General features: G+C 70.0%; 40 protein-coding genes and 2 rRNA genes (2 of these 42 only partly in view). 26 read left to right on the top strand and 16 right to left on the bottom strand.

Features of this window, described 5'->3' with window-relative positions; translation table 11 throughout:
- From POL25_RS08030 to POL25_RS08015, 4 genes are all read left to right on the top strand, one after another.
- A 23S ribosomal RNA gene (locus POL25_RS08030) occupies nucleotides 1-1,868 on the top strand; it begins 1,075 nt to the left of the window's first position.
- 170 nt (nucleotides 1,869-2,038) lie between these two features.
- Nucleotides 2,039-2,155 (top strand): 5S ribosomal RNA (gene rrf, locus POL25_RS08025).
- A 208-nt stretch (nucleotides 2,156-2,363) separates the two neighbouring features.
- Nucleotides 2,364-3,815 (top strand): AlkA N-terminal domain-containing protein, encoded by a 1,452-nt coding sequence (locus POL25_RS08020; RefSeq protein WP_272085324.1) that lies wholly within the window; start codon nucleotides 2,364-2,366, stop codon nucleotides 3,813-3,815.
- Nucleotides 3,816-3,818: 3 nt separating this feature from the next.
- Nucleotides 3,819-4,358 carry a methylated-DNA--[protein]-cysteine S-methyltransferase gene (locus POL25_RS08015; protein ID WP_272085323.1) on the top strand — a complete coding sequence of 180 codons (540 nt, stop codon included), beginning with the start codon at nucleotides 3,819-3,821 and terminating at the stop codon, nucleotides 4,356-4,358.
- 227 nt (nucleotides 4,359-4,585) lie between these two features.
- Here the strand turns inward: POL25_RS08015 and POL25_RS08010 are convergent, their stop codons facing one another.
- Nucleotides 4,586-5,239 (bottom strand): RNA polymerase sigma factor, encoded by a 654-nt coding sequence (locus POL25_RS08010; protein WP_272085322.1) that lies wholly within the window; start codon nucleotides 5,237-5,239, stop codon nucleotides 4,586-4,588.
- Between POL25_RS08010 and POL25_RS08005 the strand changes: the two genes are divergently transcribed.
- The 3 genes from POL25_RS08005 (at nucleotide 5,228) to POL25_RS07995 (ending at nucleotide 9,783) form a co-directional block, all read left to right on the top strand.
- Nucleotides 5,228-7,144 carry a serine/threonine-protein kinase gene (locus POL25_RS08005; protein WP_272085321.1) on the top strand — a complete coding sequence of 639 codons (1,917 nt, stop codon included), beginning with the start codon at nucleotides 5,228-5,230 and terminating at the stop codon, nucleotides 7,142-7,144. The genes POL25_RS08010 and POL25_RS08005 overlap by 12 nt on opposite strands.
- 42 nt (nucleotides 7,145-7,186) lie before the next feature.
- Entirely contained in the window at nucleotides 7,187-9,010 is a 1,824-nt protein-coding gene (locus POL25_RS08000; RefSeq protein ID WP_272085320.1) for a protein kinase, read from the top strand.
- Nucleotides 9,011-9,129: 119 nt separating this feature from the next.
- Entirely contained in the window at nucleotides 9,130-9,783 is a 654-nt protein-coding gene (locus POL25_RS07995; RefSeq protein WP_272085319.1) for a hypothetical protein, read from the top strand.
- Between the two features lie 143 nt (nucleotides 9,784-9,926).
- Here POL25_RS07995 and POL25_RS07990 read toward each other — a convergent pair whose 3' ends face one another.
- The 3 genes from POL25_RS07990 to POL25_RS07980 form a co-directional block, all read right to left on the bottom strand.
- A complete protein-coding gene (locus POL25_RS07990; RefSeq protein WP_272085318.1) occupies nucleotides 9,927-10,679 on the bottom strand; it encodes an SIMPL domain-containing protein in 753 nt (250 codons plus the stop codon).
- Between the two features lie 64 nt (nucleotides 10,680-10,743).
- Nucleotides 10,744-11,793, bottom strand: coding sequence for an esterase/lipase family protein (locus POL25_RS07985; RefSeq protein WP_272085317.1), 1,050 nt, complete (start codon nucleotides 11,791-11,793; stop codon nucleotides 10,744-10,746).
- Nucleotides 11,794-12,037: 244 nt separating this feature from the next.
- Entirely contained in the window at nucleotides 12,038-12,505 is a 468-nt protein-coding gene (locus tag POL25_RS07980) for a hypothetical protein (RefSeq protein ID WP_272085316.1), read from the bottom strand.
- Between the two features lie 219 nt (nucleotides 12,506-12,724).
- On the opposite strand from POL25_RS07980, the gene POL25_RS07975 reads away from it, so the two are divergent.
- The 4 genes from POL25_RS07975 to POL25_RS07960 all read left to right on the top strand — a co-directional run bounded on the left by POL25_RS07975 (nucleotide 12,725) and on the right by POL25_RS07960 (nucleotide 17,318).
- Nucleotides 12,725-13,075 carry a hypothetical protein gene (locus tag POL25_RS07975; protein ID WP_272085315.1) on the top strand — a complete coding sequence of 117 codons (351 nt, stop codon included), beginning with the start codon at nucleotides 12,725-12,727 and terminating at the stop codon, nucleotides 13,073-13,075.
- On the top strand, nucleotides 13,072-14,697 hold the full coding sequence (locus tag POL25_RS07970; protein ID WP_272085314.1) for a hypothetical protein: 1,626 nt from the start codon (nucleotides 13,072-13,074) through the stop codon (nucleotides 14,695-14,697). Before POL25_RS07975 ends, POL25_RS07970 begins: the two co-directional genes overlap by 4 nt.
- Nucleotides 14,698-14,702: 5 nt before the next feature.
- Nucleotides 14,703-15,488, top strand: a complete 786-nt coding sequence (locus POL25_RS07965) for a hypothetical protein (RefSeq protein WP_272085313.1) — start codon at nucleotides 14,703-14,705, stop codon at nucleotides 15,486-15,488.
- A gap of 219 nt (nucleotides 15,489-15,707) precedes the next feature.
- Nucleotides 15,708-17,318, top strand: a complete 1,611-nt coding sequence (locus POL25_RS07960) for a family 43 glycosylhydrolase (RefSeq protein WP_272085312.1) — start codon at nucleotides 15,708-15,710, stop codon at nucleotides 17,316-17,318.
- A gap of 555 nt (nucleotides 17,319-17,873) precedes the next feature.
- Here POL25_RS07960 and POL25_RS07955 read toward each other — a convergent pair.
- Nucleotides 17,874-18,635 (bottom strand): hypothetical protein, encoded by a 762-nt coding sequence (locus POL25_RS07955; protein ID WP_272085311.1) that lies wholly within the window; start codon nucleotides 18,633-18,635, stop codon nucleotides 17,874-17,876.
- Nucleotides 18,636-19,159: 524 nt separating this feature from the next.
- Here POL25_RS07955 and POL25_RS07950 point away from each other — a divergent pair.
- The 4 genes from POL25_RS07950 to POL25_RS07935 all read left to right on the top strand — a co-directional run bounded on the left by POL25_RS07950 (nucleotide 19,160) and on the right by POL25_RS07935 (nucleotide 21,874).
- Nucleotides 19,160-19,768, top strand: a complete 609-nt coding sequence (locus POL25_RS07950) for a DUF2589 domain-containing protein (protein ID WP_272085310.1) — start codon at nucleotides 19,160-19,162, stop codon at nucleotides 19,766-19,768.
- Between the two features lie 121 nt (nucleotides 19,769-19,889).
- Entirely contained in the window at nucleotides 19,890-20,540 is a 651-nt protein-coding gene (locus POL25_RS07945) for a DUF2589 domain-containing protein (RefSeq protein ID WP_272085309.1), read from the top strand.
- Nucleotides 20,541-20,647: 107 nt separating this feature from the next.
- On the top strand, nucleotides 20,648-20,854 hold the full coding sequence (locus POL25_RS07940) for a hypothetical protein (RefSeq protein WP_272085308.1): 207 nt from the start codon (nucleotides 20,648-20,650) through the stop codon (nucleotides 20,852-20,854).
- A 432-nt stretch (nucleotides 20,855-21,286) separates the two neighbouring features.
- Nucleotides 21,287-21,874 carry a hypothetical protein gene (locus POL25_RS07935; RefSeq protein WP_272085307.1) on the top strand — a complete coding sequence of 196 codons (588 nt, stop codon included), beginning with the start codon at nucleotides 21,287-21,289 and terminating at the stop codon, nucleotides 21,872-21,874.
- Nucleotides 21,875-21,934: 60 nt separating this feature from the next.
- On the opposite strand, the gene POL25_RS07930 is transcribed toward POL25_RS07935, so the two are convergent.
- The gene (locus POL25_RS07930) at nucleotides 21,935-22,636 is read right to left on the bottom strand and encodes a TetR/AcrR family transcriptional regulator (RefSeq protein ID WP_272085306.1); all 702 of its coding nucleotides are present in this window, start codon (nucleotides 22,634-22,636) and stop codon (nucleotides 21,935-21,937) included.
- A 113-nt stretch (nucleotides 22,637-22,749) separates the two neighbouring features.
- On the opposite strand from POL25_RS07930, the gene POL25_RS07925 reads away from it, so the two are divergent.
- Both POL25_RS07925 and POL25_RS07920 read left to right on the top strand, forming a co-directional pair.
- On the top strand, nucleotides 22,750-23,736 hold the full coding sequence (locus POL25_RS07925) for an NAD(P)-dependent alcohol dehydrogenase (RefSeq protein WP_272085305.1): 987 nt from the start codon (nucleotides 22,750-22,752) through the stop codon (nucleotides 23,734-23,736).
- Between the two features lie 87 nt (nucleotides 23,737-23,823).
- Nucleotides 23,824-24,198, top strand: coding sequence for a hypothetical protein (locus POL25_RS07920; protein ID WP_272085304.1), 375 nt, complete (start codon nucleotides 23,824-23,826; stop codon nucleotides 24,196-24,198).
- Nucleotides 24,199-24,265: 67 nt separating this feature from the next.
- On the opposite strand, the gene POL25_RS07915 is transcribed toward POL25_RS07920, so the two are convergent.
- The 6 genes from POL25_RS07915 to POL25_RS07890 form a co-directional block, all read right to left on the bottom strand.
- Nucleotides 24,266-25,099, bottom strand: coding sequence for a DUF4123 domain-containing protein (locus POL25_RS07915; protein WP_272085303.1), 834 nt, complete (start codon nucleotides 25,097-25,099; stop codon nucleotides 24,266-24,268).
- On the bottom strand, nucleotides 25,096-26,154 hold the full coding sequence (locus POL25_RS07910; RefSeq protein ID WP_272085302.1) for a hypothetical protein: 1,059 nt from the start codon (nucleotides 26,152-26,154) through the stop codon (nucleotides 25,096-25,098). The genes POL25_RS07915 and POL25_RS07910 overlap by 4 nt, the downstream gene beginning before the upstream one ends.
- Complete coding sequence (locus POL25_RS07905) at nucleotides 26,151-28,295, bottom strand: PAAR domain-containing protein (RefSeq protein WP_272085301.1); 2,145 nt, start codon at nucleotides 28,293-28,295, stop codon at nucleotides 26,151-26,153. The genes POL25_RS07910 and POL25_RS07905 overlap by 4 nt, the downstream gene beginning before the upstream one ends.
- 3 nt (nucleotides 28,296-28,298) lie before the next feature.
- The gene (locus tag POL25_RS07900) at nucleotides 28,299-30,455 is read right to left on the bottom strand and encodes a type VI secretion system Vgr family protein (protein ID WP_272085300.1); all 2,157 of its coding nucleotides are present in this window, start codon (nucleotides 30,453-30,455) and stop codon (nucleotides 28,299-28,301) included.
- A 337-nt stretch (nucleotides 30,456-30,792) separates the two neighbouring features.
- Nucleotides 30,793-32,235 carry a phospholipase D-like domain-containing protein gene (locus tag POL25_RS07895; protein ID WP_272085299.1) on the bottom strand — a complete coding sequence of 481 codons (1,443 nt, stop codon included), beginning with the start codon at nucleotides 32,233-32,235 and terminating at the stop codon, nucleotides 30,793-30,795.
- A 173-nt stretch (nucleotides 32,236-32,408) separates the two neighbouring features.
- Entirely contained in the window at nucleotides 32,409-34,268 is a 1,860-nt protein-coding gene (locus POL25_RS07890) for a flavin monoamine oxidase family protein (RefSeq protein ID WP_272085298.1), read from the bottom strand.
- Between the two features lie 394 nt (nucleotides 34,269-34,662).
- Here POL25_RS07890 and POL25_RS07885 point away from each other — a divergent pair, with 394 nt between their 5' ends.
- Nucleotides 34,663-36,030 (top strand): pectin acetylesterase-family hydrolase, encoded by a 1,368-nt coding sequence (locus tag POL25_RS07885; RefSeq protein WP_272085297.1) that lies wholly within the window; start codon nucleotides 34,663-34,665, stop codon nucleotides 36,028-36,030.
- A gap of 98 nt (nucleotides 36,031-36,128) precedes the next feature.
- Here POL25_RS07885 and POL25_RS07880 read toward each other — a convergent pair whose 3' ends face one another.
- On the bottom strand, nucleotides 36,129-37,559 hold the full coding sequence (locus POL25_RS07880; RefSeq protein ID WP_272085296.1) for a hypothetical protein: 1,431 nt from the start codon (nucleotides 37,557-37,559) through the stop codon (nucleotides 36,129-36,131).
- A 459-nt stretch (nucleotides 37,560-38,018) separates the two neighbouring features.
- Between POL25_RS07880 and POL25_RS07875 the strand changes: the two genes are divergently transcribed.
- From POL25_RS07875 to POL25_RS07860, 4 genes are all read left to right on the top strand, one after another.
- Complete coding sequence (locus tag POL25_RS07875; protein WP_272085295.1) at nucleotides 38,019-38,969, top strand: hypothetical protein; 951 nt, start codon at nucleotides 38,019-38,021, stop codon at nucleotides 38,967-38,969.
- A 324-nt stretch (nucleotides 38,970-39,293) separates the two neighbouring features.
- Nucleotides 39,294-40,070 (top strand): nuclease A inhibitor family protein, encoded by a 777-nt coding sequence (locus POL25_RS07870; RefSeq protein WP_272085294.1) that lies wholly within the window; start codon nucleotides 39,294-39,296, stop codon nucleotides 40,068-40,070.
- A 105-nt stretch (nucleotides 40,071-40,175) separates the two neighbouring features.
- Complete coding sequence (locus POL25_RS07865; RefSeq protein WP_272085293.1) at nucleotides 40,176-40,520, top strand: ArsR/SmtB family transcription factor; 345 nt, start codon at nucleotides 40,176-40,178, stop codon at nucleotides 40,518-40,520.
- A complete protein-coding gene (locus POL25_RS07860; protein WP_272085292.1) occupies nucleotides 40,517-41,032 on the top strand; it encodes an SRPBCC family protein in 516 nt (171 codons plus the stop codon). Before POL25_RS07865 ends, POL25_RS07860 begins: the two co-directional genes overlap by 4 nt.
- Before the next feature lie 102 nt (nucleotides 41,033-41,134).
- Here POL25_RS07860 and POL25_RS07855 read toward each other — a convergent pair whose 3' ends face one another.
- On the bottom strand, nucleotides 41,135-41,569 hold the full coding sequence (locus POL25_RS07855; protein WP_272085291.1) for a hypothetical protein: 435 nt from the start codon (nucleotides 41,567-41,569) through the stop codon (nucleotides 41,135-41,137).
- A gap of 24 nt (nucleotides 41,570-41,593) precedes the next feature.
- Here POL25_RS07855 and POL25_RS07850 point away from each other — a divergent pair, with 24 nt between their 5' ends.
- On the top strand, nucleotides 41,594-43,264 hold the full coding sequence (locus POL25_RS07850) for a hypothetical protein (RefSeq protein WP_272085290.1): 1,671 nt from the start codon (nucleotides 41,594-41,596) through the stop codon (nucleotides 43,262-43,264).
- A gap of 49 nt (nucleotides 43,265-43,313) precedes the next feature.
- On the opposite strand, the gene POL25_RS07845 is transcribed toward POL25_RS07850, so the two are convergent.
- Together POL25_RS07845 and POL25_RS07840 are read right to left on the bottom strand one after the other, a co-directional pair.
- Complete coding sequence (locus POL25_RS07845; protein WP_272085289.1) at nucleotides 43,314-44,990, bottom strand: Aq_1262 family (lipo)protein; 1,677 nt, start codon at nucleotides 44,988-44,990, stop codon at nucleotides 43,314-43,316.
- A gap of 12 nt (nucleotides 44,991-45,002) precedes the next feature.
- Nucleotides 45,003-47,390, bottom strand: coding sequence for a PhoX family protein (locus tag POL25_RS07840; protein ID WP_272085288.1), 2,388 nt, complete (start codon nucleotides 47,388-47,390; stop codon nucleotides 45,003-45,005).
- A 311-nt stretch (nucleotides 47,391-47,701) separates the two neighbouring features.
- On the opposite strand from POL25_RS07840, the gene POL25_RS07835 reads away from it, so the two are divergent.
- The 3 genes from POL25_RS07835 to POL25_RS07825 form a co-directional block, all read left to right on the top strand.
- Nucleotides 47,702-48,808 (top strand): hypothetical protein, encoded by a 1,107-nt coding sequence (locus tag POL25_RS07835; protein WP_272085287.1) that lies wholly within the window; start codon nucleotides 47,702-47,704, stop codon nucleotides 48,806-48,808.
- Nucleotides 48,809-49,278: 470 nt separating this feature from the next.
- A complete protein-coding gene (locus tag POL25_RS07830; protein WP_272085286.1) occupies nucleotides 49,279-50,748 on the top strand; it encodes a hypothetical protein in 1,470 nt (489 codons plus the stop codon).
- Between the two features lie 413 nt (nucleotides 50,749-51,161).
- Nucleotides 51,162-51,315, top strand: the 5' end (the start) of a protein-coding gene (locus POL25_RS07825) for a putative ABC transporter permease (protein WP_272085285.1). The gene runs 296 nt beyond the window's last position; the window shows 154 of its 450 coding nt (coding positions 1-154); it begins with the start codon at nucleotides 51,162-51,164; its stop codon lies beyond the right edge, outside the window.

The raw sequence follows: 51,315 nt of genomic DNA, 5'->3' as shown, positions 1-51,315 counted from the left end.
GGATGTGGGAGCACTCAGACAGCCAGGAGGTTGGCTTAGAAGCAGCCATCCTTTAAAGAAAGCGTAACAGCTCACTGGTCGAGTGAACCTGCGCCGAAAATTCAACGGGTCTAAGTGATGAACCGAAGCTCCGGGTCTGTCGAAAGACAGGCGGTAGGCGAGTATTGTCTGCGCGGTGAATGCGTACGGAAACGAGCGCTGGAGTGCAGACAAGAGCTGATGTTGGCATGAGTAGCGATAAACCGGGTGAAAAACCCGGTCGCCGTAAACCCGAGGGTTCCTGGGTAAAGATAATCTTCTCAGGGTTAGTCGGTCCCTAAGGCGAGGCAGAAATGCGTAGTCGATGGGAAGCAGGCGAATATTCCTGCACCAGCACGGATGGTTTTGTAAGGTGGGACGGAGGAGGATAGCCGAGCGACCTGATGGATGGTCGTTCAAGCCGGTAGACGGCTCGCGTAGGAGGCATCTGGCCGCAAACGCGTGGGCAACGTCGAGAGGTGATGAGGGTCGCCGCAAGGCGGACAACTCGGTGAGTCCAAGCTTCCAAGAAAAGCATCGTACAAGTTAACCGCTGTGCTGACCGTACCGTAAACCGACACAGGTGGGTGGGGAGAACATCCCAAGGCGCTTGAGAGAACTCGGGTTAAGGAACTCGGCAAATTGACACCGTAACTTCGGGAGAAGGTGTGCCCTTGAGGGTGACGGGCCTCGCGCCATGAGCCTTTGGGGGTTGCAGAGAATCGGGGGTAGCGACTGTTTACCAAAAACACAGGACTCTGCGAAGTCGCAAGACGACGTATAGGGTCTGACGCCTGCCCGGTGCCGGAAGGTTAACAGGAGATGTCAGCGCAAGCGAAGCATCGAATCGAAGCCCCGGTAAACGGCGGCCGTAACTATAACGGTCCTAAGGTAGCGAAATTCCTTGGCGGGTAAGTTCCGTCCTGCACGAATGGCGTAACGACTTCCCCACTGTCTCGACCCGGGACTCAGCGAAATTGAAATCGGGGTGAAGATGCCCCGTACCCGCGGCAAGACGGAAAGACCCCGTGAACCTTTACTGCAGCTTGGCACTGGTTTTCGGACTTGTCTGTGTAGGATAGGTGGGAGGCTATGATGTGGGGCCGCTAGGTTCCACGGAGCCAACCTTGAAATACCACCCTGAGAAGTCTGAAAGCCTAACCGTGACCAGTGAGCCTGGTCCGGGACACTGCCTGGTGGGTAGTTTGACTGGGGCGGTCACCTCCGAAAGAGTAACGGAGGCGCGCAAAGGTTCCCTCAGGCTGATTGGAAACCAGCCGAAGAGTGTAAAGGCATAAGGGAGCTTGACTGCGACTCATACAAGAGGAGCAGGCACGAAAGTGGGCCTTAGTGATCCGGTGGTTCTGAATGGAAGGGCCATCGCTCAACGGATAAAAGGTACTCCGGGGATAACAGGCTTATCACGCCCAAGAGTTCACATCGACGGCGTGGTTTGGCACCTCGATGTCGGCTCATCGCATCCTGGGGCTGTAGTAGGTCCCAAGGGTTTGGCTGTTCGCCAATTAAAGCGGTACGCGAGCTGGGTTCAAAACGTCGTGAGACAGTTTGGTCCCTATCTGCCGTGGGCGCAGGAATCTTGAAGTGGAGCTGTCCCTAGTACGAGAGGACCGGGATGGACAGACCCCTGGTGTTCCGGTTGTTTTGCCAAGAGCATCGCCGGGTAGCCATGTCTGGAACGGATAACCGCTGAAAGCATCTAAGCGGGAAGCCAACCACAAGATGAGGATTCCCTGAAGGTCCGTCGTAGACGACGACGTTAATAGGCCGGGTGTGGAAGCGCGGCGACGCGCGGAGCTAACCGGTACTAATCGACCGTTCGGCTTGACCTTGGGCACCGTCCCGTGTGGCGGTTTGCAGTCCGAGGTTCCGAGCGATACACGCACAACGGCCAAATGGCCCGCTCCGAGATGGAGCCCTGTACACAGCGTACTACGATCTCTTGCGAGGCTGATTCGGTGGCTCTGCCACGACTCTCCTCGCCGCTCGTCGTCAAGTTTTTGCTGGTGGCTATAGCGGAAGGGCCACACCCGATCCCATCCCGAACTCGGTCGTTAAGACTTCCAGCGCCGATGGTACTGCAGGGGCGACCCTGTGGGAGAGTAGGACGCCGCCAGCGCTATGCCCCCTTCGTAAGAAGGGGGCTTTTTTATTTGGGTCCGGAGCGGTGCCTGGCGGCGCCGCGAGCCCGGGCGCGTCACGGCGCGGCTGGTCGCCCACGGCGTGGCGGTTCGGCTTTCACCTGGCTGCGAGCGCGTCTGCGGCGTTGTCGCGGCGGCGTCCGAAAACGGCGAGACGACCGCGGGACGCCGAGCTAGATCGATCGTGTGCAGCTCGACCCCGACGCCTGCTTCGACGCGCTCTGCGCCCGCGACCGCCGCTTTGACGGCGTCTTCTTCGTCGGCGTGACGACCACCGGCATCTACTGCCGCCCCGTGTGTCCCGCGCGCACGCCAGGGCGGGGCCGCTGTGAGTTCTTCCGCCGCGCCGCCGAGGCCGAGCGTGCGGGGTTTCGCGCCTGCTTCCGCTGCCGGCCGGAGCTCGCGCCGGGGCGCGCCGCGATCGACTCGCTGTCGCGGCTGGCGACCGCCGCCCTGGCGCGCATCGACGCCGGCGACCTCAACGACGGCTCGGTCGACGCGCTCGCCGCGAGGCTCGGCGTCAGCGCGCGTCATCTGCGGCGCGCGCTCGAGGCGGAGCTCGGCGCCACCCCGGTCGAGCTGGCGCAGACGCGGCGCCTTGCGCTGGCCAAGCAGCTCCTGCAGGACACCGCGCTGCCGCTCGCGGAGGTCGCGTATGCGGCCGGGTTCGCCAGCGTGCGCCGCTTCAACGCGCTGGTGCAGCAGCGCTTCGGCCGGCCGCCGTCGGCGCTGCGGCGCGAGGGCGGCGATGTCGCTACCGGTGACGCGATCGAGCTGCGTCTCGACTACCGGCCGCCGCTCGACTGGCCCGCATTGCTCGGGTTTTTGCGCGGGCGCGAGGTCGCCGGTGTCGAGCGTGTCGACGACCACGGCTACGCCCGCGTCGTTGCGCTCGGCGACTGCGTCGGCTGGCTCAGCGTCCAGGCCGATCCTGCCCGCCCGGCGCTGCGCGTGCGCCTCGCGCCCGAGCTCGCCCCGCAGCTGATGCCGATCGTCGCCCGCCTGCGCGGACTCTTCGATCTCGACGCCCACCCCGTCGCAATCGCCGATCACCTCCGCGGCGATCCTGTCCTTCGGGACAGCGTCGTGGCGCGCCCCGGCCTGCGCGTTCCGGGCGCCTTCGACGGCTTCGAGCTGGCCGTGCGCGCCGTGCTCGGCCAGCAAGTCTCCGTGCGCGCCGCGACCACCCTGTGCGCGCGGCTCGTCGCCCGCTTCGGTCGGCCTGTGTCGAAGACGCTGCCGCCGGGCTTGAGCGCCGCGTTCCCGCTGCCCGACGCGCTCGCTGGCGCCGCGCTCGCCGACGTGCGAGCGATCGGCCTGCCCGAGCAACGCGCCCGCACCGTCGTCGCGCTCGCGGCCGCTGTTGCGGACGGCCGCGTCGACCTGTCCATCGGGGCAGATCCGGAGCGGACCGTGGCCGCGCTCGAGGCGCTGCCGGGGATCGGGCCGTGGACCGGGCAGTACATCGCCATGCGGTCGCTCCGCTGGCCCGACGGCTTCCCCGGCGGCGACCTCGTCGTCCGCCGCGCGCTCGAAGTCACGACCACCCGCGCCGCCGAGGCCCGCACGGCCGCCTGGCGACCCTGGCGCGCCTACGGCGTGCTGCACCTGTGGACCGCCGCGTCCTTCGGAGGATGACCCATGACCCGCCTCGTCCAGCGCTCGCTGTCCTCGCCGCTCGGCCCGCTGCGCCTCGTCGCCAGCGACCTCGCCCTCGTCGGCATCTACTTCCCCGATCACCACCCCACGCCCGCGCACGCCGGCGAGGAGGCGGCGCGCCACCCGGTCCTCGATGTCGCCGCGCGTGAGCTCGACGAGTACTTCGCCGGCCGTCGCCGCGGATTCACCATGGTGCTCGATCCACGCGGCACCGCCTTCCAGCGGGCCGTCTGGCAGGCGCTCGCCGACATCGGCTTCGGCGAGCAGCGTACTTACGCAGACCTCGCTCGCGCGATCGGCAACCCCCGGGCGGTGCGCGCCGTCGGGGCCGCGAACGGCCGCAATCCGCTGTCGATCGTGCTGCCGTGTCACCGCGTCGTCGGCACCGGCGGCGCGCTGACAGGCTACGCCGGCGGCCTCGCGGCCAAGCAATGGCTGCTCGCGCATGAGGCGGCGCTCGCCGTGATTCGCAGCGATGGCGACGCACCGCATGGCGATCTGCTCCGCCAGGTCTCGACCTGAGCGCAGCCGCGAACACGGCGCGGAGCTGGTGCTCCGCCGAACCGGCTCGCTCAACTTCGCGATGGCACGAGCCGATTTTCGGAGATGGGCGGTGTTCCTCGCGGAGGATGGAGCTGCGCGTCAAAGCTCGGGAGAGCACGCCAAGAGGACGAGGGCGCGCTGCGCGAGCATGGTTGCCCGAAGTCATTGGCGGAGGGCCTCGCTTCCGCACGCCTTTCGACAGGACGTCACTCGATCCGCGCGCGGATCTCCTGCGCCCAAAGGTCGAGTGCGTCGTCTCCGACCTCGGGCGGCGCCATCCCGTGCAACTGCACCGACACTTCCTCGATCTTCTGCCGCAGTCGTCCCTTTGCGCGCTGTAGACGGCCGGGGACGACCGACTCGGGGAGCGCCAGCAGTACGCCGATCTCGCGGACGGACATCGCGTCGAAGTACTTGGCCTCGAGCAGCACCTGATCGTCGAGTGGGATCGCCCGCAGCGCCTCGACGAAGACCCGGAGCTCGCGGCGTCGCATCAGCAGCGCGCTCATCGATGTCGGATCGAGCTGCTTGACGCATACCGAGCCGAAGTCGAGCGCTTCACTGGAGCGCTTATATTTCTTGCGCAGGTGGGCGCACAGCACGCGACGCGCGATCGAGAACAGGTAGGCGCGCACGGAGGTCGTGACCGCGGGACCCGCACGCCCGGCGGTGCGCTGTAGGGCGAGGAAGGTCTCCTGCACGAGGTCGTGCGAGTCGGCGGGGGTGGTCAGCTTGTTGCGGAAGAATCGCGCGAGTGACGGGGCGTGGTGACGGATGAACAGATCGCCCGCGCGCCGGTCTCCGACCTGCCAGGCGCACAGTAGCTCGTGATCGCTGTCGTTCGAGCGGTGGACATCCATCGCTGGTACCTCGACCGATCCGTAGCACCGGGGTCCAGCCGGGCAACGACGGTCGGGACACGACAGCGGGGCGGGGCGGCGCGTTGCTCTGGATCACGCTCGCCCGACGCCCGGCGATCGAACACGAACGCGAGCCCCACTCGGCGAGGACGAGAGGACTGCGATGAACCGCCTGAAACTGCCCGTGGTGCATGCCGCATCGTCGCACGCAGGCGCGAGCCGTTCTCTAACGGTCGGAGGTCCCGCCCTCGGCCGAATTCGGGGCCGGAACGACGAACGACGGGATCGATGTCGTACACATCGTTCGGGCTCGACGAACGAAACTGTGAGAAGGGCCGCCTTGCCGGTGGTGCGCTGTCGGGCCAAAGAGCTTCCATGCCACCGGAAGCTCGGCTGCCGCCTTCGGGACCGCTGCGGGCGTTCGGTAAGTATCGCATCTTCGGCCTCCTCGGGCAGGGAGGCATGGGGTCGGTATATCTCGCCGAGCAGACGGGCCCGGGCGGGTTTCGGCGCAACGTGGTGCTCAAGCTGATCCACGCCGACAAGTCGGCGCGCGTCGAGCAGCGCCTGTTATTGATCGACGAAGCGCAGATGACGGCGCTGATCGGTCACCCGAACGTGATCACCGTATTCGAAGTCGGCGAGCACCTCGGGCGGGTATTCATCGCGCTCGAGCAGGTGCGTGGGGTCAGCCTGGCGACGATCCTGCAGCGGGTGAACGGCGCGGCGCTGCCGCTGCCGGTCGCGGCGGCGTTGATCGCCCAGGCTTGCGACGGCCTGCACGCCGCGCACGAGCTGCGGCGCGACGGGCAGCCGCTCAACTTGATCCACCGCGACGTGTCGCTGTCGAACCTGATGTGCGACTGCGACGGTCGGGTCAAGGTGATCGACTTCGGGATCGCACGGGCCGACATCCGCAAGATCCTGACGGACCCGGCGGCGGTCCGCGGGACCCCAGCGTACATGGCCCCCGAACAGCTCGAGGGCGGCCCGCTCGATCGCCGCTGCGACATCTACTCGTGCGCGCTGGTGTTCTACGAATTGTGTACCGGCGCCCACCCGTTCCGGCGCAGCATGTTCCGCGGCGTGGCGCCGCCGCTGTCGATGCAGTGCGAAGGCGTTGGCCCGCGGCTCGACGAGGTCGTGACGGCGGCGTTGTCGCTCGAGCCGCGCGGGCGCTTCGTCTCGATCGCCACCCTCGCCGATGCGCTGTGGCAGGCGGCGCGCGACGGCGGCGTCGGTGAGCCGGCACAGATCGCCGAGTACTTCCGCAGGAACGCGATCTCGCTCGAGCCGCCGCCGCCGCGCGAGGCGGTCGATCTCGGCCTGCCGACCGGTCCGCAGGCACGGCCGGTGCCCGACTCGTCAGCTGAGACCCGCAAGTTCGAGCCGACGCCGATGGTCCTCGATATCGGCGACGAGCGTGAGCGCGAGGTGCTGCTGCCCGACGGTCGCGCGGCGGTGATGTACACGACTGACCTCAATTCGCGCGAGCGCGGCGATCACGGCGCCGCGCTCGCGCGGGTGCCGTCGCTGTTGCCGGCGCCGCTTCTGATCGACTATGTCGGTCACGCGCTGCGGATCACCTGTAACAGCGACGGCCCCGCGCAGGCCGGCACGCGCGCGGCCCTGTATGTTGACGCCCACCAGCCTCAGACTCGGCTCGAGTCGCTGCTGTTGACGGAATCGTCGCTGCCTCACACCTTCGACGTCGGCCACCGCAAAGGCGCGATCCGCCAGGTCCACTACACGATCGGTCGGCGCGCCGGGCGGACGACCGCCGCGCGACCGACCGACGTACCCGTGACGATTTCGACGGTCGGCGACGTGCTGCTGCTCGCGGTGCTGACCGCCCGCGACGACACCGGTTTGACCCACATCGAGTGCATCCGCATATGGCAGTGACGGCAGCAGGAATGGCATGTCGGCTCCGCCGGGGGAGATGGCATGGAGAACCCACAGCTCAACTCGGACATCACGTTTCAGCGCAGTCGGATCGTCCTGTCGTCGCAGGTGCAGTACGATCTCGAGCAGGTCGTCGAGGAGGGCATGGCTCGGCCGCGCCTGCTGGGCGCGGGGCGCTTCGCCAAGGTCTTTGCGGCTCATCAGTTGATCGCCGGGCAGCCGTCGCGGAGGGTCGCGTTCAAGGTGCTCCACGACAACGCCGGGTACCAGGACGAGCGGCTGTTCAGCCAGGAGGTCACGCTCAACCGCGAATTCACCGGTAACCGCGCCCCAGGCATCACCCCGCTGCTCGACGTGCTGCTGCTCGGCCCGCTGGTGCTGTGCGGCTGCGGGACGCTCTACCACCCGACCTGCCCGAACGGCTGCGGGGTCCCGGTCGAGCGCATCGACCTCAAGGGTCGCCTCTATCCCGTGCTGCGCTGCAACGCCTGCGACTACGAGCTCAGCGCCGAGTTCGTGCCCGAGCGCGGCGGCGAGCTGACCGGCAGGCGGACCAAGCCGTGCTGCTCGCGGGAGATGGACCCATACGCCAACACGGGCTCCGTGATCAACTTCGCGCTGCGCGAAGTGATGATCATGGAGGTGCTCGAGAGCAACCTCGCCGAGTATGCGGCGTGCATCGATTACGGCGAACGGGGCGCGCTCCCGGCCGCATGGCTGGATCCGGGGCTCGAGCTCCTCGGTCTGCTTCACCCGCGCAAGCGGCAGCGGGCGCTCGCGCAGAGGGTCAGCCTGCTCGCCAAGGTCAACCTGATGGTCCAGATCGGGGAGACCGTCGCGTGGTTACACGAACGGATGCAGGTGGTCCACAAGGACCTGGCGCCCGACAACATCATGGTGCATCAGCGGCCGGCCGGCACGCTCGCCGACGATGTCTCCGGCGTCGACGACGTGGCCGCCCTGCTGGACCACGCCGCCAACCAGTCGACCGAGATCCGCGTGATCGACTTCGGGCTCGCGGACAAGGAGAAGCTGACCCGGTCGTGGTACGAGGACGCCGACACCAACATCGCAGCGACCAAACTGCCGTACCTGTCACCGGAGGCGCGCTACCGTCGACAGTCGATCGGCACCGGCCTGGAGTTCGATCACGCACAGCGCCGGTTCCGGATCCCGGCCGGCCTGGCGCAGTCGCCGGCGTCGATCCGCGTCGGTGACATCATCGCCGACAAGCACGATCGGGTGCACGCGCACGACCTCACGATCGCCAGGATCGAGGATGGCCATGCCTACTTCGAGGGCAACGCGCCGAAGCATCTGCCGCGGCACCTCGAGATCGTCCGCCCGCTGGGCGAAGCGCACGACGTGTACGCCCTCGGCGCGACCTTCCATTACATCCTGACAGGGCGGCACGACCAGGTCGAGGCGCTCGGCAACTTCGCCGGCGCGATCCAGGATCAGCCGTGCGGACTCGAGATCCGCGCCGTCTGCAGGCGCGACAACTACGCGAACCGGCGCAACAGCATCCGCGAGCCGTTCTTCCGCGACGAGATGATGCTCGTGATCCTACGCGCCATGGTCCGGGGGCTCCCGGGCAGCTTCGTCATCGACCGCACCGAGCGCGGGGCAGGGCCGGCGCGCATGTTCCTCGCCGAGCTGAAGCTCATCCAGCAGGAGTTGATCGCCGAGGTGTTCGCGGCGCGCTCGTACGCGAGGGAGCTGCGGAGCCGTCAGATCAAGGCGGCTCCCGCGATGGTGCTCCTGGCGCTCGTCGCCTGCTACGCGCTGATCCCCGGCAAGTGCGAGTCGACGGAGGTCCTGCAGTCGACGATCGTGGCCCCGCAGGTCGCCGCCGATAGCGAGTGAACATCGCCGCAGGAGCCGGCGCGCGAGGCTCCTTGCACGATACTTATCGTGCAAAGTCTGGTCTCCCACGAACGATTTCTGCTCTCCGCCCCACTCCGCGAGCGGGAGGAAAAGCAGTCATGGGAATCCATACCATCCATCGTTCAATCAGCTTCACGTCCATCGGGCTCGCGTTCGTCGCCATCCTCGGAGGTTGCGACAGTCCGGGTCCGTCGATTCAGGGCAACTCCGCCGAATTGCTGACCACGCAGATCGAAGCGGCCGAACAGCGTGTGGAGCCGGACGCGGTGATTCCCGCGTCCCCGGAGACGCTCGCGCTGACGGACGGCGTGGTGTCCTGGAGCGTCTACGACGAGGAGAACGTGCGGATCGCCGGCGTGGACGCCGACGATCGCGTGATCGTCGAGCTGCAGATCCAGGTCGACCACGACGACAGCGGCGCGCTGCTCGGCGTCGCCGTGCAGATGAACGCGCCGGACAGCGGCACCCTCACGTTCGACGCGAGCGGTCAGCTCCGCGAGAGCACGCTCGGCGGCGCGCAGGGGCGGCTGTTCGCGGCCCTGGTCGCCGACATCCAGGCGGTCGAAGGAGGCGCGGAGGTTCAGCGCCGGTGGTTGGATTGTGCCGCGGCGACGCTGCAACTCGGGCTCGTCTGCGGCGCGGCTGCGGCGACGTGCCTCACCACGTTCGGCGTGGGCTGCGCGCTTGGGGGCGCGGAATGCGTGGCGGCCGTGCTCGACTGGCAGTGCGCATGCAACATCACGTCCTGCTAGCGGACCGGCCCTTCACTGCACGTTGAACGGGCCCGGAGAAAGGGGCTGCCGGTCCGCCCGTCGTGGGCAGGACCGGCGCCGCCGTCGTTTGTGGGCTTGGGCGGAGACGCCGACGCTCACCGCAATGTGTCCGCGAGGACAGGTCACTGGTGCGCGAGCGCGAAGGTGACGGACACGTTGGCCTGCACGCGGACGCGGCCGCTCGCCACGGTTTCGCCGATCTGCGCGACCGAGTCGTTGTTGAGGGCCATGTTGTTCATCGTCGGCGGGCGCCACGGATCGAGGGTGACCTCCTCGACGCGCAGCGGCTCGCCGAGCAGCTGGCCGAGCGCGCCGGCCATGGCCTGGGCCTTGTCGCGCGCGGCCTGGACGGCGAGCACGCGCGCCTCGGCCCGTTTCTCGCCGGTGGCGCTGCTCGAGAACTGGACCCGGTCGACGCGGTTGGCCCCGGCGGCGAGCATGTCGTAAAGGACAGCTTCGACGTCGTCGAGGTCGTGCAAGGTGACGACCATGAGCCGCGTGGCCTGATAGCCGACGATCTTGCGGTGCTCGTAGCTCTCGTAGCGCGGCTGCAGCGACAGCTCCTGGGTCTGGACGTCGGTCTCGGGGATCGCTCTCTTGGCGATGACGTCGAGCAGGGCGCGGGCGCGCAGGCGGCTGTCGTCGCGGGCGCGCGCGAGGTCGGGGGCCTGGAGGTCGAAGCCGATCGTCAGCTCGAAGGTGTCGGGCGCCGTGAGGACCTCGGCCGCCCCGGCGACGGTGATGGTGCGCCCTGGCACGGCGACGCCGGACTGCTCGCCGGGGGTCCAGGCGATGACGGTGGGGGCCTCACGCGGGCAGGGCGAGGCCTGGCAGCCGGCGAGCGCGAGGAGGAGGAGGAGCGTCCTGCGGGGCATGCCCTCACCGTAGTCGGCAGGCTGCGCGGCGATTGTAAGAGCTCGGTCAATTCACGGCCGCGGGTCAGGCTTGGCGCTGCACTTCAATGGCGCCGCGGGCGAGCCATGCGTCGAGCAGGGCGAACAGGGCGGTGTTCTGCAGCACGGAGGTGTGACTGCCGGCGAGCCGCGGGACGGCCCGCCGCAGCTCGGCGCGGAACGCCGGGGCGTCGACGATGCCGGTCGCGCGCAGGCCCTCGGCGAGCATGGGGAAGCTGCGTTCGCCAGCGAGGGCGGCGAACATGTTGCGCAGGCGTGGGTCGCGGCCGAGCGCGCCACGTTCGCCGAGGATCGCGCGCTGGAAGCGGAGGAGGTCGCGGTCGTCGAGGTCACCGAGCGTGCGAATCTTGTCGTGATCGAGGCCTGCGCCGGGTTGATCGGCCTCGATATGGTGGATCCGGAGATGCGACGGCAAGGCGACGTCGTGCAGGCGCGTCAGCACGGTGCTGTTGGAGACCATGTCGACCCAGCTTCGCTGACGCCGCCACAAGTTGCGCAGGTCGAGGCGCGGCGCGGCGAAGCCGGACCACGGGGTGTCGACGGTGAGGAGGTCGACGGCGGCGAAGTCGGCGGCGCAGGCGGCTTCGAGGCGCACGCCCGCGCGCACGGCCTCGGCGCTGCCGCGGACGCGGACCTTGCCGCGGCGCAGCCGGCGATGGCTGAACAGCGGGAACCACCGCGGGTCGACGAGCGAGTTGAGCGCGCAGCGAGCGACGATGCCGCCCATCGAGTGGGCCACGATCACGACCGCGGGTCGCGGGGCGTGACAGGCGAGCTGCGCCAGGGCGCGCGCGAGCTCGTCGCCGCTGCGATCGAGGTAGCGCCCGAGATCGTCGTAGGTGAAGAAATACGGCTGGGCGCTGCCGGTCGCCCTTACGTGCTCTGCCACCGGCGCGAGCTCGCCCGGGTGGCCGTGGATGCCGTGGACGAGCACCAGCGGCCGCAGGGTCGGACGGACGGGGCCGTACGGCGAGAGCACGCCGCCGCCGCCGTGCGCGGCCAGGCGCGCCCGCTCGCGCGATTCGTCGAGGTCGTCGGGGCCGAGTGGGTCGAGCGAGAGCACGGGCTCCGCCAAACATGGGAGCGTCTCGCCGGCGCGGCGCGCTCACGCAGCGGGGAGGCGATCGCCGTCACGGGGCGCGAGCGTCCGCGGGACCGCGCGCCGCGGGTCCGCCCCGGGCGAAAGGGACATGGCGAATGGAACCTGCGCCATGGATATCTCGTAGCAATATGTCGTAATAGACATGTCGTGATGGACATGTCGTGATGGACATGTTCTTTAAAGAATGTTCGAAAAGACATGCCAAAAGAAGACGGCATCACTTGAGCGTGAGCGTGACCCCCTCGGCGCCGACGCAGATCGGCCCGCAGTCGGGGCCGTTGGGCTGTGACTCGCTGTAGTCCGGTGTGTAGGTGCCCTCGCCGAGCAGCACGTCGTCCTGGTGGACCTGCACCGACACCGACTTGGGCGCCTTGCCCTGGCGAAACTCGAGGTTGCCGAGCTTGTGCTGGGCCGGCGGGAGTTTGCAGCCTTCGACGCCGAGGGTCAGCTGCGACGCCTCGGGACAGGCGGGCGGCGCGTCGCACTGCAGCGGCAGCGTGGCCGTGCATGCGATCGTCTCGTCGTCGGCGACGACCGTGACCGTGTACTCGCCGGCGGTCCAGGCCGCGCGCTCGAGGAAGACGGCGAACGTGCCGACGCAGCCGATCAGGGTGCAAGCTTGCGACTCGCAGCCGGCGGCGGGCAGGGCCAGGAGCGACGCGATGAGGACGATCTGCGGACGCATGACCGTGCGATCGTAACACCGGGTCGCTCGTCGCCGCGCGAGGCGGGTCGCTGCGGCGCGGCGGAGCGCTGGCGCGAGCGCGGCGTCGTCGTGCCGGCGCGATGCGACGCGCGCAGCGTGGCCAGCGCGTCGCGGTATCGCGCCCTGCACCCCTCAGAACGCTGTAGGCGGACGCGGAGCCGTTCGCTATGGTCGAGGCCCGCCGCCTGGCTGCTGCGCATGCTCAAGATCCGTCGCCCGCAGATCGATGCCCTCACGGCCCTGTCGCGGCGGCGGTTCGTCGTCGGGGCGGTCGCTCACCTCCGCGACGCGCACCCCGAGCGGTGGGACGAGGCCAGCGACGAGGTCGCGGCGGCGTGGGTCGAGCGCCGGCTGGACCGCGGGCTCGCCCTCGGGCTGGTCGAGGAGGTCTCGCTGCTGCGCCACCTCGAGGTCGCGTCGCGCTTCGACGAGCGGTTCGCCGACTCCGACGACGCGATCGGCGTGCTTCACAACCTCGACGAGCTGCAATCGTGGCCCGAGCCGATGGAGCTGCTCGGCAGCCTTTACCAGAGCCCGGCGGAGACATGACCCAAAGACCAGCCCAAAGACCCGCCCGGCCCTCGCCGCGCAAGACGCCGCCGCCGGCGCTGAAGAGCAAGGCCGGTCAGCCGGCCAACAAGCCGTGCGCGACCTGCCAGAAGCAGCAGCCGCGCAAGGTCCCGCCGTGCGACTTCGACAAGCTCGAGTTCAGCTGCAAGCACTGCGGCGTCGCCGACAAGCGGGAGATCAAGAGCGTCGCGTTCTGGCTCGACATGGGTCGCGGCAAGATCATGACCAACCAGGTGCACTCGCCGAACAAGCGCAACCCGGCGGTCACCGACAGGTTCGAGGTCATCGAGCCCGACACCATCACCGTCAAGGCCTCGGGCGGCCCCGGCTACTCGCCCGGCCACCCGGCGCTGACGGTCCAGCCGCCGGCGGGCCGCGGCGAGGTCAAGGTGCTGCGCGGACCGACGCACGCGGTCGCGGTCTCGTACGAGCCCAACTGGTTCAAGAACCGCCTCGCCAACATCACGCGCATCGGCTTCTTCGCCGGCCTGCGCCAGTTCTTCTTCCCGCCGCCGGCGATGTGGGTGTTCACGATGGCGGCCTGCGGGGCCCGCCCGGCGCCGCAGCCGAAGGCGTTCTACAGCTGGAAGCACAAGGTCGCGGTCTACCCGCCCGACATCTTCAAGATCGGGCTGCAGATCCCGTCGGTGCGCAAGCGCGAGCGCGCCGACTCGCGCTACAGCGAGGGCAAGGTCCAGGGCAGCTCGAGCTCGAGCAGCGACACCCGCGGGCTCGCGCGCACGTCGCAGTCGACCAAGGAGGAGATGCGGACGACCGGCAACACCGAGCTGTATCGCCGCACCGAGTCGGTCGGCAACCGCCACGGCACGGTGACGCAGACCCAGCAGCTCGGCACGATCCGCGGCCGCGACTACTCGTCCGACAAGTACGAGGGCAGCGACGCGCCCGACGGCCGCGCGCTGTCGACCGCCAAGAGCTTCACGTTCACGCGCAACGGCGCCGACTGGACCCAGTCGTTCAAGGCCGCCGAGTTCATCGAGTTCCTGCTGACCCTGCGCAAGCAGATCCTCGGGCTCATCGAGTTCTTCAAGGCGATCGCCAACCGCATGCCGAAGATCGGCTGGACCTTCTCGGTCGAGGTCGAGGTGTTCGCCGGCAGCCTCGAGTACGAGTGGGGCTATAAAGAGTGGCCGAAGAATCACACCGTCTACCGCTATTACAAGGTCGAGGTGGCGCTGACGCTGGTGTCGGCCAAGGCCGAGATCGCGTTCGGCCTCGAGCTGCTGAGCGCCAAGGCCCAGGTGTACGGGGCGGTGACCGGTGAGCTCAAGCTGACGTTCACGCGCGAGGCCAACCCCGACCGCACCGGGCCGGCGGCGACGGTCACGGTGCCGCCGGCGGTCGGCGGCGAGATCGGGGTCCGCGGGGCGCTCGGCGACTGGGTCGAGGTGGTCGGCAAGATCAACGCCGGCTTCGAGGGCGCCGCGGTGATGGAGCTGGCCCCGTTCGCCCTCAAGGCCAACCTCGACCTTTCCGCCGGCAAGGGCACCTTCACCGCCAAGAGCAAGCTGTTCTTCAGCGTGACGAAGTCGGCCACGCTGTGGGAAAAGCGGCCGATCTGGTCCCGAACCATCCTGTGACGATCGTGTCCACCGTCGATTATCTCAACGTCTCGATCCACGGCTACGCCTGCGAGGTGTTCGTCAACCGCGCGCCGATCCTGCGCACCCCGGTCGACGCGCCGTACACCGCGATCCCCTCGGTCAGCGAGTGGCTCGTCAGCGGCGACAACGAGATCGCGGTCCGCGTCGACGCGATCGCGCCGCCGGGCGCGATCGTCGATCCGCTGTCGCCGCGCCGGTTGATCGTGCAGCGCTGCGTCGGTCCGCTCGGGGAGATCGTGCCGGCCGGGGAGGACGTGCCGATCGACGGGCTGACGTGGGCGCCGCTGCCCGACGACCCGCCGCCGACGCTGCCGCTGCGGATCGCGTACGAGTTTCGCCTGCCGCGGGGACCGACGTGGGCCTGGCAGACGGCGACGCCGATGAAGCTGGACGCGGCGACCACCGCGGAGCTGCTGATGTTCCTCGACGCGCTGCACGCCGATCTGTCGCTGGGCGACATCCCGGGGCTGCTGTCGCGCCTGCGCATCAAGTTCGCCGAGCTGGCGCCGCTCTACGGGATGACGCCCGCGGCGGCCCGCGCAGGGCTGCAGGAGCAGTTCACGGAGCTGGCGAAGGACAACGCGTGGACGGTCGAGCCGCTGCGCCCGGACGACATCGTGCTGCACCTGTGCTGCGACGGTCGGGTGGTCGAGCCGCGCACGCGCGACGACCAACCCGTGCTCCGTGGCCAGGCGGCCGATGGCAACGCGTGGTCGCTGCCGGTGTTCATCAGCCGTATCGACGGGATGTTCGAAGTGGTGCGCTAGCGTATGCCCATACGCTGCTGAGATTCACGAACGGGACCCACGCGAAGCGGGCCTGTCGCTTTCGCAGCACCAGGGTGTGGGCAGGAAACATCGGGTCGAATGACGGGACGAGTGCCCTGGCATCGCCCCCCATGACTGGCTGATGGGGTGATCGGGTCTGCACGGGCTGCATCAGCAGACGCCCGAATCTCGACCCTGCCTTGAGTAGCATCCGCGGCGATGCACCCACGCAGCTTCGCGGCGCTCGCCCCTGTCTTCACCGTGCTCGCCTGCAGCGACGCCGGCTCATCCACGTCCGCGGCGACGGCCGACACCACGACCTCGACGGGTGCTGCCACCGACGCGCAGACCGGCACCGCGGAGACCGAGCCCACCACCACCACCGGGCGCCCGACCGAGGCCAGCACCAGCGAGACCAGCGAGACCAGCGAGACCAGCGACAGCTCGACCAGCGAACCGCCGCCGCCGGTGAACGGCCTGCGGGCCGAATACTTCGCCACCTACATCGATCCGGTGATGACGCGCATCGACCCTGGCCTCGATTTCGTGTGGGGCCTCGACGCGCCCGATCCGTCGCTCCCGGTCGATCGTCACTCGATCCGCTGGACCGGCTCTTTGCTCGCGCCCGCGACCGGCACCTATACCATCATCACCGAGACCGACGACGGCGTGCGCGTGTGGGTCGACGACGCCCTGGTGATCGATGACTGGATCCCCCACTTCGTCACTCGCAACGAGGCGTCGGTCGAGCTGACGGCCGGGGTGCCGGCGGCGATCCGCGTCGATTACTTCGAGATCGACATCGAGGCGTCGGCCCGCCTGTTGTGGTCGAGCGACGCCATCGCCGAGCAGGTCATCCCGCTCGACAACCTGCTCGCCGCCGAGCCGCCCGCCGAGCTGCGCCCGCCCAAGCCCCCGTACGGCAACCCCGTGATCCCGTTCGATTGCCCCGACCCCGGCGTGCTCGGCGTCGAACAGCCCGACGGCCCGCATTTTTACATGGTGTGCACCGGCGGCTCGTTCCCGATCCGCCACTCGCGCGACCTCGTGCTGTGGAACGACACCGGCGCCGCGGTGCTGCCGAACGGCAAGCCGGCGTGGGCCGCCAACGGCAATCGCAACTGGGCACCCGAGCTGCACCGCGTCGGCGGCAAGTACATGGCGTACTTCACCACGGTCAACGGCGGCAACGTGCTCAGCATCGGTGCCGCCTACGCCGACGACCCGCTCGGGCCCTACACCGAGCGCCCCGGTCCGCTGGTCGAGCATCCGCTCGGGGTCATCGACGCCAGCTTCTACGAGGATGCCGGCGTCCCCTATCTCACCTACAAGATCGACGGCAACTCGCAGGGCCAGCCGACGCCGATCTTCATCCGCCAGCTCACCCCCGATGGCCTGGATTTCGCCGACGAGCCGGTGCAGATCCTGACGAACGACCCCAATTCGTGGGAGGGCGGGGTCGTCGAGGCGCAGTGGATCGTGCGGCGCGACGACTACTATTATTTGCTGTACAGCGGCAACGTCTACGATCACCGCTACCGCACCGGCGTCGCCCGCTCGGCGTCGCTGCTCGGGCCTTATGAGAAGCTGGGGCCGCCGATCCTCGTCAACAACGATCGGTGGGTCGGGCCGGGCCACGGCACGCTGCTGCCGGTCGGCGGGCTCGATTATTTCGTCTATCACGCGTGGACGAACGCCGGGAACGGCACCCAAGACGGGGGCAAGGGCAGGACGGTGCTGGTCGATCGGGTGTGGTGGGAGAACGGCTGGCCGCGGATCCACGACGGCTCGCCGAGCGGCTCGCTGCAGACGTGGCCCGGCGAGCCTTGAGGGCGCGCCGGATGCCGGGGGCGCGGCGGCGGTTGCGGGGTGAACGAGCTCGATCGAGATGGGGTCGATTCGCCCTGCCCCGGCGCGAAGATGAGCCATTCGAAGGGCGAGAAAAAAGATCGAAGAATTTTGGATCGCAACGGGACGGCCGTCGCTCTTCACCCGTGGGCGTCGCGCTGGCTGGTCATCCTCCGACGAGCCTGGACGGAGCGGCCCGATCCACCGAGACACCCGCAATGAGCGGTCGCAGGACAGCCCACCCGAGAAACGAGGAGCCTCCCGATGTTCAAATTCGGCGGAATGGTCGCCCGCCAGGCTGCAGGGCGCGGCGATCCATGCGAGCCATCGGTGGACCGCGCTGGCTCCGGAACCGCGCTCGGCCCTCCCTTGTCTTTGCCCGCCGAGGCGTGCCCATCGCGCCCGGGTCGACGGCACCTGCCGACCGAGGCGCCGGGGTTCACGAGCGGGTCTGCGTCATGGGCCTCGGGGCGTCGCGAGCTCGACGCCTCGACGATCATGCCTCTTCGAGCCGGCTGAGCGCACGTCGTGCCGATCTTACGACGTGGCCGACGACGACCCGGCGAGCACGGCCGACATCATCTGCCAATCCCGGGAGCCGTCGAGCTTGACGCGCTCGATCCACTTCAGGGGGATGTCGGTCAAGAACGCCACCTCCTGCGAGCCCTGCCCGGAATTGTAGACGGCGATCAGCTCGGCTGCGCTGTCGATATTGTCACGATCGGTGAGGATGCTCGGGTTGACGCCTCTCGCCATGTCCTCGTACGACGCCACCAGCCGGGGATCGCCGAGGCCATTTCGCTTTGCCGGCGTCTCGTAGAGCTGATCGAACGGCGTCACGATCTCGTAGATGTTGCCGTCGTATCCGCCGGTGCCCTGGTTCGCCGAAGTCGAAATGTGCACAGTCGTCCCGCTCTTCCCCTTGCGGATCCCCTGGTAGAGGGCGAGGAGGCCGAAGAGCTTCCCGGCCATTGCGGGATCCGCGAAGGCGTCCCTGAGCTCCATCGCCCGGTGCGGGATGTCGACGGGGGAGTTCGCGTCGATAGAGACGCGTCGGATCAAGCCCTGGGCCTGCGCCACGGTCAGCGGGACCTTGGCCTGGAACCCCCCGGCTTTCTTGATCTCTCCTGGGGTACGGGTGTCGGCTCGATACATTGTGAATGGCACGGGATGCTCCTTCATGATCGCGGCGCAACGGCCTGACACCGACGCGGCGTCGATGAGAATCGAATGGATCGCCGGACACGCGACACGCGGCCCGTCCGCCGTGATATTGCTGGTTCTCCCGCTTTCCGTCAAGCGCCAACCACCTATTTAAATCGCCTGACAAGGTCACCCCGAAAGCGCGCTCACCCATTCGAACGCCCGGGCGCGCCCGGGCGCGCCCAGGCGCCCCCAGGCGCCCATAATGGTTGTACTCTCCGATTCAGGGGATTCGACGTCGCCCGCGCGATCGGCTCGGCGCGCAGCTCCGAGCCGACGCGGACGCTCTGTGCATTCGCGTCACCGCGAATGCGCAATCGCGGCCCCGGTTCATCGGCCGGTGATCGTTTCTGTGCGCGCAAGCCCGGCCGCGGCGCGGCGCGGGCCGTGAAGCCGCGTGCGCCCTCGGGGGCGGGCGCAGGCGAGGACAGGGCGGCGCGGCTCGTCCCTGGCAGCGTCCTTTATAGTGGTTCCGCCGCTGCCGCGGCGCCGCCGAGTCACGACATAACAGCGTAAGCAAAATGAGCGGCGCTGCTCACGGTCAATGTGCATTTTAAGTCGATGCGCCGCGCTGCGAATTGTATTGACCCGCCACCGCGAATCGACTCTAATCAGCCGCGATGTTGAACCTCGACGGATTGGTGGCGGCCGTTCAGCGCAGCGTGGCCGAGGCAGCGAACGCGCTCGCCGCTCGCAATATCGAGCTCTTTCACGGCTATTTCGAGCCCGTCGAGGACGACCCGTCGCCGGAGGTCGCGGCGGCCACCGCCGACGCGCTGGCGGCCTCGGAGGCCGCCAGCGCCGCCGGCGACCCCGAGGCGATTCGTCAGGCCGCCGAGGCGCTCGAGCGGGCCGCGGGGGCCCTGAAGTCGCAGCGACGCGCCACCACCACCCTGCGGCCCAAGACCACCGCCATTCAATACCCGCACATGACCCGCGAGGGCCCGGCCGTCCACACCGTGCACGTGCCGCTGATCGCCCTCGCGCCGATCTCGTTCGCGCAGATCACCGAGCTGCGCCTCAAGACCGACCTCGATCTCAGCGTCCAGGGCGAGTCGCTGGCGGCCGGCGTGCCGACCCGCTCCGCCGGCGCGGAGGTCGACGGCGAGGCGTCCGGCAGGCGCCCGGCGACCCTCGAGATCGTGCTCGGCGAGATGCCGTCGAGCCAGGGGCTGCGGCTGATCGTCGAGGGCTACGAGCGCGCCCTCCGGGCCCAGATCCCCGGCTGAACCGGGCCGCGGCGCGGATCGTTCGGCGGCCGGAACCGGCCGCATCGGTTTCCTTTTGCTTCGAATCGTAACACAGGCATGAGAGAGGAAGACGACAATGGCTGAACCACAACTCGTATCCATGGCAGAACAATTCACCGGGCTCCCGATGAGCGACCTCATCGGCGCCCCGCTGCTCGCGGCCGCCGAGGCCAACAACATGATGGCCGTCACGCAGACGCGGTTCTTGCTCGACACGGCCTTTGCGATCCAGTCGACGGGGGAGGGCGACGAGAAGGTCGATACGTACTCGCCGATCATCATCGACATGAAGTTGACGCGCGGCGTGCTGATCCCGGCCGACCCGGATGTGGCCGACAGCAAGCCGAGCATCGACCAGGTCACGACCACCTTCTCGCTGCCGCTGCTGACGATCCTCCCGCTCAATTCGCTGGCGGTCGACAACGTCGACATCACCTTCGACATGGAGGTGAAGTCGAGCTACAGCGAGGCCAGCAACGAGACCACCGAAGACAAGATGGCGGCCTCGTCGACCTTCTCGGCCAAGGTCGGCTTCGGCATGTTCTCGGCCTCGGTCACCGGCAGCGTGTCGTACGACAGCGCCCGGGCGACCAGCCACGACACCCACTACGAGAAGAGCAACTCGGCGAAGTACGGCGTGCGGGTCCACGCCGGCCAGCTGCCGCTGCCGCAGGGCGTGACGACGATCATCCAGGCGTTCACCAACTCGATCACGCCGATCACGATGCCGAGCGACCCGTCGAGCGCCTGAGCCCGCTCTCGCGGCCCGGGCCCGCGCGCGACGACGCGGTGTGCGTCGCGCGTGGGCCGTTCACGATCGAACCCACCGCGTATGTTCTCGAGTCCACGAGGTGAGCCATGAGCAGCCAGATCTCCTGCCCTGATTGCGGCGGTATCATCGTCTTCGACGCCCACGCGCTCCTCCGCGGCGAGACCTTCGTCTGCACCGGCTGTCGCGCAATGCTCACACTGTCACGCGACAGCGTCTCGACGGTCGCCGATGCGATGTCCAAGCTCGACGCGCTGCGCAAGCGGTCGAACGAGGTCCGGCGCTCGTCCGGCTGACGACGCGCAAAGCACGAAGCGCGGGGGAACCCGCGGCGGCGTTCGTGCCGGCGCGGAGGGTTCGTCGTCGTCCGGCGGCGGCAGAACCACGGACGTCGCGGCGAGTTCGCGTCGCCCATGGGCGCCCGAGGGGCGCCCAATGGGCGCTCGCTGGTCAGACGGTGTGACGAGCGATGCCGCCCCTTGAAACGCGCATTGCCAGCCATTGCCGGACGAACCGCTCGCGAAAGAATAGGGCGTGAGCCGTCCCGGCCGCTGCCGAAGCGCCGCGGAGCTGCGGCCGGAGGGGCTTTGGCGGGTCGGCCACTGACCCCGGGCTCCTCCCGCGTTCTCGGCCGGCGGGAGCGAACAACGATACGCCGAAGGAATCGCAATCGCCCATTGCCCCACGCCATTTATCGCTGGACGTCCGGCCGCAGCTGCGCTCTGCTGATGGACATCCGCATCGTGCACCGGCGCGGGCTCGACGACATTCTCGGTAACACCGAGGCTCAGGAGGAATCCATGCCCACCATCACCAATTCTCTGGTTCTCGCGGCCACCAACGACGCTCTCCACGAGCTGGACAAGAACTTCAGCCTGCCGTCGCTCTCGAGCGATAAAATGAGCAATAGCGGCTGGTCCTGCAACTACTTCGCCGGGGCGAACCTGGAATTCGTGGAGACCGCGTCACGCGGCACCCAGGTCCAGCGGAACTACGGAGTGGATCCGTCGCAATGGCCCGATCAATTCGCCGCGCAGACATTCGTCAACTTCTCGATGTCATTCGAGGTCTCCGGGGCCAATCACAACTTCAACGTCTTCTTCGACGCCGGTGGCTCCGCCTACCTCATCCAAACCTACCTCGACCGCTCCATCCGCATCAGCACGCCGCAGAGCGCGAGCGAATTCGTCCGCCAGTGGAAGCTGCTGGCCGGAGCGAACTGGGCGTCCGCCTACGAGACCCTGTTTTACGTGCGCCCGCCGACTCAGAACAACAAATACACGAGCCAGTGGGTGACCGTGGTGACGGGATCCTGAACCCACGACGCTCCCCGTCACGGGTCGTCACGTCCGATCCGCGTCCACGCGGACGCGGAGCTAGACCGCCGGCTTCTTGGCGCCGAGCAGCCGCTCGAGGCCGTCGAGCAGCAGATCGAGGCCGAACGTGAAGTCTTGCAGGCCGTCGTGTTCGCCGTCGATGACCAGCAGGGACAGCGCGTGCATGTGGGGGAACTGCTCGGGCGGGATGAGGTGGAGGAACTGGGCGGCGGCGCCGGCGTACTGGGAGGGCTCGAGCGGGAAGTTCAGGGCCTGCAGGGTGAAGCCGTAGATGTGGCTGTCGAGCGCGTTCCAGGCGTGGTCGGCCTCGGCGTAGGAGAAGCCGGCGGCGTGCAGGCAGCCGAGGGTGGCGTCGACGTAGCGGCGCATCGCCGGGCCGATGTTGAGGGTCGACACGACCAGCTGCGGGGCCCAGCGGTGGCGCATCAGGACCGCGTGGGCCGAGACGGCGCGCCGACGCAGCGCGGCCTTCCAGTCGCCGCCGATCGCGGGCGCCTCGATCTCGCCGATCACGAGGTCGACCATCGCGTCGAGCACGTCCTCTTTGCTCTTCACGTGGTTGTAGAGCGACATCGCCTCGACCCCGAGCGCCTGCGCGAGCCTGCGCATCGACAGCGCCTCGAGGCCCTCGGCGTCGGCCAGTTCGATGGCCGTGGCGAGCACCCGCTCGCGGCTCAGCGGGGCCCGCCGGGCCGGCTTGCGGCGGGTCTGGGCCCGCTTCGGCGCTTTCGTGCTTGCCATAACTTACGGTGTAAGCTTTACTCTTCTGGCGGTCAACTTACAGCGTAAGTTCCGGCGGAGACGACATGACCATGGCGAACGGCGCGAGTGCTTCCATCCATCCTTCCACGGCCGTGCAGGCCCTGCCCGCGAGCATGCGCGCGATCGTCCAGTCGGCCTACGGCGGGCCCGAGGTGCTGCGCCTGGAGGAGGTCGCGCGCCCGGAGGTGGGCGCGGGCGAGGTGCTGGTGCGGGTGCATGCGGCGTCGGTGAGCAGGGGCGACGTGCACTTGCTGACGGGCAAGCCGTATCTGCTGCGGCTGATGTTCGGGCTGCGGCGGCCGAAGCAGCGGGTGGCCGGGCAGAACGTGGCCGGGGTGGTGGCGGCGGTCGGGCCGGGGGTCACCGCGTTCGCGCCGGGCCAGCGGGTGTTCGGGCTGGTGCAGGCGGGCTTCGCCGAGTACGTGCGCGCGCCGGCGGAGCGGTGGGCGGTGATGCCGGCGGAGGCGAGCTTCGCCGAGGCGGCCGCGCTGCCCGACGCGGGGATGACGGCGCTGCAGGGGCTGCGCGACGTCGGCAAGCTGCAGGCGGGGCAGCGGGCGCTGATCGTCGGGGCGTCGGGCGGGGTCGGGACGATGGCGGTGCAGGTGGCCCGGGCGCTCGGGGCCGAGGTGACGGCGGTGTGCAGCACCCGACATGTGCAAACGGTCATGTCGCTCGGGGCTGCGCGGGTGATCGACTACACCCGCGAGGACTACGCGGCGCTGCCCGAGCGCCACGACGTGGTGTTCGACATGATCGGCGATCGGTCGCTGGCGATCTGCCGCTCGCTGCTGACGCCCACGGGGGTGTACGTGGCCTGCGCGGGCGGAGGCGGCGAGTGGCTGGGGCCGATGGGCCGGCTGACGCGCATGATGCTGCGGAACGCGCTGCCGGGGCCGCGCATGGCGTCGCTGATGACGGCGCCGCGCCAGGCCGATCTACAGCTGCTGGCGGAGCTGGTGGCGGCGGGCAAGCTCCGGCCGGTGATCGAGCATACGTACGCGCTGGCCGAGACGGGGGCAGCGCTGGGGCACGTGGCGGCCGGACACACGCAGGGCAAGGTCGTGATCACGGTGTGAAGAGGGCGCGCGCGATTCCATCGAGGTGTCGGGGGAGCGTTGGGAGCCGGGCCTCGACGGGCTGCGCGACATCGACGAAGCTGGGGCATGGGCTCCGACCCCGAGGTTTCGCTGGCGGCCGGGCGCGTGTTCGCGGCCCGCTGGACGCAGATCGCCGCGGGCCTGGCGGTGGTGCACCTGCTGCTGTGGTTGTTGCTGGCGTCTGGGCTGCGCGAGCCCGGCGTGACGCTGATGCTGGTGCCGGCGGTCGCCCAGGCGGCGGCGGGCGTGGTCGCCGTGGTCGCCGGGGTGCGGCTGTGGCGAGGCGATCGCGCGGGGCTGATGCGGGGCCCGGCGCTCGCGGCGGTGCTCGTGGGGCTGGTGGTGACGATCGCGGCGCCGGTGATCTGGATCGGCGGCGGCGTCAGCGTCTCGCTGCGCGGCCTCGACAAGATCGACATCCCGTCGTTCGCCTCCCCGTGAGCGGGGCCACCTGTATTTTAGAGCATGTCCGTTCGGACATGCCACAAGGGACATGTCCGAACGGCGGTCAGCGGGCGTCGAAGCGCCACCAGCCGGTCGGGCTGTCGAGGTCCTCGCCGAGGTGGCAGCGGATCACGCCGCCGAACCACTGCGACAGCTCGGTCGGGGTGCAGGTGTCGAGGAACACGCGCAGCACGCCGGGATCGTAGAAGCGGAAGTAGGTCGGCTCCGGGGTGCCCTCGCGCTGGACCAGGAGGAACTTGCGCAGGTGCTGGCGGACCTCGAACAGCGAGCGGTCGCTGGTCAGCAGCACGCCCCAGCGGTAGCCCCAGCCCTCGCGCACGAGGTCGGCGCACAGGCGCGGGTCGGCCGACAGCGAGACCACATGCGGGGCGGCGTCGGCGAGGCGGGCGCCCTCGACCCCGTCGAACAGCGAGCGCCACGGGGCCACCGACTCGCGCACGAGCTCGGCGATGCGCGGCTCGCAGGCGGTGTCGAGCACGGCGAACAGCGGGCCGGGGACGCGCTGGAGGTGCGCCAGCGCGGCCTCGGCGGCGACCTCGTCGTCCGGCTCGCGCGACCAGGGGGCCGGGGTGAGCGCCTCGACGTGGAAGCTGAGGTCGGTGCCGCCGATGCGGATCCACGCGGCGTGCTCGAGCGGGGCGACGGTGGTCACGGCCTGTCCCGAGAGCAAGGTCAGGGCCGGGCCGCCGAGGTGGCGCAGGCGCGCGGTCCTGCCGTCCCACTCGACGGCGGCGTGCACCGGGGCGACGGTCGGGTCGTCGAGCACCAGCGAGGCCGCCGGGTCGCGGCCGAGCGTCAGCGGCCGCCCGGGCGTGACGACCGCCTTGGCGCCCTGCTGCGGGCCCCAGCACAGCTCGACGATGCCGCGCGCGCTCATGCTGTCCCTTCGGGCAGGTTCCATACGGCGATCTGGGCCGCGCCGCGCTCGAACGCGAGGAACCGCCGCGGGCCCGACCAACCGGCGCCCTGCAGGCCGCGCGAGGGGCCGAGGTCGAGCAGCGCGTGCGGGCCGACGGCGAGCATCATCCAGGTGACGCCGCCGGTGGCGATGCGGACGTCGAGGGCGTCGCCGGCGGGGGCGAACGCGCCGAAGCCGACGTCGCCGACGGCGTGCAGCTTGGCCAGGCGGCGCACCTCGAAGCTGCCGGTCGCGCTCCACGTGATCCGGTGGAGCGTGAAGTCGCGGACGCCCATCGTGTCGGCGGTGCAGGCGGCGAGGACCGCGAGCGGCTGCGTGGGGTGGATCCGCAAGGAGTGGACCTCGGACGCGCCAGCCTCGGCGAGCGCGTCCCGGGCGGCGCGGGTCAGCGGGTGCTCGATGAGCAGGGCGAAATCGGCGGTGAACACCGCCAGGCCGCCATTCTGGGCGATCGCCACGATGTCGGCGCCGGCCGCCCAGCCCTGGCCGGCGTCGCGGGCCCGCGGCAGCGGAGCGGCGCCGAGGCGGCGGTCGGTGGCGAGGTCGAACACCTCGATGCGCCCGAGCACCAGGCCGCCGTCGTCGTAGCGGCTGGTGTCCTCGACCTGCACGGCGAGGCGCGTCTCCTGGCCCGAGAGCCATGCGCCCGCGAGCAGGGTGTTGTCGCCGTGGAGCATGCGCAGCTGGCGGGTCGCGTGGGCCGCGAGGTCGTAGCGGATCATGCGTCGGCTCTGCAGGTAGGTGCAGACCGGGCCCGGGACGGCGGGGTGGACCGGGGCGAGGTCGCCGGGGGCGATCGCGGGGACGACGTCGGTGATGAGCTCGCGGATGGCGGCGCCGTGCTCGTCGACGTGGAGCGAGCAGAGGGCGTTCTCGTAGGAGATGACGGCGGCGCCGCCGGGGGTGCCGATGGGGATCTGGCAGGCGACGAGGGCGTCGTCGAGGGGGTAGTTGTGGAAGGCGACGGCGAGCAGCTCGCGGCGCTCGACGTCGGGGCCGGGCTGGACGATCACTGCCAGCCCTCCGGTCCGGTGAAGCGCAGCGGGCCCTGCTTGACCGCGCTCTGCATCCGCGACAGGCGGGCCTGGTCGCACGCGGCCGCGAGCACCTGGTGCCGGCGCTCGAGGTCGGACAACATCTTGGCCTTGTCGCCGCCGTCGAGCCGGCCGATCGCGGTGGTGAGGTTGGCCTTGAGCTTGTCGACGATCTTGTCGAGCCGGTAGAACTTGATCGGGTTGATGATGGCGAACTGGTGGAACAGGAAGTGGGCCGACCACTGGCCCTCGAGCGCCTTGGAGACCTCCTCGAGCGCCTTGATGGTCTCCTCGTACCATTTGCGGTAGCCGAGCTTGTCCATCAGGATCATGTACCAGTCGGTGCCGAACATCAGCTTGTCGACCATGTGCGGGTATTCGCGCAGGATCTCGACCAACTGGTGCCAGTAGGGCACGTCCTCGCCGCCCCACGCCTCGTACTTCTCGAAGATCGGCAGGTAGGACAGGTCGGTGTAGAAGTTGGGGTATTCGCCGCACATCTCGACGATGCTGCGGATCCAGCTCTTGGCGTAGATGGTGTCCTTGGCGTCGACCGAGGGCATGGCCTTGCTGGCGAACGGCGACTCGGACCACAGGTCGTGGATGTTGCGGTAGTACCGCGAACCATTGCGGCCGATCGCCCACTTCTGGAACTCGCGCAGCTCCTCGCGCGTCATGATCGGCTTCTTGAAGTCGGCGACGTTGTCGCGCCACAGCCGCTTGTCGGAGGCCCAGTGGGCCAGGCACAGCCGCAGCGACGGGTTGTCCTGCATGACCAGGCGCCACGCCTCGGGGTGCACGAAGTGGTCCTGGAAGTACTGCATGCGCTCGCGGTCGTCGAGCGAGCCGTCGATCGGGTGCTTGTACTGGTCGCGAATCTCGTCGCTGGCGAGGTCGATGTAGAGCTCGCGGTGGTGGGTGTACCAACCCTCCGGGGTGCAGTGGGTCTGGAGCGGCAGGCCCTCGCCGGCGAGCCGGCTGAAGAAGGCGCGGGTGACGTCGCCGGTCTTCTTGCCGCGCTCGGTCGACTCCTTCGGCATGTAGCCCTGCGAGGTGTACATCTTGAGGCCGACGTAGAGGCCGCCGTTCTCGACCAGGTTCTGGAACGGGGCGTCGGGCGCCTCCATCGAGATGTAGCGGCGCGGCTCGTAGTGGTAGAGCGGGAGCAGGCGCAGGGGGTTCTGCGCGGCCACCATCTCGGTGCGCCGCCGCTGCTGCCGCCAGGTCTCGTAGCAGTTGGAGCGCATGTCCTTGAGGTAGCGGTCGAACTGGCGCGAGCTGTCGATCGCGCCCTCCTGGGCCTGAGGATTGTCCTCCTCGTGGTCCATCGGCAGGTCCTCGTTGCTGTCGAGGTAGACGCGCCGGCAGTCCTCGTAGCGCTGGGTGCCGTTCTTGCGGTTGGCGTACCAGCGCCGGCCCTCTTCGTCCTCCTGATAGATGTGCAGGCCCTCGTAGCCGTCGAGGTGGCAGAAGTCCATGTCCATCGTCAGCACGATCGAGATGCCGACGAAGTAACCACCGGCGCCGCCGGCCAGGAAATCGATGCCGTTGTTCTCGCTGATGAGCCGCTCGCCGACCACGTGGGTCGGCTCGGGCGCGACCTCCCCCATGTCGCCGACCATGAGCGAGCTGAGGATCGGGACGCCGGCCATGAAGTTGACGGTGCCGCGATCGATGCGCACGCCCATGGCCTTGGCCCGCAGCGGCGGCAGCGGGGCACAGTTGCCGCTCTGGATGTGCATGTGGGCGTCGATGATGACCGGCGGGAAGCCCTCGAGCTCGGGCGGCCGCTGCTCGTAGGGGCACTTCTCGCAGAACGGCTTGTCGGTCTTGAGCGCCTCGGTCTGCGCGGTCGAGCCGATGAGCACCGTCGGGCACCCCTGGGCCAGGGCGCCGCCGTGGGCGGTGGCGTCGCCGAGGCGCGCGGCCGGCATGTTGCCGAAGATCACCGTGTTCTCGCCCTGCGAGATGAGGTCGGGGCCGCACGGGCAGATGAGCCCGTCGCCCAACCGGGCCGCGGGGACGTTGCCGACGATGATGGTCGCGTCGCCGACGCAGACCGGGCCGCCGCCGTGAACGGGGCAGGTGTGGGCGTCCGTGATGCGTGCGCTGGGCGGCATGGCTCAGGTCTCCGCGCCGCGGTCGGCGGGCTTGGGTGACTGGGGCTCGGCGGGGCGCGCGTCCTCGGGGGCGATCGGGGCGCAACCGCTGCCGGCCAGCGCAGCGCCGCCGCTGTTGACCTTGACGAGGCGACCCTGGATGACGACGCCCGAGGCGTCGATGGTGATGAAGCCGCCGGGGCCCTTGACGGTGATGCCGGTGCCGGCCTCGATGACGATCGTCGGGGCCTTGACGTGGATCTCGGCGCCCGACTCGATCGCGGTCTTGCTGCCGACCTTGAGGTGAGCCTCGTCGCCGATGGTCAGCGAGGTGGTCTTGTCGACCTTGGCCATCGCCGAGCCCTCGACGTGGTCGTGGCGGTCGACGCGGACCAGCGTGTACTGGTGCTTGTCGATGATGACGTGCTGGTTGCCGTCGCCGTCGATGCCGCCGACGTGCACGAAGGCGTCGCCGCCGATGTGCTCGTGGCGGTGACGGTCGACGCGGACGTGACGGTCGCGCATGACGAGCTCGTTGAAGTCGCCGACCTTCTCGCCGTTGACGGCGTCGCCGACCCGCAGGTGGCGGTCGTGCAGCACGTTCTCCATCCGGTCATGGTTGACGTGGATGTCGAGGTCGCGCTCGGCGTGCATGAAGATCTGCTCGGAGCCCTTGAGGTCCTCGTAGCGGAACTCGTTGTAGCCGCCGCCGCCGAGCGAGCTCTCCGACTTGATGGTGCTCTTGGTCTTCTCGGCCGGCAGCGGGTAGGGGATGTTGTTGTTGCCGTGATAGACGCGGCCGGTGATGATCGGCTTGTCGGGGTCGCCCTCGAGGAAGTCGACGAGGACCTCGTGGCCGACCCGCGGGATGAACATGGCGCCCCAGCCGGCGCCGGCCCACAGCTGGCTGACGCGGATCCAGCAGCTGCTGTGATCGTCGAAGCGACCCTGGCGGTCCCAGTGGAACTGGACCATGACGCGGGCCTGCTCGTCGACGTGGACCTCTTCGCCGGGCGGGCCGACGACGACGGCCGACTGCAGGCCGCGCACGAACGGCCGCGGGGTGGCGCGCGTCGGGCGGTAGATGACAGCCCGCTCGATGCACGTGAAGCGCGACTCGTAGACGAAGGCGTTGCCGCTGTTGGCGTCCTGGTCGAGGACCTGCGGCTGCTCGCCGCGGTGCTGCACGGTCAGCAGGGTGTACTCGCCATTGAGCTCGCTGCGCCGGTGGTTGGCGAGCGTAAAGGCGTAGCCGGGGACGAGGCGCATGCAGTCGCCCTTGCCGGTGCCGCTGCGACGGGTGGCCTGCAGCGCCTCGATGCGGTTCTTGGCGATGCCAGGGCCGCGGTCAGGGTCGTTGCCGCCGGGGAAGCGGTACTCGCCGGGGTAGTCGTAGACCTCGAGGTCGGTGTCGTGCTTGGCCTCGGAGCGGACCTCCATGCCCTGATCAGGGGTCGGGAAGTAGAAGTCGCGCAGGCTGGCCTTGCCGGAGCGGATGTGCTGGCCGAACCGGAACTCGTGGATGTGCTCGCGATCCTCGACGTGCCCGTCCTGGCTGTTCCACCACACCTCGGGGTCGCCGGCGATCGGCCGGTGGGTGCCCTTGTGGTCGGACATGACGAGGACGTGCTTGTCCTCCTCGTGCTCGAAGTAATAGAAGAGGCCGTCCTCCTCGAGCAGGCGGCTGATGAAGTCCCAGTCGCTCTCGCGGTACTGCACGCAGTAGTTCCGCGGGGCGTACGAGGCGACGATGTCGAAGCGGTACGCGCTGGGCTTGAAGCCGGCCACCTCGAGCACCGCGCGGATGATGTCCGGCGTGCGCTGCTCCTGGAAGATCCGGCAGTCCTGGCGCAGCGACAGCCGCCACACCCGCGGCACCAGAGTGACGGCGAACAGCGCGAACTCGCGGCTCTCGCCGATGTACTCGGCGTGGGCGACGATGCCGTGGACGAACCGCGGCTCGTCGACGCCGGCGATCTCGAGCACGCCGGTCTTGCCGACGAGCTGGTCGACCTCGAGCATGTGCGGGCAGGCGAGCTCGAGCCGGAACTCGAACAGCGCGCTGACCCCCTCCTGGCCGGTGAACCGCAGCACCCGGGCCTCGGCGTCGAGCCCGTCGACATTGAAGGTGTAGACCGGACGGTTGCCGATCAACGCGAGAATAGATGCGAGCGCTGCCATCCGACCCCTCCCGACCACCGCAGACTGCTTGGCGAACGAGGCCGCGACGGTAGCCGAGGACGGCCCGCGGGAGCAAGGCGAGAGCAATCGTTGAACGGTGTTTACGCGCGCGAGAATGGCCCCCTGCGCGATCTCGGCGCAGGGGCGCGCCCGGGCCTGGCGCGGCGTGGGCGAGCGCCGGCCCGACCGAGCTGTCGGTCTCGACATGACTCTCGGGTCACCCCGCGAGGCGGTCACGTGACCGCGGCGCGACGTGACGGCGAGCCGCGCGGGCCCCGCTCGGGCGCCGTGCCGCCGGCGACGGGGGCCGCGGAGGCAGGCTGTCCCGAAGGACAGCTCACTCGCAGGTCCGGTGCGACTCCGGGTGGGCGCGGTAATGTGGGGAGTCGACGGCGGGGCAGGCCTCGCGGATCTGCCGCTTGAGATCGGCGATCTCGCCGTGCTCCAGGGCCATGGCCGGGAACACCAGCGGGACCGGGCCGCCGTCGTCGAGGTCGCGCTGCAGGGCGGCCAGGCGCTCGTCTTCGCGGCCGGTGTCCCAGATGGCGGCGAAGTTGGCGGCGAAGCGGGCGACGAGCCCGGCGTAGGCGGGGCCGCGCAGCACGAGCATGTTCTCGAAGGTGTCGTGCTCGGCGTTGGCAGACAGGTTGAAGCTGCCGGTCCACAGCTCGTCGCCGTCGATCAGCATGTACTTGTGGTGCATCTGCAGGGCGTAGCTGGCGTGCCAGCGGTAGGCGTAGACCTTGTAGCGGACGGCGACGCCGGCGGCGCCGACCTGGTAGCCGAAGCGAGCGCCGCGAGCTTCACAGGCCCGCTGACGCGCCGGATCGGCGCCGGCCGCCGCGAGGCAGGCCGCGAGCGCTTCGGCCTGGGCGGCGTGGGTGGCGGCGGCGATGTACTCCTGACCGTCGAGGTAGACGCGGATCGGCAGCTCGTCGGCGCGGGCGATCAGGGCGTCGGCGACGGCGCGCAGGCGCAGGTGGGCGGAGGCGATGTCGATCGATTCGGTGGCGTCGGCGATGGCGGCCACGAGGGCGTCGGCGACGGTCTCGCGGCCGCTGGCGACGAAGGTGTCGGCGCCGCGCAGGTCGAAGTTGGCCGAGGTGAAGTACACGTGCGCGTCCGGCTCGTCGTCGATCGTCGCGTCGTCGAGCAGCAGGGTCGAGGCGCGGCTGGCGAGCGCGGGATCGCCGACGAAATCGCGCGAGTGCTGCCACAGGTGCTCGAACTCCTGTTGCATGCGCAGCACAAGCGCTCGCTCGCCGCGCAGGAACAGGGTGTTCTCGTCGTAGAGGGTGGCGGCGCCGCGCGACCAGTTGCCGCTGCCGGTGACGAGGTGGGCGCTGTCCGCCGCCTCGAGGTCGTCGCGCGGGCCGTCGACGATCATGAGCTTGTGGTGGAGGATCTTGTTGACCCATCGCACGTCGACGCCGTCCTGCTCGAGCCGGCCCGAGGGCGAGTCCTGCAACGCGTCGCCGTCCAGCTTGCGGTCCTCGCGGGCGGTCTCGTAGAGGAGGCGGACCTCGACGCCGCGCTCGACGGCCGCGGCGAGGGCGGCCCGGATCTCGGCGTCGTTGAAGGAGTACATGGCGATGTCGAGGCTGCGCTCGGCCTCGTCGACGAGGCGCGCGACCCGGGCGTTGTGGCTGGCTTCGAGCGGCTGCGGGGAGAACACGACGTCGCGGATCGGGCTCAGGTCGCTGCGCGGAGCGACTTCAGGCGCGGCGGCGTGGCAGGCGAGCCCGAGGAATGCGAGGACCGCGGCGAATCGTATGACCATGGCGCGACCGGAGCGTGGGTCGGACGCGAGGGCGCGCCAGGATTGTCTCCACCGACGACATCGATTGTCGGGAGGATGAGAGATCTGGCTTCGGTGAGGTCGCTGCAGTTCGCAGCGAAGATCGGGGCCGGCGATGCTGCCGCTGGAGAGGGGACGTCGGCACTCCGGCGCAATCAGCGGCGATGGACCTCGAGCGCCGCGCGCACGGCGGACTCGAGCGCGCCCTCGACCCAGGCGTGTTTGAGCGAGGTGTGCTCGCCGGCGAAATGCAGCGGACCCTCGACGCTGAGGGTGTGGAGGTGCAGCTCGATCAGCTGGCCGGGCAGGAACACGGCGGCCTCGCCGAAGGCGTAGCTGTCGTTCATCCAGCTATGGGTCTGGCCGCGGCCGGTATAAAAGGCCTCGATGCGGTCGCCGTGCACGTCCTGCAGGCCGCGCAAGGCGAACCCGTAGCGGTCGTCGTCGGCCATGGAGTCCCAGCGGGCGGCGTCGTCGGCCCAGGTGTACGAGGCGAGCACGACCCCGCCCGGGCTGCCGGCGACGGCGTGCGACGGATAATAGATGTTGCGATTGGGATTGTCGGTGACCGAGCCGCCGCCGAACACGCGGGTGACGGGCTCCTCGCCGTATTGGGCGTACAGGCCGGGCGCGATCGCGTCGAGCTCGTGCTGCCAATCCGCCTCGGTGAACTCCCACCAGCGGCGGCGAAACTCGAGCAAGATCTTGGTGGCGGCGTCGTAGTGCATCTCGATGATCGCGCGGCGCTTGCCGTACGACAGCATGGGCTCGAACTCGACGTGGCGCAGGCTCGAGAAGGGGATCGTGACGATCGCCAGGTCGGCGGTGTATTCGGGCCCGGGGGCGTCGCTCTCGTCGATGGTCTCGACGCGGACCGCGGGCCCGTGCTGGCCGTCGCCGGTGACGATCCGGACGACCCGGCGGTCGAGCTCGATGTGCGGGTGCAGCCCCGGCTCGAACGCGTAGGGCAGGCGCCACAGGCCGCCGTCGACCTCCCAGTAGCGCGCGCCGGGGGCGATGTCGCTGCGACCGATGAAGGTGTGCATGAACGACAGCGGCAGGCGCGAGGTGGCGTTCTCGACGGTGCCGATGGCGTCGACGGTGGCCTCTTCGAGCAGGGCGTACTCGGTGAGGTAACGATTCATCGAGAAGCCGTCGAAATCGTAGATCGCGCGGGCCCAGCCGTCGATCCAGGCGGCGGTCGGCTTGTTCTCGCGGGTGCCGTCGGGCAGCAGGTCGGAGTAGTAGTCGCGCACCGGGTCGAGCGCGTCGTTGAAGATGGTGGCGGTGGTGCGATCGACGTCGGCCCCGGACATGCCAAAGCCCTCGTTGACGAGCGCGGGGTCGGCGGCGTACTCGTCGCGGCGCACGAGCAAGCCGTTGACGGCGATCCAGGTGCGCAGGGCCTGATCGGGCGGGACAAAGCCGGGCAGCGGCGCGCCGTTTTGCCAGGTGGCGCCAGTGAAGGACACGTAGCGGACCGGCGGGACGGCGGTGGCGGCGGGCGCGACGACGTCGACGTTGTAGAACAGCCGCCGCGAGAGGCCGAGCTTGTCGACGAGGGCGAGCGCCAGCGGGTGAAACTCGGGGAGCCGCATGGCCCCGGCCTCGGCGTACAGCGCGGGGTCGGCGAACGGCGCCGGCTGCTGCGGGTCGCCCTTGCGGAAGGTCTTGATCCGGCCGCCGATCCGCCGGGGGTTGGCCTCGAGGATGGTGACGTGGTGGCCGGCTTGCTTGAGCAGGTGCGCGGCGGTGAGGCCGGCGATGCCGGCGCCGAGGATCAGGACCTTCTTGGGGGCGTTCGTCGGCGGCAGGCCATCGTCGATCAGAATTTTTAGATATTCGAGCTTGAGATCCTGACCGTCGGGGCCGATGAGCAGCAGGTCGCGGGCGATCTGCTTGGCCTTGTGCCAGCGATCGCCGTCGAGCTGCGAATCGCCGCCGCGGTCGAAATCGCAGGCGAACCCGAGCGCCAACCACCCACCGAGCTTGCCGAACTGTCTGCGCCCGAGCATCGCCTTCGCCTCCCCAGTCTGCTGTGCATAACCGGGCGGTCGGGCCGCACCTGTGCGGCGGAACAACGGGCCGACGCAGGGTGGCAGGGGGCTGCGAGGACGCGCCGGCGCGACGGGCACTGTCATCACGACGGCGGCGAGGACCGGTGGCGCCGAGGGAGGATGGCGCGAGCGGGGCGGGCGAGGCGCTCGAGTGCGTGGTCACGCGAGCGGCGCTGCGGCGCGGGAGCCGGTGGAGAATCAGATGTCCCTCGGGACATGTGCAAGGATCGCCGCATTGCTCGGCGGCCGACATTTGCAGAGGGTTGGGGGCGACGCTCCTCCTTGCATTCTCGCGGGCGTGGGACGATCGTCGGGTGTGCTCGGCGATATCACTGCCGCAGGAGGGTTGTTCATGAGGAAGACAGTGCTTTCATCCTCGCTCGCGCGGGTCGTGTGCGGCGCGGGCATCCTGGTCGGCTGCGGCGAGGCGGCGGAGTCGTCGGGTCAGGGCGCGTCGGACTCGGAGGCGTCCGGCAGCGAGACCGACGGGACGACGGCGGGCACGTCGAGCAGCGGAGCGCCGACCGAGGCCGCCACGACGCAGCCGGACAGCGGCAGCGGCTCACACGGAGAGGACTCGAGCTCGAGCGGATCGAGCACGACCGGCGAGCCGCCGGCGCCGGGTTGCGGCGACGGTCACGTCGACCCCGGCGAGGCGTGCGACGACGGCGACGATGACCCGTTCGACGGCTGCCTGGCCGACTGCACGGCGGTCGAACCCATCGACGCGCCGCCGCTGCAATGGAAATACTTCGAGGTGCCGGGCACGATGTGCATGAACGGCGCGACCGCGGGCTTCGGCGCCAGCCTGAACCCGGCGTCGAAGAACGTGATGATCTACCTCGAGGGCGGCGGGGCCTGCTTCAACGACGTGTGCGACTTCTCGGCGTTCAACATCCCGTTCATCCCGCCGCCGGACGGGATCTTCAATCGCAACAATCCGGGCAACCCGGTCAAGGATTGGAGCATGATCTACGTGCCGTACTGCACCGGCGACATTCACGGGGGCGACCGTGACACGCTGCTCGGCGGGCAGGTCCGCCACTTCCGCGGCTACGCCAACATCACGAAGTACCTGCAGCAGTGGGTGCCGACGTTCGTGGGCGCGGAGAGGGTGCTGCTGACGGGCATCAGCGCGGGCGGGTTCGGGGCGGGGCTCAACGCGGCGCAGGTGGCCGAGGCGTTCGGGCCGGGGCCGCAGATGATCGTGATCGACGATTCGGGCCCGCCGGTGTCCAACTCGGTGATCCCGCCGTGCCTGCAGCGGACGTTCCGCGAGGTGTGGGGGCTCGACGAGACGATCCTGGCGGCGTGCGGGCCGGACTGCACCGACCCCGACGATTTCGCCACGGAGATCCTGGCCCACACGCTGAGCGCGTACCCGGAGATCCGCTTCGGGCTGTTCTCGAACACGGCGGACGCGGTCATCCGGGCGTTTATGGCGTTCGGCTGGGGCAACGGTCAGCACGATACGTGCGACGGGCTGCCGCTGATCGTGCCGGCCGATGTCTACGAGGACGGGCTGCTGTCGCTGCGCGCCGACCACGAGGAGGCGGCGGCGACCTACTACATCGGCCAGGGACAGGTGCTCTACAACTTCGGTCAGGGCCACACGGCCCTGCGCTCGCCGTCGTTCTGGACGACGGCGGTGGACGGGGTCCAGCTGTCGGAGTGGGTCGGGATGGTGATCGCGGGCGAGGTGAAGCACGTCGGCCCGTGAGGCTGACTGTTCGGGCATGTCCCGAAGGTCATGCCCGAACTACGTCACCTCGCTCGCTCACCGGGCCCCGCCGGCGCGGCCGGGGCCCGCGCCGCAGGTCACGTCGAGAACATGCGCACGAACGTCATGAAGATGTCGTAATCGCCGTTGTACGTCGCGTCGTGGATCGTGCCCGGCGAGGTCGAGGCGTTGATGCCGGTGTTGCTGGTCGACAGCGTGGCCCCGACGCCGACGAGCGAGTCGTAGCGGCGGTCGACCGCGAGCACCGACTCGTCGGTCCCGTCGCCGCCGTTGTACGAGCCCCAATCGATGCCGCCGTCGTCGAGGAAGGTGACGAACATGCCGTCCCAGCCCGCGCTGGAGTAGGTGTTGTCGAAGCCGCTCGAGAACAGCCCGGACGACGAAGTCGCGCCCGACACCTCGATGGTGTTCGAGGCGTAGACGCCGTCGAATTGCTCGAAGCCGGTGCCGCCGAAGTAGCGCCCCCACGTGAGGTCGCCGTCGACCTCGAACCGGGCCACGAACGCGTCGGTGGTGCCGCTGAGGCTCGTCGAGAGGCCGGAGTTGATCCCGCCGCTCGAGCCGGTGACGCCGACGAGGTACACGTGATCGTCGAGGCCCTCGACGTCGACCGCGACCCCGCGGGCCTGGTCGTCGCCGCTGCCGCCGTAGTAGGTGGCCCACTCGAGGTCGCCCAGCGAGTCGTAGCGGACGAGGAAGCCGTCCTGCCCGCCGCCGTGGCTGTCGGCGTGGATCCCGTCGAGCTCGTTGTTGGCCGAGGTCGAGTAGCCGGCGACGTAGACCGCGTCGTCCGAGCCGACGGCGCAGTCGAGCGCCCGCGTCTGGCCGCCCGAACCGCCGTAGTAGGTGCCCCACAGCAGCGTCCCCGTGTCGCCGTCGAACTTGGCGACGAAGGCGTCGACCGAGCCGTCGAGATCGTCGTCCCACGGGGTGAAGCCGAGCATGCCGGTGAACAGATCGTCGGAGGTGGTGGTGCCGACGATGTAGACATCGCCCTCCGAATCGATGCACGTGGCGAACGCCTCCTCGTGCTCGTCGCCGCCGAAGTAGGTGCCCCACATCCGCCAGCCGTTGTTGCGGAACCTGACGAGCATCGCGTCGCCGTCGCCGTCGAGGGCGGTCTGGTGGGTCCCGGCGGAGGCGATGGCGTTGCCGGTGTTCGGCGAGCGGGTGCCGCCGGCGGCGAAGAAGACGCCGTCGTCCTCGTCGAACACGACGTCGTGGAACACGTCGTCGCCAGCGCCGCCGTAGTAGCGGCCCCAGATCTGCTGGCCGATCGAGTCGAACATGGTGATGAAGGCGTCGTGGCTGGAGATGTAGGCATCACCCTGCTCGGTCACGGCGGCGATGCCGGTCTCGGAGGCGGTGTCACCGACACACACGACGTTGAATTCGTCGTCGATGACGACGCCCCGGCCGGCCTCGAACTCGGAACCACCATCGTAGGTGCCCCAGAGCCGGGTGGGGTCGGCGTGCGCCGCGGGCACGAGGGCGGCGAACGTGGCCACGAAGGCGCTCGACGCGATGAGAGAGCGGAGGCTATAATTTCTGATTTGCGAAGACATGGATCGACAGTACTCCCTTTTGAGCCGAGTTCGGGGAGTCGTCGCATTCGGGCCGGGCCCGAGCGCGGCGACGGCCGCGGGCTCGGTCGCGCTTTCAGCAAGCGACACGCCGCGGCGAAACCCCTGCGATGTCGACACGAGGGCGCCACGAAGCGAGCGCGGAAGGAGCCGGCCCCATGGGGCGACCGCATGGGGTGGCCCATGGGGCGAGCACCCTCGGGGCGCGGCGGCTCGATCTCTCGGCGAGTTCAACCTGGCGGTGAGTGATTCCATTCGCGCGATTGGCAGCAGGACCCAAATATTGACCTGTACTTCAGGACAGGCGTATGGCCGCCCGGCGGGCGCGCAGGGGTCTGGAGGCTGGGACGGCGGCGTGGTAGGTTGCGCGCCGATGGAGGCAGGATGCCCGCAGCGCTGGTAGTCCCCGGGCTCGTGGCCATCGATCCGTGGCGGTGGGACGGCCAGGGACCGGCCGAGATCGTGCTCGGGCCGCTGGCGGGCAAGGCGACGCGCTTCGAGCTGGCGGACACCAAGGGCGAGCGATGGCTGGTGCCGCGCGCGGTGGCGGTGCGCCGCGGGCTGCGGTTGCCCGAGCAGCATCCGGCGCTCGCGGAGTGTCCGCGGCTGCGCGCCCGACTGGCGGAGGCGGCCCTGGTGGTGGTCGACGAGGCCGGACGGCGCGCGGGGGCGACCGCGGAGGCGGCGATCTACCTCGCGTATCACCGCGGAGTCGGCGGGGGCAGCCTCGAGGTCGATACGAACGGCGAGACGCGCGGCTTCGAGGCCGACAACGCGGGGCTGTTCCGCCAGGTGGTCGGCGCGAGCGACGACGAGGACGCGGCGTGGCGCTGCTCGGTCGACGTGGTGTACGACCGCGTGCTGCAGGCGCTGACCGGCGGGGCGCTGTCGCTGTTCGACGTCGAGCTGGCGGAGCTGGCGGCCCGGCTGTCGCCGGCGCAGTTCGCCGACTTCGAGGCCGAGCTGGCGGAGATCGATGCGCTCGCGGCCGAGCGACGCGCGCTGGCGGAGTCGCTGGTGGCGGCGCTGGCGACCGCGACGGGTGAGACGGTCGAGCTGCCCGGCGGCCATGCGGCGCTTCGGATCGAGGAGCCGGCCTTCACGCTGCGCTCGGGCGGCGACGTGACGGTGCGCGGAGGACCGATCGTGGTGCCGGCCGCGAGGCGGTGGCGCGTCGCGGAGGTGCAGGCTTTTTTGCCGCCGGGCCGCGCGGCGCGGCGCCAGCGAGCGATCACCCGTCAGCAGGCCGAGGCGCGGCGGACGAGGGCCGGGCCGTGGTTGCTCGGCGGAGCGGGGCTGGTGGCGCTGGCGATCGCCGCGCTCGCGCGCTGCTGAGGCGCCGGCGATCGCCGGGCGGTGCCGAGGGACATGTCCGAACGGTCAGCTTGCGGCGTGCCCGGATAGGGTGTCTGAAAGGACATGTAATCTGGCCGAAGAGACAGGCAGTTCCGGGGACTCCGAACGCGGGCGGGCGCGGAGGTGTCGGCGCGCGAGGGATCGCGGCGTGGACGCGTGGGGCGTGGCCCGACCCGAGGTCCATGCGCGATCTGCAACGGACCCGCGGTTCGGCTCCTGGACGCCTCCTGCGGGGCCTGCGAGGGCTGCGGGCGGGCGGTGATTTCGCTTGGCCGGGGGGCGCAGCCGGGGCACACTCGCGCGGTGACACGCATCGCCAAGTCCGAGGTCAATGCAGCGTTCGAGTGGGCGGCCGCCCAGATCATTGAAGCGGGCGGCCGCGACAAGATCACCAGCCGCGCGGAGATCCGGCGCAAGATCGCCGAGCTCACCGGAGCCGAGCGCGATCTCGTCGATTTCTTCTACCGCTTCATCGTCCGCCAGGACGGCAACCCGAGCGAGCGGGTCGACCGCGGCGACATCGAGAAGGCGCTGGTCGTGGCCCGCGAGCAGCTGGTGGCCGCGTTCGACACCAACGACAACGGCCTGTCCGCCGCCGAGGTCGCGACCATGCCCCCGCTCGGGCGGCTCGCCGTCAAGGTCGCGCGCCACCGCCAGCGCGGCGGCGAGGAGCTGGCCAACCACTTCGAGTCGCTGGCCTACAACCTCGTGTTCGACGACTACGGCACCGAGCTGACGAACGAGCAGTTCCTGAGCTTCCACGCGCCGGCGCAGCTCGAGAGCCTGACGGCGCAGAGCTTCGTGGCCACGCTCGGGCTCAAGCTCGACGACCCGAAGGACCAGATCGCCCGCATCGAGTCGGCGGCCGATTTCTTCCGCCGCCTGGTCGACCACCACACGCCCGGCCAGACCGCGCAGGCCGTGGCGCTGGCGCAGTCGATGCAGTCGTCGCTGGCCGACCTGCAGGTGTACATCGTCGGCGCCGACCCCGAGGGCGGGCCGGTCCACCCGGTGTTCATCGTCGGCGTGGCGCCCGACGGCAGCCTCGCCGGCCTGCGCGCGCGCGTCCGCTGGAGCTGAGCCCAGGGCCGCGCCAGGGCCCCTTCTTCCGCCGCCTCGACCGCCCGGTCGGGGCGGCGGCGCTTTCGGGCTTGACATATTCCGATATGGGAATATGATATCGAAGTGGCTCGAACGCCCACGACCACCGACGTTTTCAACGCCGTCGCCGAGGCGAGCCGACGCGACCTCCTCGATGCCCTGGGCAGCGGGGAGGCGACGGTCGGCGAGCTCGCGGAGCGGCTGGGCCTCAGTCAACCGACGGTGTCCAAGCACCTCGGCGTGCTGCGGGCGGTCGGTGTCGTGCACGTGCGAGTCGACGGGAAGCACCGCTGGTACCGCCTGAACGGTCCGGCGCTGAAGCCCATCCACGAGTGGGTCCGCCGCTTCGAGCGGACCTGGAACACCCGCCTCGATCGGCTCGACGATCTCCTCGCCGAGCTCCAATCCCAGGAGAAGAAGCAGTCATGACAAGCCCCAAGAATGTCCCCAATCGCCATGGTTCGGCCGTCGTCACCCTGCCGTCCGACACCGAGATCCTCATCACCCGCGTGTTCGATTACCCGGCCGAGCTGATCTTCAAGGCCTGCACGACGCCGGCGCTGATCAAGCGCTGGTGGGGCTTCGAGACGGGGGAGTGGCTGGTCTGCGAGGTCGACCTGCGCGAGGGCGGGCGCTGGCGCTACGTGGTCCGTGAGCAGGACATGGAGGTCGGCTTCCACGGCGAATATCGCCAGATCGATCGGCCGCACCGGGTGGTGTCGACGGAGGTGTTCGAGGGCTTCCCCGACGGAGAGGCGCTCAACACGATGACGCTGGAGGAGGTCGACGGGGTGACGACGATGCGCACGCTGGTCAAGCACTCGTGCCAGGAGCACCGCGACGGGCACATCAACTCGGGGATGGAGAGCGGGATGCAGGTGTCGTACGACCGGATGGAAGCGGTGGTCGCCGGGCTGCGCGAAGCGCCGGCGGCGGCGTGAGGCGCGGCCGGCACGAGGCCAGAGTGTGGTGATTCGCGAGGGTCATGCGATTGGCACGACCCGCGGTGCGTGCCGCGGTGCTGGCGATCGCGGGCAGCGCGATCAATACACGCAGCCGCTGGTGGTGGCGACGGCGTAGACACAGCCCTTGCGCTGCCACGGCTCCAGCGACAGCGGGATCGGCCCACACAGCAGGCGCAGGGCCGGCGGGCCTTCGGCGTCGCAGACCTGGGTGACCGCGAGGCTGGCGATCCGCTCGCGGTCGCACGGGTCGCAGTCCTCGCCGTCGACCCAGATCAGCGCGCTGGTGTACCAGCCGTCGAGCAGCTCGTCCGGCGGCGGGTCCTCGCAGTACCAGCGCAGCGTCTGGGCCCAAGGCGGCGCGTTCGCGGCGATGTCGTCGAGGGGGATCTCGACGACATCGTCGAGCGGGCGTGCGGGCGGCAAGCACGTCGCTCCGTCCGTGGGCTCGTGACAGGCGACCAGGCCGAGGCCGAGCGCGAGGGCGCACCGGTGGCGAGCGGGCTTGGAGCGCATCGGCGCCCAAGGTAACGTGGCCCGGTGATCGGGTTCAAGGACGCAGGCGCGGCGGCGAGGGTCCTGATGTCCGCGAGCCTCGCTGTCTCGCTCGCGTGCGCCGACGAGGCGGCGGCGGTGGGTGCCTGTCGGGTCCAGGAAGACTGTACCGAGAGACAGCGCTGCGTGTTTTTGGGCGCGGACGAGCGCGACGGGACCTGCGTCCAGGCGACCTCGACGCCGGGATTCCCGGGTCCCGGTCCGTTCCCGATCGACGTCGAGTTTCATGACGAGCTCGACGTGCTGTTCATCGTCGACGACAGCCCGGCGATCGCGCCGCGGCTGGCGCAGCTGGCGGGGGCGATGGCGCCGCTCGTGGAGGTGCTGCGCGCGGTCAGGCCGGCGCCGTCGCTGCGGTTCGCGGTCACGACCACCGACGCCGGCAATCCGCAGTGCGCGACGACGGCCGAGCGCGGGGCGCTGCGCATGGAGAGCTGTCGCGCGCGGCTGGGCGAGTTCGTGGCCGAGGGGATCGATGCGCGGACGGCGTGCACGGCGGGGTGCTCGCTCGATTCGCTGACGCTGAGGCCGACGCCCGGGCGCGAGGGCGAGGTCGCAGTACGGCCTTGGCTCGAGGTGGCGCCGAGTGGCGACAACCTGCCAGACGGAGTCGAGCTGGCGGAGGCGCTGCGCTGCGCGGTGCCGCAAGGCGTGGCGGGCTGCGAGTTCACGAGCCCGCTCGCCAGCCTCGAGCAGGTCATCACGCGCTCGGAGGACGCGGGCGATCCGGCGTACGGCTTCCTGCGCGAGACCGCCGACCTGCTGGTGATCGTGATCAGCGCGGGCAACGACTGTTCGGTCGCGCCCGGGCACGAGGCGATCTTCGGCGACAACGAGGTCTTCTGGGGCGACCTGCAGCCGCCGGATCTGTCGCCCGCGATCTGCTGGCGCGCTGGCGCCGTCTGCGGCGGCCCCGGGCCGGTCTACGACAATTGCTCGCCGGTCGATCGCGGCGACGATGGCGAGCGGACCAGCGCCGACGCGGCGGTGCTGACTCCGACGCGGCACTTCGCCGACCTGCTGACGCGGCAGTATTTGCTCCGCAATTCGATCGCGATCGGCGCGGAGGTGCGGCTGTGGACCGTCGGCGGGGTCCCGCCCGACTACGCCGAGGGGCAGGCGATCACGTACGCGGACGCCGACGACCCGGCGTTCCAGACCCAGCACGGGATCGGGCCGGCCTGCAGCGGCGATGCGATGGCCGCGCCGCCGGCGGTGCGGCTCTTGGCGGCGAGCCGCGAGTTCGGGCTGAATGCTGCGTCGATCTGCGAGGACGATTGGTCGGACGCGTTCGCGCAGGCCGCCACGGTGGCGAGCGCCAACCTCGGGTCGCAATGCTTCCGATACTGTGTGCGCGACGCCGATCCGGATACGCCGGAGATCGACGCGGTCTGCGACTTCTCGCTGTACCAGCTGGGCGAAGGATCGACCCCGGTGCCGACGTGCGTGCGCCAGGATGGCGAATGGGTCAGCCAGGGCGGCTCGCCGCGCTGCATCATCGTCCACACCGGTCCGGACATCAGCCCGCGCTGCGCCGCAAAGGGCTCCAACGCGGAGTTCGAGCTGCGGTCGACCGAGGCGGAGCCACCGGGCTCGTGGTATTTGGCGAGCTGCTGGCAGGCGTGGAATCCGACCGCGGACTGCCCGGATCTTTAATAGTCTTTCGAGACATGTCTGCATGGACATGTCTTGAAGAGCACGTCGCTCACGGCGTCGCGGGCCAGGCGAGCTGGAGGCGGGCGTCGAGCCAGCGGGTCTCGGCGGCGGCCAGCTCGGTGGTCTTGCTGCCGATCTCGCGGTGGACGTTGGCGGCGGGGGCGAGGGTGGCGTCGCGGCCGCGGGTGAACGACTGCTCGCGCACGATCAGCAGGTAGGCCTTGTCGAGCGCGAGGGCGCGGGCGCGCGAGGGGGCGAGCAGCCAGGCGAGGTCGCGGTCGCCTCCGGGGGCGGCGCGGCGGACCTCGGCCTCGTCGAGGGCGCCGCCGGGGAAGAAGCGCGCCAGCATCTCGTCGTTGGCCCGCAGCTCGTCGCCGCCGCCGACGCGGCGCATGTACGTGAGGTACTCGGGCTCGGCGTGGCCGGCGGCCGGCACGTCGCTCGTGCCGCGCAGGTCCTGGTACTTCCAGCCGGACGCGCCCGGGAGCTTGCGCGGGAACGAGAAGGTCTGGTCGACGGTGATGCCGATGCCGTTGTGACAGCCCATGCAGAAGCGGTGCTCCTCGGCGGTCTGGAGGCGCAGGCGGCCCCGCTCGTCCTCGATGAAGCCCTGCAGCTGCCAGCCGAAATCGCCGAGCAGGCCGACCTCGGGCGAGCCGCGCCAGCGCGGCAGCTGACCCTCCTGGCGGCTGTCGAACTCCTCTTCGTAGGCGCGCTGGGTGGCCCAGCGATCGAGCTCGTCGACCTTCTTCGCGTAGCGCAGCTCCTTCATGCGCGCGGCGAGCAGGCCGGGCGCGTCGGGGTCGAGGTAGCGCACGCTGTGCAAGAACTCGGTGCCCTCGGGGTAGACGCCGCGGCGCACCGGGCGCCGCGCGGCGCCGCCGAAGTAATGGGTGGGCAGGCCGCGCAGGACGGTGGCGGTGGCGAGCCGACCGTCGCGGTCGAGGTCGACGCCGACGCTGCGCTCGTCGAGCGGCTCGGTCGGCCAGGCGAACCCGGCGGGCGGCTTGGCCGGGCCGGCGACGGCGGCCTCGAGCACGGCGAGGTTGATCTTGTAGATGGCCTCGGAGACATGTCCTTCGGGACATGTCCGAAAAGTCTCGGGCAGGCGGACGAAGGCGTCGCCGGTGCTGCCATTGGTCGGCCAGAAGGCGCCGACGAACGGCTTGTAGGCGTAGGTCCGCCACATGCTGCCGTCGCGCGCCAGGCCGTCAGGGCCGAAGCCGGCGGCGAGGTCGAGGTCGGGGGCGTAACCGGGGAAGTCGGGCCGATCGCGCAGGGCGGCGCGCAGCGGGCCGTAGTTGTCCTCGCGCACGTGGCGGAGGATGTCGTCGTCGGCGATGGCGGCGATCGCCGGGCGCCGATCGACGAAGAGGTTGGTCCAGTGATTGAGGCGACCCTCGTCCGAGAAGGCGTACTCCTGCTGGAGGTGCCAGTCGTTCATGCCGTTCGGATCTTGCGAGGCAGTATGACAGGCAAAGCAAGGGTTCGAGGTCGCGCCGGTCCGCGTGTAACACTGCGGGGGGATCGAGGCCTCGAGGTTGTCGACGCGCGAGCCGGCGGCGCGCGCGACGGCCAGCGGGTCGTACGACGGGTCTGGGACATGCGCGGGCGCTGCCGCGGCCTCGGAGCTCGCGCGCGCGGGCAGCCACCACTGCACGGCGACGAGGCCGAGCAGGGCGAGGGCAGAGGCGAGGTGAAAGCCGGGGCGGTGCGAGCGGAGCATGTCCTGGATTCCCTACGGGGTGCCGGGCCAGGTCGAGAAGACGGCCTCGCCGGGGTGCTGGACCGAGAAGAACAGCGTGCGCATGTCGCTGCTCAAAGCCGGGCCGGTGGCCTCGCTGTCGCTCGGACCGGCGACCACGCGCAGGGCCTTGCCCCACGTGGGGGTGACGACGCCAGGCTGACCGGCTTTGTGGGCCGGATCGAGGTCGAGGTAGTAGACGGCGTCGGCGTGGCCGCTGACGCCGAAGTTGCCGTCGGTGCCGAACCACACGCCGCCGCTGCGATCGATGACGAGGTTGTCCGGGTCGGCAGCGTCGAACACACCGTCGCCCTCGCTGCCGTGGAAGGCCTTGAAGTAGGTGAAGCTGGCGGAGCTGGCAGGCTTGGCCGGGTCGGCCTCCTGCATGGCGAAGATGGTGCCGACGGCGTCGCTGCGCTTGGGCGAGTTCATGGCGTATTCGTCGGGGGCGAACAGGACGCCGTCACCGTCGAGAGCGGTCTGCCCGCCGTGCTTGGTGAAGGCGACGTAGAGCCGCGGAGTGCCGCTCGGATCGTTGGGGTTCCACTCGAGATCTTCGGGCCGGTTGAGCTCCATGATCCCGAGCTTGTTGCAGCTGGTGAACAGGACCCGCCGCACGTCGTCGTCGGTCGGCAAGCCACCGATGGCGTTCCACTCGGTCGACTTCAGCGCGGCGCCGACCTTGGTGCCGGCCGGCCCGGCGGCGGTGCCGGCGTTGGGGGCGTCGTCGCTGGTGTTGTCGACGGAGAGGCGGATCCACGCGCCCTGGCCAGGGTTCTGCTCGGTCGGCTCGACGCCACCGGCGAGCTCGGTGCCGGTGGTGTTGTCGAGGTCGGCGAAGTGCGCGACGTAGAGGTCTCCCTCGTCGAGCAGCGCGCGCGCCTGGGCCTTCGTCATGCCGGCGGTGTACGGATTTTTCGAGACGAACTTGAAGATCCGCCCGCTGCGGCGATCGTCGCCGCCGTAGATGACGAGCGGCTCGCCGACCAGCGGCCGCCACTGATCGTCGACGGCGAAGGTGGCGTTCTCCCAGCGCGCGCGGCCGATGGCGCCGAGCTTGCGGTGACCGACGCCGGGGGTGGTCTTCTCGTAATATTCGTCGGCGGGCGCGCCCGGATCGATCTCGACGAGGTAGCCGTAGAGGTCGCGCGGGTGGCTGGCGTCGGCGTCGGGCGAGCGGCCGAACTCGCTGCTGTCGCTGGCGACGACTTCGAAGGTGAGGTCCTGGCCGGCGTCACAGCCGGCGCCAGCGACGAACTGCTGGCCGTTCCAGCAGGTCTCCATGTCGCCGTAATAGTCCTGCACGTTCTCCTCGGCGGTGATGACGGTGCCCCACGGGGTCTGGCCGCCGGAGCAGTCGCCGAGGATGCCGGACACGACATTCGCGGGCAGGTCGGCGCCGGCGTCGTCCTTGTCGCTGCTGAGGCCCGCGAGGCCGGTGATCTTGGTGAGGGTGGCGCTGGTGGCGTCGTAGCGCACGGCGGGGCGGCTGCGGTCGAGGGCCCACTCGCCGGTGGCGGGGTCCTGCACGGCGTGCAGCCAGGAGCCGCCGACCTGCCGCTTGTACTCGGCGCCGTAGGTGACGAGCGAGGCGTCGTCCCAGAGGTCGCCGCCGATGTCGAGGGCGAGCAGCTCGAGGCGGCGGAGGAACTGGGCGAGGGTGCGGTGCTGGCCGTCGGGCGCGGAGGTGCTGGTCGGGCTGCTGCCGGAGATGTACTCGTGATTGACCCACAGCCACGCGCCGCTGCCGCTGCCGTGCCACTGCGGGACATTCTCGGGCGAGTCGTTCCAGCCGTCGCCGAAGTAGGCGATATAATCATTGTTGGCGCCGAACCGCGGCGATTCGGGCAGGTCGTCGTGGCCGAGCGGGTCGAGCCAGCGCACGAGGACGTTGGACCGCAGGCCGGCGATGACGCGCACGGTGTCGGTCGAGGCGGGGGCGAGCGGGAACTGCAGGCCGGGCGGCAAGCTGTCCGTTGCGACATGTCCCGTGAGCGTCTTGACGAGCTCGGCGATGTCGGCGGCGCCAGTGCCGAGATCGTCGGCGAAGTGGAGGGCGACGACGCTCGAGCGCGGGGCCCGTTCGAAGTCGAGGCCGGGGTCGCCAGGCTCGCCCGGGTCGCCCGGCTCGCCGGGATCGCCGGGCTGCCCCGGATCACCGGGGTCGCCAGGATCGCCAGGGCCGCCGGGCTGGCCAGGTTCGCCAGGCTGGCCGGGCTGACCGGGCTGGCCCGGTTCGCCAGGCTCGCCGGGCTGGCCGCCGGTGTCGCTGCCGGCGGAGTCGGTCATGGCGGCGGAGTCGTCGCCGCACGCGGGCGCGCCGAACAGGCCGAGCCACAAGGCGGGGAGGGTGAGGCGGAGCGTGAAGCGAGTGCGAGGCATCGAGGGTCTCCTGCCGTCGATCGAGCGCCGGCGCGGGGACGCTACGAGGCGAAGGTTGCACCCGGCCGACGCCCTGCGGGAGATTCGGCGACGTTCGTGTCAACTACCGCGGAGGCCAGGCGGCAATGCGGTGAAGGTCGGTGACGCGACGGCGGCGCGGCGTCACCGGGTCGTGACAGGGCGGGCCGTCACGACATTGGCGGGGCGATCGCCAATGACAGTAGCGTGGCAATGAGGGCAGTCCGTGATCGCTCGAAGCTGCGCGGTGACGACGGGTCGCGGCGCGCTCGGCCGGGGGGTACACTGGGGCGGTGAGCGCGGACGAACCGGCGGAGGAGCTGCTGCAGGCGGGTGATTCGCTGACGCTGGCGATCGAGCGCGGGCTGGAGGCGTGGCCGCGGCTGTGCGCGGAGCCGCGGCTGCGCGCGCTGACGCTCGCCTGCGACCTCGGCGGCAACGAGGAGGAGTTCGCGGCGCTGACCGACGCGATCGCGGCGGTCGGGCTGCCGCCGGGGCTGCAGCAGCTGACGCTCGATCGTCGGCGGCACTGGAGCGACCGCTGGGACGACGTGCTCGAGCTCGACGCGGCGAGGACCTCGATGTCGCTGGCGATCGACGATCCGGACGACGCGGCGCCGATCCTGGCGGCGCTGCGGGCCATGCTGGCGCGGACGCCAGGGCTCGTGCAGCTCGATCTGGGCAGCAACGCCCGCGGGCGCAACGACATCGACCCGGCGCTGGCGCTCGTGATCGCGGGCGGGCCGTGGCCAGCGCTGCGATCGCTGGCGTTGACGTGCGAGCGCTCGCACGAGCGCGATTGGGTGCAGTGGTTGGCGACCGACAAGGTCGCGCAGGTGCTGGCGCAGTGCCCGGGGCTGACGAAGTTGAGCCTGCCGCGGGCCGAGCTGGGGCTCGATGGGCTGCAGCACGCGACGCTGCAGGAGCTCGAGCTCGGGTGGCTGGGGAAAACGCCGCTCGGGCCCTCGGACCGCCGCGATTGGGGGCCGGGCCCGACGCCGCGCGGGTCGGGGCTCGAGTTCCTGGCGACGGCGCGGCTGCCGGCGCTCGAGCGGCTGGCGATCGATTTTCAGTACGACTGGTACGTGGGCTGGCAGTCGGCCGACCTGGCGGCGCTGTGCGCCGCCGAGGGGATGCCGGGCCTGCGCCACGTGGAGCTGCGCTACTGCACTCAGGGTGACGAGCTGCTGCGGCGGATGACCAGGGCGCCGTGGGCCGGCACGCTCGAGCGGCTCGAGCTGCCGGGGACGGAGTTCGACGCGGAGACGGTGGCGGCGCTGGTGGCCGCGCGGCCGCGGCTGGCGCGGCTGCAGGAGCTGTGGTGCTTCCGGCCGTCCGAGCTGGCGGACGAATCATGGCAGGCGCTGCGCGCGACCTACGAGGTGCTCACGCCCGCGTGACGGCCGGGTCTGCGCGTGAAGTGTCCGAAGAGACATGTTGGTGCCGCGTGAGGGGAAGCTGGGCACGAGAATGGCGGCCGGCAGGAGGTCCGCGATGGGCGGGATCATCATAGGACCCGGGGACAATTTTCCCTGCGCGGGCTCGCGAGGTCGGTCGCGGATGATTCTGTCCGAAGAGCCAGGTCGCGGAGACCGGGTGCGCCGGGGACGCGAGCGGCTCCTCGGGGCGAGCGTGACGAGTAGGCAGGCCGCGACGGTGAGGATCGCAGGGTCGATGACGGGTGGTCGGCGCGTGCTGATGGTGACGGGCTGGAGCGCCGCTGCGAGGGCGCCGTGAACCGTAAGAAAGACGCGCCCGTCCGCGAGCGCAGGTGCGCGCCGTCGCTCGCGGCGAAGTGATAGCTTCGCCGCCGGAGAGCGGCGGGATGATGCAGCGATGGGTTCTGGGCGGGTTGATTGGTTGCGCGGGCGTGGCGGGTTGCGGCGACGACGGGCGCGCCGATTCGGGGTCGGCGACGCAGACGACGGGTCCGACGACGACGCCGACGAGCGGCGCGAGCGAGGTGACTGCGACGACCACGGACACCGGGGCGACGGCGCCGACGACCACCAGCGAGGGTGACTCGGATAGCGCCGCGGCCTCGACCTCGAGCACGACGGGGCCGACCTCCGACAGCGCGACGGCCACCACCACGCCGGCCGGCTGCGGGGCCTGCAGCGAGCCCAATCAGCAGTGCGTCGACGACCAGTGCGTGACCCTGTGTCAGGGCCAGAGCCCCGATCCATGTCCCGAGGGACAGGTCTGTGACTTCATCTCCGGCAGCTGTCACGCGCCCGCGGACGCGTGCACGCTGGCCGGCGCGAGCGAGGCGTGCGGCGACCGCGAGTGCGGCCCCGGCAGCGCGTGCGACGGCCAGGGCGCGTGCGTGCCGGTGGCGCCGTGCGCCGGAGTGGCGTGCACGAGCGACGGCGCGTGCTGGGGCTCCGCGTGCGCGTGCGACCGCCCGGTGGAGTGCCAGGACCCGAGCCTCGAGCAGCTGAACGGGCCGTTCGCGGAGAAGATCATCGGCATCGATTTCGCCGACGACTGCACCGCGTGGATGGTGACGCTGCGCAGCGGGACCGACTATCTGCGGCGCCTGCGGCCGGACGGCGAGCTGACCGAATGGCCAGGTGTGTCGAACCTCGACATGGGCGAGGTGAAGGTGCTGCGGCGGTTGACGATCCCGCAGCTGACCGAGGTGCCGCCGGTGGCCGCGGGGCCGGTGCCGCCGCCGCAGCCGGTCGAGGGGCTGGGCGAGGTGGCGATCACGTACACGTGCATCGGCGGCTGCTTCGGCGACATCATCCAGGGCGTCGCCCGCCTGGTCGAGGACGACGCGATAAATCCGCTGCCGATCGTCATCCCCGCGACCGAGACGATGGGGGGCGGGCCGTTCATGGCGCCGGTCGCCGACGCGGGACCGCAAGGGCTGACGTGGGGCGAGGACCGGGTGCTGTACGTCGGCAACAGCACGGCGAACGGTGAGTACAACACGGCCGATCTCGAGCAGGCGACGGTGGCGGTGGTGCACAACTTCCCGGCGCGCGTGACGGCGTCGGCGCCGGTGAGCCCGGCGCACCTGCTGGTGGCGGTCGAGGGCGGGGCGCTGTTCCGCTACAACGTGGTGACGCAGCTGTCGGAGCCGGTCACCGAGCTGGGTGCGCACGTGACCGGGCTGAGCCACGATTCGTTCACGGGACTGGTGTACGCCTCGATGTCGTCGCTCGAGGTGCTGGCGATCGAGCCGTTCACCGGGGTGTTCGAGGTGTTCGCGATGATGCCGGACGTGGGCCGGGTGGCGGTGAGCCCGAGCGGCAAGCTTTACTACGTGCCGGCGAAGCTGCTGCAAGCGCAGGAGGGGATGGTCCAGAGCTGGGACCTGCCAGCGGCGATCTGAGCGGCGAGTTTCAGAGATCCCGATGCAGGTCGACGGCCGCTCGGCGGGCGGGCGAATATAAGGATGACCTCGGTCCAGGCGCGGCCACAATGCTGGGCGCGCCCGGGCCGGGCTTGCGAATGTCCCTTGGGACATGCTGCTTCAGGCATGCCCGAAGGGGAATGTCATGAGAGCGGGCGACCGCTCGCGCGGCGCCGGGGCTTGCGCCCGGCGAGCAGCCGGCAGCCGTCACGGCCGGCTGGCGCGCCGTCGCCGGCTGCGCGGCGCCGAGGTCCACGAGGCCGCCGGCGAGCGGCCGCGCTGGCGTTGGCGCGCCGGTCGAACGCGGGGCCGCGCGGCGCGGGCAAACCGGCGCGGCCGCTTGCGCGGGGGCGGGTCGCCGTCATGTCTGGCCGGGCGTGTGCGAGGAGTTCATGGTCCGTCTTGTCGTGTACGGCGCGTTCGGCTGGTGCATGGAGATCCTGTGGACGGCGTCGTACGCGCTCGTCACCGGCGTGCGCGGCGATTTGGGCGGCGATTCGGGGCAGCTGAAGCTGAGCCGGGAGCAGCGGCTGCGGCTGCTCGGTC

Origin of the sequence: Nannocystis bainbridge, from assembly GCF_028368995.1 — a bacterium.
Lineage (GTDB): Bacteria > Myxococcota_A > Polyangia > Nannocystales > Nannocystaceae > Nannocystis > Nannocystis bainbridge.
The sequence above is the reverse complement of the archived record's forward strand: the minus strand, read 5'-3'. Positions and strand labels throughout refer to the sequence as shown.

Excerpts from the sequence above, each read along its gene's own strand:
- POL25_RS08015 (WP_272085323.1), top strand. The coding sequence starts at position 3,819 with ATGACCCGCCTCGTCCAGCGCTCGCTGTCCTCGCCGCTCGGCCCGCTG.
- POL25_RS08010 (WP_272085322.1), bottom strand. The coding sequence starts at position 5,239 with ATGGATGTCCACCGCTCGAACGACAGCGATCACGAGCTACTGTGCGCC.
- POL25_RS08000 (WP_272085320.1), top strand. The coding sequence starts at position 7,187 with ATGGAGAACCCACAGCTCAACTCGGACATCACGTTTCAGCGCAGTCGG.
- POL25_RS07995 (WP_272085319.1), top strand. The coding sequence starts at position 9,130 with ATGGGAATCCATACCATCCATCGTTCAATCAGCTTCACGTCCATCGGG.
- POL25_RS07990 (WP_272085318.1), bottom strand. The coding sequence starts at position 10,679 with ATGCCCCGCAGGACGCTCCTCCTCCTCCTCGCGCTCGCCGGCTGCCAG.
- POL25_RS07980 (WP_272085316.1), bottom strand. The coding sequence starts at position 12,505 with ATGCGTCCGCAGATCGTCCTCATCGCGTCGCTCCTGGCCCTGCCCGCC.
- POL25_RS07975 (WP_272085315.1), top strand. The coding sequence starts at position 12,725 with ATGCTCAAGATCCGTCGCCCGCAGATCGATGCCCTCACGGCCCTGTCG.
- POL25_RS07970 (WP_272085314.1), top strand. The coding sequence starts at position 13,072 with ATGACCCAAAGACCAGCCCAAAGACCCGCCCGGCCCTCGCCGCGCAAG.
- POL25_RS07960 (WP_272085312.1), top strand. The coding sequence starts at position 15,708 with ATGCACCCACGCAGCTTCGCGGCGCTCGCCCCTGTCTTCACCGTGCTC.
- POL25_RS07950 (WP_272085310.1), top strand. The coding sequence starts at position 19,160 with ATGTTGAACCTCGACGGATTGGTGGCGGCCGTTCAGCGCAGCGTGGCC.
- POL25_RS07945 (WP_272085309.1), top strand. The coding sequence starts at position 19,890 with ATGGCAGAACAATTCACCGGGCTCCCGATGAGCGACCTCATCGGCGCC.
- POL25_RS07940 (WP_272085308.1), top strand. The coding sequence starts at position 20,648 with ATGAGCAGCCAGATCTCCTGCCCTGATTGCGGCGGTATCATCGTCTTC.
- POL25_RS07935 (WP_272085307.1), top strand. The coding sequence starts at position 21,287 with ATGGACATCCGCATCGTGCACCGGCGCGGGCTCGACGACATTCTCGGT.
- POL25_RS07930 (WP_272085306.1), bottom strand. The coding sequence starts at position 22,636 with ATGGCAAGCACGAAAGCGCCGAAGCGGGCCCAGACCCGCCGCAAGCCG.
- POL25_RS07920 (WP_272085304.1), top strand. The coding sequence starts at position 23,824 with ATGGGCTCCGACCCCGAGGTTTCGCTGGCGGCCGGGCGCGTGTTCGCG.
- POL25_RS07915 (WP_272085303.1), bottom strand. The coding sequence starts at position 25,099 with ATGAGCGCGCGCGGCATCGTCGAGCTGTGCTGGGGCCCGCAGCAGGGC.
- POL25_RS07905 (WP_272085301.1), bottom strand. The coding sequence starts at position 28,295 with ATGCCGCCCAGCGCACGCATCACGGACGCCCACACCTGCCCCGTTCAC.
- POL25_RS07900 (WP_272085300.1), bottom strand. The coding sequence starts at position 30,455 with ATGGCAGCGCTCGCATCTATTCTCGCGTTGATCGGCAACCGTCCGGTC.
- POL25_RS07895 (WP_272085299.1), bottom strand. The coding sequence starts at position 32,235 with ATGGTCATACGATTCGCCGCGGTCCTCGCATTCCTCGGGCTCGCCTGC.
- POL25_RS07890 (WP_272085298.1), bottom strand. The coding sequence starts at position 34,268 with ATGCTCGGGCGCAGACAGTTCGGCAAGCTCGGTGGGTGGTTGGCGCTC.
- POL25_RS07885 (WP_272085297.1), top strand. The coding sequence starts at position 34,663 with ATGAGGAAGACAGTGCTTTCATCCTCGCTCGCGCGGGTCGTGTGCGGC.
- POL25_RS07875 (WP_272085295.1), top strand. The coding sequence starts at position 38,019 with ATGCCCGCAGCGCTGGTAGTCCCCGGGCTCGTGGCCATCGATCCGTGG.
- POL25_RS07860 (WP_272085292.1), top strand. The coding sequence starts at position 40,517 with ATGACAAGCCCCAAGAATGTCCCCAATCGCCATGGTTCGGCCGTCGTC.
- POL25_RS07855 (WP_272085291.1), bottom strand. The coding sequence starts at position 41,569 with ATGCGCTCCAAGCCCGCTCGCCACCGGTGCGCCCTCGCGCTCGGCCTC.
- POL25_RS07845 (WP_272085289.1), bottom strand. The coding sequence starts at position 44,990 with ATGCTCCGCTCGCACCGCCCCGGCTTTCACCTCGCCTCTGCCCTCGCC.
- POL25_RS07840 (WP_272085288.1), bottom strand. The coding sequence starts at position 47,390 with ATGCCTCGCACTCGCTTCACGCTCCGCCTCACCCTCCCCGCCTTGTGG.